This window comes from Paenibacillus bovis (assembly GCF_001421015.2).
In the GTDB taxonomy this organism is placed as follows: Bacteria; Bacillota; Bacilli; order Paenibacillales; family Paenibacillaceae; genus Saccharibacillus; species Saccharibacillus bovis.
In genome coordinates this window covers 2741620-2799290 of sequence record NZ_CP013023.1, presented here as the reverse complement: position 1 = coordinate 2799290, position 57671 = coordinate 2741620, and the positions used below count along the sequence as shown (strand labels likewise).

At 44.8% G+C, this 57671-nt stretch carries 55 protein-coding genes (2 of these 55 only partly in view); 15 read left to right on the top strand and 40 right to left on the bottom strand.

The features are described from left to right. A protein-coding gene (locus tag AR543_RS12065; RefSeq protein ID WP_060534707.1) for a helix-turn-helix transcriptional regulator crosses the window boundary here: on the top strand, positions 1 to 597 show its 3' portion. Its footprint begins 369 nt before the window's first position; only the last 597 of its 966 coding nucleotides appear in the window; its start codon lies beyond the left edge, outside the window; its stop codon occupies positions 595 to 597. A gap of 244 nt (positions 598 to 841) precedes the next feature. Here AR543_RS12065 and AR543_RS12055 read toward each other — a convergent pair whose 3' ends face one another. Continuing rightward, complete coding sequence (locus AR543_RS12055) at positions 842 to 1738, bottom strand: SDR family oxidoreductase (RefSeq protein WP_060534703.1); 897 nt, start codon at positions 1736 to 1738, stop codon at positions 842 to 844. Between the two features lie 309 nt (positions 1739 to 2047). On the opposite strand from AR543_RS12055, the gene AR543_RS12050 reads away from it, so the two are divergent. Continuing rightward, a complete protein-coding gene (locus AR543_RS12050) occupies positions 2048 to 2329 on the top strand; it encodes a hypothetical protein (RefSeq protein WP_060534701.1) in 282 nt (93 codons plus the stop codon). Positions 2330 to 2498: 169 nt separating this feature from the next. Here the strand turns inward: AR543_RS12050 and AR543_RS12045 are convergent, their stop codons facing one another. The 3 genes from AR543_RS12045 to AR543_RS12040 all read right to left on the bottom strand — a co-directional run bounded on the left by AR543_RS12045 (position 2499) and on the right by AR543_RS12040 (position 4946). Continuing rightward, on the bottom strand, positions 2499 to 3326 hold the full coding sequence (locus AR543_RS12045) for a hypothetical protein (protein WP_060534698.1): 828 nt from the start codon (positions 3324 to 3326) through the stop codon (positions 2499 to 2501). A 178-nt stretch (positions 3327 to 3504) separates the two neighbouring features. Continuing rightward, positions 3505 to 3669 (bottom strand): hypothetical protein, encoded by a 165-nt coding sequence (locus AR543_RS24535; RefSeq protein WP_017815028.1) that lies wholly within the window; start codon positions 3667 to 3669, stop codon positions 3505 to 3507. A 236-nt stretch (positions 3670 to 3905) separates the two neighbouring features. Further along, entirely contained in the window at positions 3906 to 4946 is a 1041-nt protein-coding gene (locus AR543_RS12040; RefSeq protein WP_060534696.1) for an NAD(P)-dependent alcohol dehydrogenase, read from the bottom strand. Positions 4947 to 5136: 190 nt separating this feature from the next. Between AR543_RS12040 and AR543_RS12035 the strand changes: the two genes are divergently transcribed. Together AR543_RS12035 and AR543_RS12030 are read left to right on the top strand one after the other, a co-directional pair. Further along, complete coding sequence (locus tag AR543_RS12035; RefSeq protein WP_060534694.1) at positions 5137 to 5682, top strand: TetR/AcrR family transcriptional regulator; 546 nt, start codon at positions 5137 to 5139, stop codon at positions 5680 to 5682. A gap of 443 nt (positions 5683 to 6125) precedes the next feature. Continuing rightward, positions 6126 to 6857 carry an aminoglycoside 3'-phosphotransferase gene (locus tag AR543_RS12030; RefSeq protein WP_060534692.1) on the top strand — a complete coding sequence of 244 codons (732 nt, stop codon included), beginning with the start codon at positions 6126 to 6128 and terminating at the stop codon, positions 6855 to 6857. Positions 6858 to 6919: 62 nt separating this feature from the next. Here the strand turns inward: AR543_RS12030 and truA are convergent, their stop codons facing one another. The 3 genes from truA to AR543_RS12015 all read right to left on the bottom strand — a co-directional run bounded on the left by truA (position 6920) and on the right by AR543_RS12015 (position 9798). Beyond that, positions 6920 to 7669, bottom strand: a complete 750-nt coding sequence (gene truA / locus AR543_RS12025) for a tRNA pseudouridine(38-40) synthase TruA (protein WP_060534690.1) — start codon at positions 7667 to 7669, stop codon at positions 6920 to 6922. 97 nt (positions 7670 to 7766) lie between these two features. Further along, positions 7767 to 9128, bottom strand: coding sequence for an amino acid permease (locus AR543_RS12020; protein WP_060534687.1), 1362 nt, complete (start codon positions 9126 to 9128; stop codon positions 7767 to 7769). Positions 9129 to 9573: 445 nt separating this feature from the next. Then, complete coding sequence (locus tag AR543_RS12015) at positions 9574 to 9798, bottom strand: hypothetical protein (RefSeq protein ID WP_060534685.1); 225 nt, start codon at positions 9796 to 9798, stop codon at positions 9574 to 9576. A 178-nt stretch (positions 9799 to 9976) separates the two neighbouring features. On the opposite strand from AR543_RS12015, the gene AR543_RS12010 reads away from it, so the two are divergent. After that, complete coding sequence (locus tag AR543_RS12010) at positions 9977 to 10966, top strand: DUF4003 family protein (protein ID WP_060534683.1); 990 nt, start codon at positions 9977 to 9979, stop codon at positions 10964 to 10966. A gap of 183 nt (positions 10967 to 11149) precedes the next feature. Here AR543_RS12010 and AR543_RS12005 read toward each other — a convergent pair whose 3' ends face one another. After that, positions 11150 to 11845: a hypothetical protein gene (locus tag AR543_RS12005; protein ID WP_060534681.1), complete on the bottom strand. Its 696-nt coding sequence runs from the start codon at positions 11843 to 11845 to the stop codon at positions 11150 to 11152. A gap of 3 nt (positions 11846 to 11848) precedes the next feature. Next, entirely contained in the window at positions 11849 to 13411 is a 1563-nt protein-coding gene (locus tag AR543_RS12000; protein WP_060534680.1) for an ArnT family glycosyltransferase, read from the bottom strand. Between the two features lie 276 nt (positions 13412 to 13687). On the opposite strand from AR543_RS12000, the gene AR543_RS11995 reads away from it, so the two are divergent. Then, complete coding sequence (locus tag AR543_RS11995; RefSeq protein ID WP_060534678.1) at positions 13688 to 14203, top strand: pyridoxamine 5'-phosphate oxidase family protein; 516 nt, start codon at positions 13688 to 13690, stop codon at positions 14201 to 14203. 618 nt (positions 14204 to 14821) lie between these two features. On the opposite strand, the gene AR543_RS11985 is transcribed toward AR543_RS11995, so the two are convergent. Both AR543_RS11985 and AR543_RS11980 read right to left on the bottom strand, forming a co-directional pair. Continuing rightward, entirely contained in the window at positions 14822 to 15421 is a 600-nt protein-coding gene (locus AR543_RS11985) for a DUF2087 domain-containing protein (RefSeq protein WP_060534674.1), read from the bottom strand. A gap of 530 nt (positions 15422 to 15951) precedes the next feature. Next, positions 15952 to 16395 carry a VOC family protein gene (locus AR543_RS11980; RefSeq protein WP_060536757.1) on the bottom strand — a complete coding sequence of 148 codons (444 nt, stop codon included), beginning with the start codon at positions 16393 to 16395 and terminating at the stop codon, positions 15952 to 15954. A gap of 115 nt (positions 16396 to 16510) precedes the next feature. Here AR543_RS11980 and AR543_RS11975 point away from each other — a divergent pair, with 115 nt between their 5' ends. The 3 genes from AR543_RS11975 (at position 16511) to AR543_RS11965 (ending at position 19492) form a co-directional block, all read left to right on the top strand. Next, the gene (locus AR543_RS11975) at positions 16511 to 17449 is read left to right on the top strand and encodes a helix-turn-helix transcriptional regulator (protein WP_060534671.1); all 939 of its coding nucleotides are present in this window, start codon (positions 16511 to 16513) and stop codon (positions 17447 to 17449) included. Positions 17450 to 17692: 243 nt separating this feature from the next. Then, positions 17693 to 18541, top strand: a complete 849-nt coding sequence (locus AR543_RS11970; RefSeq protein WP_060534669.1) for a copper amine oxidase N-terminal domain-containing protein — start codon at positions 17693 to 17695, stop codon at positions 18539 to 18541. A 27-nt stretch (positions 18542 to 18568) separates the two neighbouring features. Then, a complete protein-coding gene (locus AR543_RS11965; RefSeq protein WP_060534667.1) occupies positions 18569 to 19492 on the top strand; it encodes a GNAT family N-acetyltransferase in 924 nt (307 codons plus the stop codon). Between the two features lie 248 nt (positions 19493 to 19740). Here the strand turns inward: AR543_RS11965 and AR543_RS11960 are convergent, their stop codons facing one another. Continuing rightward, entirely contained in the window at positions 19741 to 20754 is a 1014-nt protein-coding gene (locus AR543_RS11960; protein WP_060534665.1) for a hypothetical protein, read from the bottom strand. Between the two features lie 179 nt (positions 20755 to 20933). On the opposite strand from AR543_RS11960, the gene AR543_RS24275 reads away from it, so the two are divergent. Beyond that, positions 20934 to 21098 (top strand): hypothetical protein, encoded by a 165-nt coding sequence (locus tag AR543_RS24275; RefSeq protein WP_158523958.1) that lies wholly within the window; start codon positions 20934 to 20936, stop codon positions 21096 to 21098. A gap of 293 nt (positions 21099 to 21391) precedes the next feature. On the opposite strand, the gene AR543_RS11955 is transcribed toward AR543_RS24275, so the two are convergent. From AR543_RS11955 to AR543_RS11930, 6 genes are all read right to left on the bottom strand, one after another. Further along, the gene (locus tag AR543_RS11955; RefSeq protein WP_082472212.1) at positions 21392 to 22897 is read right to left on the bottom strand and encodes a DEAD/DEAH box helicase; all 1506 of its coding nucleotides are present in this window, start codon (positions 22895 to 22897) and stop codon (positions 21392 to 21394) included. A 303-nt stretch (positions 22898 to 23200) separates the two neighbouring features. Continuing rightward, positions 23201 to 24901, bottom strand: a complete 1701-nt coding sequence (rlmD, locus tag AR543_RS11950; protein WP_060534663.1) for a 23S rRNA (uracil(1939)-C(5))-methyltransferase RlmD — start codon at positions 24899 to 24901, stop codon at positions 23201 to 23203. A 154-nt stretch (positions 24902 to 25055) separates the two neighbouring features. Continuing rightward, positions 25056 to 25370, bottom strand: coding sequence for a TIGR04104 family putative zinc finger protein (locus tag AR543_RS11945; RefSeq protein WP_060534661.1), 315 nt, complete (start codon positions 25368 to 25370; stop codon positions 25056 to 25058). A 195-nt stretch (positions 25371 to 25565) separates the two neighbouring features. Next, positions 25566 to 25862 carry a TIGR04104 family putative zinc finger protein gene (locus AR543_RS25050; RefSeq protein WP_060534660.1) on the bottom strand — a complete coding sequence of 99 codons (297 nt, stop codon included), beginning with the start codon at positions 25860 to 25862 and terminating at the stop codon, positions 25566 to 25568. Between the two features lie 276 nt (positions 25863 to 26138). Next, the gene (locus tag AR543_RS11935; RefSeq protein ID WP_060534658.1) at positions 26139 to 26702 is read right to left on the bottom strand and encodes a nitroreductase family protein; all 564 of its coding nucleotides are present in this window, start codon (positions 26700 to 26702) and stop codon (positions 26139 to 26141) included. A gap of 443 nt (positions 26703 to 27145) precedes the next feature. After that, positions 27146 to 27604: a DIP1984 family protein gene (locus AR543_RS11930; RefSeq protein WP_060534656.1), complete on the bottom strand. Its 459-nt coding sequence runs from the start codon at positions 27602 to 27604 to the stop codon at positions 27146 to 27148. Between the two features lie 270 nt (positions 27605 to 27874). On the opposite strand from AR543_RS11930, the gene AR543_RS11925 reads away from it, so the two are divergent. Further along, positions 27875 to 28354, top strand: coding sequence for a CYTH domain-containing protein (locus AR543_RS11925; protein WP_060534654.1), 480 nt, complete (start codon positions 27875 to 27877; stop codon positions 28352 to 28354). Positions 28355 to 28363: 9 nt separating this feature from the next. Here the strand turns inward: AR543_RS11925 and AR543_RS11920 are convergent, their stop codons facing one another. Beyond that, positions 28364 to 28708: a hypothetical protein gene (locus AR543_RS11920; protein ID WP_060534652.1), complete on the bottom strand. Its 345-nt coding sequence runs from the start codon at positions 28706 to 28708 to the stop codon at positions 28364 to 28366. A gap of 272 nt (positions 28709 to 28980) precedes the next feature. On the opposite strand from AR543_RS11920, the gene AR543_RS11915 reads away from it, so the two are divergent. Beyond that, on the top strand, positions 28981 to 29922 hold the full coding sequence (locus AR543_RS11915; RefSeq protein WP_060534650.1) for a hypothetical protein: 942 nt from the start codon (positions 28981 to 28983) through the stop codon (positions 29920 to 29922). A 104-nt stretch (positions 29923 to 30026) separates the two neighbouring features. Here the strand turns inward: AR543_RS11915 and AR543_RS11910 are convergent, their stop codons facing one another. The 5 genes from AR543_RS11910 to AR543_RS11890 form a co-directional block, all read right to left on the bottom strand. Then, positions 30027 to 30497, bottom strand: coding sequence for a hypothetical protein (locus AR543_RS11910; protein WP_060534648.1), 471 nt, complete (start codon positions 30495 to 30497; stop codon positions 30027 to 30029). Between the two features lies 1 nt (position 30498). Further along, positions 30499 to 30969, bottom strand: a complete 471-nt coding sequence (locus AR543_RS11905; RefSeq protein WP_060534647.1) for a ribosomal maturation YjgA family protein — start codon at positions 30967 to 30969, stop codon at positions 30499 to 30501. Between the two features lie 253 nt (positions 30970 to 31222). Next, positions 31223 to 32158 carry an aldo/keto reductase gene (locus tag AR543_RS11900; RefSeq protein WP_060534645.1) on the bottom strand — a complete coding sequence of 312 codons (936 nt, stop codon included), beginning with the start codon at positions 32156 to 32158 and terminating at the stop codon, positions 31223 to 31225. Positions 32159 to 32421: 263 nt separating this feature from the next. After that, a complete protein-coding gene (locus tag AR543_RS11895) occupies positions 32422 to 33852 on the bottom strand; it encodes a sugar porter family MFS transporter (RefSeq protein WP_060534643.1) in 1431 nt (476 codons plus the stop codon). 556 nt (positions 33853 to 34408) lie between these two features. After that, a complete protein-coding gene (locus AR543_RS11890) occupies positions 34409 to 34954 on the bottom strand; it encodes a GNAT family N-acetyltransferase (protein WP_060534641.1) in 546 nt (181 codons plus the stop codon). 517 nt (positions 34955 to 35471) lie between these two features. Here AR543_RS11890 and AR543_RS11885 point away from each other — a divergent pair. Next, entirely contained in the window at positions 35472 to 37004 is a 1533-nt protein-coding gene (locus AR543_RS11885; RefSeq protein ID WP_060534639.1) for a glycine betaine uptake BCCT transporter, read from the top strand. Between the two features lie 284 nt (positions 37005 to 37288). Here AR543_RS11885 and odhB read toward each other — a convergent pair whose 3' ends face one another. Beyond that, positions 37289 to 38593: a 2-oxoglutarate dehydrogenase complex dihydrolipoyllysine-residue succinyltransferase gene (gene odhB / locus AR543_RS11880; protein ID WP_060534637.1), complete on the bottom strand. Its 1305-nt coding sequence runs from the start codon at positions 38591 to 38593 to the stop codon at positions 37289 to 37291. Positions 38594 to 38599: 6 nt separating this feature from the next. Continuing rightward, on the bottom strand, positions 38600 to 41482 hold the full coding sequence (locus AR543_RS11875; RefSeq protein WP_060534635.1) for a 2-oxoglutarate dehydrogenase E1 component: 2883 nt from the start codon (positions 41480 to 41482) through the stop codon (positions 38600 to 38602). Between the two features lie 628 nt (positions 41483 to 42110). Between AR543_RS11875 and AR543_RS11870 the strand changes: the two genes are divergently transcribed. Beyond that, the gene (locus AR543_RS11870; protein ID WP_158523957.1) at positions 42111 to 42848 is read left to right on the top strand and encodes a DUF4253 domain-containing protein; all 738 of its coding nucleotides are present in this window, start codon (positions 42111 to 42113) and stop codon (positions 42846 to 42848) included. Between the two features lie 97 nt (positions 42849 to 42945). Here the strand turns inward: AR543_RS11870 and AR543_RS11865 are convergent, their stop codons facing one another. From AR543_RS11865 to AR543_RS11820, 10 genes are all read right to left on the bottom strand, one after another. Next, positions 42946 to 43410, bottom strand: coding sequence for a GNAT family N-acetyltransferase (locus AR543_RS11865; protein ID WP_060534630.1), 465 nt, complete (start codon positions 43408 to 43410; stop codon positions 42946 to 42948). A gap of 300 nt (positions 43411 to 43710) precedes the next feature. Next, positions 43711 to 46125 (bottom strand): glycoside hydrolase family 94 protein, encoded by a 2415-nt coding sequence (locus tag AR543_RS11860; protein WP_060534628.1) that lies wholly within the window; start codon positions 46123 to 46125, stop codon positions 43711 to 43713. A gap of 162 nt (positions 46126 to 46287) precedes the next feature. After that, complete coding sequence (locus AR543_RS11855) at positions 46288 to 47112, bottom strand: carbohydrate ABC transporter permease (protein ID WP_060534626.1); 825 nt, start codon at positions 47110 to 47112, stop codon at positions 46288 to 46290. A gap of 54 nt (positions 47113 to 47166) precedes the next feature. Next, entirely contained in the window at positions 47167 to 48072 is a 906-nt protein-coding gene (locus AR543_RS11850) for a carbohydrate ABC transporter permease (protein WP_060534624.1), read from the bottom strand. 42 nt (positions 48073 to 48114) lie between these two features. Continuing rightward, complete coding sequence (locus AR543_RS11845; protein WP_060534622.1) at positions 48115 to 49362, bottom strand: sugar ABC transporter substrate-binding protein; 1248 nt, start codon at positions 49360 to 49362, stop codon at positions 48115 to 48117. Positions 49363 to 49512: 150 nt separating this feature from the next. Next, entirely contained in the window at positions 49513 to 50775 is a 1263-nt protein-coding gene (locus AR543_RS11840) for a sugar ABC transporter substrate-binding protein (protein WP_060534620.1), read from the bottom strand. Between the two features lie 10 nt (positions 50776 to 50785). Further along, positions 50786 to 51784 carry a LacI family DNA-binding transcriptional regulator gene (locus AR543_RS11835; protein ID WP_060534618.1) on the bottom strand — a complete coding sequence of 333 codons (999 nt, stop codon included), beginning with the start codon at positions 51782 to 51784 and terminating at the stop codon, positions 50786 to 50788. A gap of 347 nt (positions 51785 to 52131) precedes the next feature. After that, complete coding sequence (locus tag AR543_RS11830) at positions 52132 to 52434, bottom strand: hypothetical protein (protein WP_060534615.1); 303 nt, start codon at positions 52432 to 52434, stop codon at positions 52132 to 52134. A 199-nt stretch (positions 52435 to 52633) separates the two neighbouring features. Then, positions 52634 to 52888 (bottom strand): hypothetical protein, encoded by a 255-nt coding sequence (locus AR543_RS11825; protein WP_017814971.1) that lies wholly within the window; start codon positions 52886 to 52888, stop codon positions 52634 to 52636. Positions 52889 to 53339: 451 nt separating this feature from the next. After that, a complete protein-coding gene (locus AR543_RS11820; RefSeq protein WP_060534614.1) occupies positions 53340 to 54428 on the bottom strand; it encodes a lactonase family protein in 1089 nt (362 codons plus the stop codon). Positions 54429 to 54679: 251 nt separating this feature from the next. On the opposite strand from AR543_RS11820, the gene AR543_RS11815 reads away from it, so the two are divergent. Then, positions 54680 to 55345 (top strand): S-layer homology domain-containing protein, encoded by a 666-nt coding sequence (locus AR543_RS11815; protein WP_060534612.1) that lies wholly within the window; start codon positions 54680 to 54682, stop codon positions 55343 to 55345. 132 nt (positions 55346 to 55477) lie between these two features. Here the strand turns inward: AR543_RS11815 and AR543_RS11810 are convergent, their stop codons facing one another. From AR543_RS11810 to AR543_RS11795, 4 genes are all read right to left on the bottom strand, one after another. Beyond that, positions 55478 to 55855, bottom strand: a complete 378-nt coding sequence (locus AR543_RS11810; RefSeq protein WP_060534610.1) for a PH domain-containing protein — start codon at positions 55853 to 55855, stop codon at positions 55478 to 55480. Positions 55856 to 56146: 291 nt separating this feature from the next. Continuing rightward, a complete protein-coding gene (locus AR543_RS11805) occupies positions 56147 to 56839 on the bottom strand; it encodes an HAD family hydrolase (RefSeq protein WP_227871741.1) in 693 nt (230 codons plus the stop codon). 27 nt (positions 56840 to 56866) lie between these two features. After that, positions 56867 to 57289 (bottom strand): hypothetical protein, encoded by a 423-nt coding sequence (locus tag AR543_RS11800; RefSeq protein ID WP_227871740.1) that lies wholly within the window; start codon positions 57287 to 57289, stop codon positions 56867 to 56869. A 254-nt stretch (positions 57290 to 57543) separates the two neighbouring features. Continuing rightward, positions 57544 to 57671 carry the 3' portion of a DUF3939 domain-containing protein gene (locus AR543_RS11795; protein ID WP_060534604.1) on the bottom strand. 379 nt of this gene lie beyond the right edge of the window, so only the last 128 of its 507 coding nucleotides appear in the window; its start codon lies beyond the right edge, outside the window — the gene reads right to left on this strand; it ends in the stop codon at positions 57544 to 57546.

Below are 57671 nucleotides of genomic sequence, written 5' to 3'. Positions count from 1 at the left end.
ATCCATATCGACGGTGCGGGCTGGCATGAACATAACGATACGCTGTCACAGCTGATGACGATTCAGGAAGCATTATTTACCGAACAAAAGCTGAAGATCCGCTATCAGAGAAATAATGAAATGGCCGAGCGCATACTGTGTCCGCTCGGACTGGTCGCCAAGCGTTCGGTCTGGTACGTTATTGCTCGGGTGGATGATCCCGGACAGGAAATGCGAACTTACCGGGTATCCAATATCGCGGAAGCGATCATGCTGGAGCAGCATTTCACTCCCCCGTCCGATTTTAATCTGCAGGAGTACTGGGAGCAATCTACCCGCCAGTTCAAAAACAGTCTACCCCGGTATCCTGCCCGTATTCGGGTATGTACAACTATTCTGCCTCAACTGGAAAAGGAACGCTATATCCGAATTGACGCTGTTCAGCCCTGTGCCGACCAATCAGACTGGTATGAGCTCGATGTTCAATTTGCCACGCTGGAACATGCTTGCAGCATGATGCTCGGCTGTGGCGGTTCGGCTATTGTACTGTCGCCGGAAGAATTGCGGCAGCATATTGTGCTGCAGGCAGCCTCTATTCAGGCAAACTACAATTTTTGATAAAATGCTGTACTCTCTCTGACCCTTAGTTCGAAATTAAAGAGTTGTCATATTATGATAAAGAAAGGTTGGTGTAGCGACCAGAAAATACTACTGTACTGATACTTTTATCAAACTGAATTTTGCAGGCTGGATATCGTTCAGATTAGTATAGAACAGCCAAAAGCCGGGAAAATCCCAAAGGATCTTCCCGGCTTTTTTTAAAATATTTTCACAATATATTCGGATATTCGCCATACTCTGCTTATGGAGTTGGTGTACCGCCATTGGCATTGAGTGTCTCACCACTTACGTAGCTGGATTCCTGACTGGCCAGGAATACGTAGGCTGGAGCCATCTCTACCGGTTGACCCGGACGTGCCAGCGGCGTTTGGGAACCAAAGTCTTTGAGTGCTTCTTCCGGCTGTCCGCCAACTACCTGCAGTGGTGTCCAGATTGGACCCGGTGCCACTACGTTGACACGGATACCTTTTTCAGCAACCTGTTGAGCCAGTGCTTTACTGAATGTGTTGATTGCAGACTTGGTTGTCGCATAATCCAGCAGGATTGGTGAAGGATTATAAGCCTGAATCGACGATGTATTAATAATGCTGCTGCCTGGCTTCATATGCTTGATTGCTGCTTTGCACAACCAGAACAGAGAATATACATTGGTTTTGAACGTATGATCAAATTGCTCGGTTGTCAGATCAGCGATTTCCGGTACGAACTGCTGCTTACCAGCTACATTCGCCAGAATATCAATACCGCCGAGTTCTTTGACAGCAGTCTCGATGAGTTGTACGCAGTACTGCTCGTCTTTGAGATCTCCTGGTACAGTAACGGCTTTGCGTCCTGCTTCTTCGATCAGCTTGACTACTTCCTGTGCGTCAGCTTCTTCTTCCGGCAGATAGGATAGTACCACGTCTGCTCCTTCGCGGGCATACGCAATAGCTGCCGCGCGCCCGATACCGCTGTCTGCACCGGTTACAACGGCTTTGCGTCCGGTCAGACGACCTGTACCACGGTAACTGGTTTCTCCCGAATCAGGAACAGGTGTCATGTCTTTCTGCAGTCCCGGTTCCGGCTGCTGTTGTTGATACTCCGGTCCAGCTTTCGGATACTGTGTAGTTGGATCTTGCATTGTGTATTGATCGGCCATGATATAATTCCTCCTCTGAATGGTGTGAATAAGTTACTTTAAATAGCATCATTTATAAAATCTCTCAACTCTTTTTATGTAACCGTCATGGCACTTCGTTAAACGGAGCGTTGTGCATTTTGGTACAAATACGTGTACTTGCCTGTATATCGGCTATCTAATGAGAACGTATACAATCAAGTTAATACAAGGATGTATTGTGATTTTGTTTATGGTACGATAGGAAATATGGGATTTATTGGATATTTAGAAAGGTATACTATAAACATCCTGCTCGTAACAGAAAAAAAATGATGGGAGAACACAGCTATGTACCTGCTTACTGGTTTTGTTATATTCTCTATTGCTATTATTGTTTATGCACTAATTGCTATTTTTGCTGCACGTTATCTGATAGGCAAACTGGACAAACGTGGTATCCGGCATTCGAATATTGTATTGGGTGTCGGGCTTCCTATTGCTGCCTGTCTGATTTTTCTGTCTTTCTGGTGGAAATCGCCTTTGCAGCTTTTTTTACTGGTCCCTTTATGTCTGGTCATCGGACGGCTATGGCGCGATTACCGTAAGATCGAGAAACTTGAGCAGAGTTAAAATGTGTATGCAGCAGTTATATGTATAGCAAGTATATGTATTTTACATAGGTCATTTAGAACGAGTTAATATTGCAGCACACCATGAAAAATACTGGAGCCGAATTGCCTGTATAGTCAGGTAATTCGGCTCCGGTATTTGAATTGCATTTTGTTATGCGGGTGATTAATCAGGTATACTCCAGACAGATTACTGCTTTTTGCAGAGATTCCTCATAAAACAAATACAGCCCATCCGCTCCATAAGCCTGAAAATAATAACCGGTGAGTGCTCCAATATACAGAAAGACGCTACCATCCGGACGTTGCGGCACATACAGCAGATTGGTAGACTCAAAAGTACGATATTCTTCCTCTGAATCACTATGCTCCAGAAACATCTTTTGCATATGTTCGGAGCGCAGATCCAGATCGTCTAGCAGTCCGTTAATTTCGGGATAATCGATTCCCCATCCCTTGTCCCGATAGGATTGCATGGAGTTCACCACTTCTTGCACAGATTGCATCGGCTCATCGGATGAATACGGATGAACTTTTTGGTGCTGTTTATAAAATTGCTTTCTCGCTTCATAGTCCTGCTCATTCTCGGTATAGACCGTCTTCAGGGCATCTATCTGATTTTTGACTTTTTTCAGCTTGAGATATTGCTTGTCACCAGCCGCTTTGAGTTGGTCGTACTCGGCATTGACCTGCTCTTCCTGTTCAATCAGAAAATAATTCCAGTCCCCGGCAAATTTGTATTTGCCGCCGATCACCTCAAAAGCAACCGTATCTTCACGCAGCCATTCCGTATGGAATGAAGAAGTCATCTGACCCACATTACCTTCGTAGATTTCTTTGAACGATACAAAATGAACCCACTGATCCTTTTCCGGAAAAAGACATTTCAGATTAATCGAACAAAGCGGTAAAAAATGTCGACGATGCCGCTCGATATCTTCTGCGAATACCTCTTCATATTCTGGAAAAGCACGAATATATTCTTCGGAAATATACATATATACACTCCTTTATCTTTCAATCCTTTTATTGTAGCATGTGTATTCAGCCTACTCAAAAAAGCCTTCCGGTATCGTGTCCGAAAGGCTTTTACAGTATAAAAGAGTTATAGAGTGTCAGCGACATCATTATCTATTCGCTTATAGTCAGCAGAATACTTCTTCAGATTCCTGTAGATCAGAACATAGGCAGAATATATTTGATCAGGAACCACAGTACCAGACCGAGAATAATAATATAGGCTGCATATTTGATAAACGTCGATGCTACCATACCGGAGTCGGATCTGCGCTCTACCCGTACCTCTCTTTTATCCACATCCACATTACGATTTTCATTCATGATTGGTTCGCTCCCTTTTGGGCCTGAGGCCTTAGCTTAGTTGGTAAATCAAATTTGAGATTTATTACACCCATTTGTTACTCGTGAATCGCTTTGTAATCATGAATATCTAAAATTTCCACAAAAAAAGCAGGACTCCTATAAATAGAAGTCCTGCTTGATCGGATACTGTCTAGCTGCTTTATTTCAATTGCACCGGTAAACAAGATATTAACTGTAACTTAATCAGCTATAGCTTACAGGGTGCTGGTATCAATAACAAAGCGATAGCGTACATCGGAAGCCAGTACACGCTCATATGCTTCATCAATCTGATCCGCAGAAATAATCTCGATCTCGGGAACAATATTATGCTCGGCACAGAAGTCCAGCATTTCCTGTGTTTCCCGGATGCCGCCAATCATCGATCCAGCAAAGGAACGACGCTGACTGATCAGCGAGAATACGTTGAGTGACAACGGCTCGGCAGGCGCACCCACATTGACAATCGTGCCATCGAGCGCGAGCAGCGAGATATAGGCATCGATATCGATTTTGGCACTGACCGTGTTGATAATCAGGTCAAAGGTACCGGCAAGATTCTGGAAAGTCTCCGGATTGCTGGTCGCATAATAGTGATCTGCACCAAATTTCAGTCCATCGTCTTTTTTGCTCAGGGATTGGGAAAGTACAGTAACTTCCGAACCCATAGCATGAGCAATCTTGACGGCCATATGGCCCAGACCGCCCAGACCAACAACCGCTACCTTTTTGCCAGGACCTGCATTCCACGTGCGCAGTGGGGAATACGTAGTAATACCTGCACATAGCAGAGGAGCTGCATGCTCCAGACTGATATTGTCCGGAATACCCAGTACAAAGTCTTCGGTAACGACAATATGGGAAGCGTAGCCGCCCTGGGTAGGTTGACCATATTTATCTACACCCGCATACGTAGGTACATTGCCTTTATGACAGTATTGTTCTTCGCCTTTTTTGCAGTTCGCGCATTCGCGGCAGGAATCGACCATACAACCGACGCCAACACGGTCACCAATTTTGTACTTGGTCACTTCGGAACCAACAGCTGTTACGATACCGGCAATCTCATGTCCAGGAACGAGCGGATAATTAACCGGTCCCCATTCTCCACGTGCAGTATGAATATCGGAATGGCAAATGCCTGCAAATTTAATCTCAATCAGTACGTCCTGGGTATCCAGATCGCGACGTTCAATAGTCATCGCCTGGAACGGCTGGTCCGCTCCATCGACTGCTCTTACTTTGGCTGTAACCATGAATAAAACCTCCTATGCCTCTATGCTTATTATACTGCTGATAATCATCATTGATTGATTAATCAACATCTGTTAATAATTATATATAACAGACCCTGATCCACAATAGTTAAATGGAATCAATTTGTTGAATAATCAACAAATTGCGCAAAACTGTTAATTATCTTTTGAAAGGCCGGGTGAATAAACGATGAACAAAGTAGACCGAAGAATAACCAAAAGCCAGACCGCTATCAAAAATGCGCTAATTGAACTAATGGGTGAAAAAAGCTTCGATAATATCAGTATTCAGGATATCGCTGATCGCGCCAATGTGAATCGGGGCACTATTTATTTGCATTATATGGATAAATTCGACTTGCTCGACAAGATCATGGAAGAGCATATTCAAAATTTGGGAGACTTTTGCGATTCTGCTGCCGATATGGATTTTATCGAATCCACAGTTCATTGCATGGAATATTTTGAAAGCAACTACAAATTCTTTTCCACAATGCTCGCCAGTGAAGGTGCTGTCTATTTCCGCAGTCGGTTTCTCCAATTTAATATCGAGGAATTCCGAAATGACGTAGATATTACTTCTGGCAAAAACGATGGTCAGAACGAAGAAATCGTTGTGCAGTTTGTCGCTAATGGTTACGTAGGGATCGTCGAGTGGTGGCTTAAAAACGGTATGCCCTATCCCCCTCGTATTATGGCCGACAAAGTAGGCGAGCTGCTGGAACGCATTGTATAACTGTTGATCTGGATGCTTCCAAAGCAGGATTGACCTTGGCATTTTGAATCATTATCGTAACTCCATCCAGCTCTGGAGATACTGACCTGTAAATGTTCGGCAATGCAGGGCAACATGCCAATCACGCCCATCTCCGTATTAACAACACCGAAAGATCGAATGTAAGAATAAGAGTAGTAATCGATTGGAGCTGGTCATTTTTATACTCCTCACTCGCTTCTTAAAGTTACTTGTTATCGTGTATTACTCAACACATATTTATTATTATAGAAGGCTGACCAGAGTTGACCATTGTCAGTTTTGTTTATTATGTTGATTACTGAATATATTCGCCTAAATTGTTGATTATTTATCACCTTGAAAGTAACGAGAATAGCAATTTATATGCAGCAGCCTAAGTTTAGACCGACACCTTATAACAATTAAAAAGGAGATATGTATAAATGAGAAAAACACTGATTACATACGATACCAGCCAGCTCCCTATATCCTTGCAATCCTATATGAACGACGCTCCTATTTACGATAGCAGTTCTTCCGAGAATGCCAGAACGCTTTTTATTGACGGCGCTCCTTCCTTATTCCTCAAAATCAGTGCCAAAGGAACACTGGAACGGGAATATCGCATGACTGAATTTCTGCATGCTCATCAGATGGCTCCACGCGTAATAAAGTATATAAGTGATGACACTCATGATTATTTATTAACGGCAGCGGTTCAGGGAGCAGACGGTGTCGATCGCCATCATATCAACGATCCCGAGCAGCTGGCTGCTGCATTTGGCCGGCATCTGCGCAGGCTGCATGAGCTGCCTCTGACCGGGTGTCCATATCCCGGCAGAAGTGCAGAGATTCGTCAGGAAGCAATAGACAGTGGTATCCCAGCTTCTTTATTGGAAGAACCAAACTATGTACCTATCGATAATGTAATTATTCATGGAGATTATTGTCTGCCTAATGTGATTATGGAGAATTATCATTTACGCGGATTTATTGATAGTGGTTACGGTGGTATCGGAGATCGCAATTATGATATTTACTGGGGATTATGGACACTCAAGTACAATCTGGACACCGAGCAGTATCATGATATATTCATGGAGGCTTATGGAAAAGATGATGTGAATATGGATGGTGTGCATTATTTCAGCCAACTGGTGGACTGGACAGAATAATATTGCACGCTGATTCATAACACAAAAAAACCGCAGAATACGGATCTGCGGTTTTTTGCATATTATTTTTGCTGTTTGAAACGGATCTCTTCCAGGTACAAACCTTCAGCTTCTGCCATGCCGCCGGTCTGCAGGCGTTCTTTGGACAGAATGATGCCGGGGATTTCCTCTGCTTTCTTTTCTCCAAGACCTACTGCAATCAGCGTACCAACCATTTTGCGAACCATATTGTACAGGAAACCGTTACCGCTCACCCGAAATTCGATAAACCCGTCCTTTTCCTGTATATCCAGCGCATGGATTGTACGGACCGAATCCTTTTTCTTGGACTTGGCATTCGCATAAGCAGTAAAATCATGCTCACCGATAAAATGGACCGCTCCTTGACGCATACGCGTAATATCCAGCGGCTTCACCACATGCATGCTGTATTTGCGCATAAAAGGATGACTGTACGCACGGTTCCATACTTTGTACAAATAGGTCTTGTCTGTCGCATGAAAACGGGCATGAAACTGCTCATCTACCTGCTCTACCCGGATAATGCTGATATCCGGCGGCAGATAATGATTCAAAAAGCTCATAATGCGCTCTTCGGTCAGCTCCTGACGGGTCTTGAAGTTGGCGACCTGCATCAGTGCATGTACACCTGCATCTGTACGGCTAGAGCCGATAATTTCGATCTCTTCTCCGGTCAGTACAGAGATCGCTTTCTCGATCTTGCCTTGTATCGTATTATCGCTATCACCCAGACGCTGCCACCCTTTGTAGCGGTCACCGTCGTATTGGATCGTTAATTTGTAGTTATTCATATTGGCTCCTTATGGCAAATTGGCTGTACTGCCTACTATAGAAAAAGGGAGAATCCTGCTTGTCCCCTGTCTTCTAACTGTACCATAAGCTGTCTGTTCAGCCTATCTGCCTTTTGCCAATACCAAATACGTAATATCCTATAATCACGATGCCGATAAATACTGCTCCTACAATCAGCGACATATTGGTATCCGGATTGAACCACATGCCAACCAGCACCAATGCCAGGAAAATAATCACGATATAGTTACTCACCGGGAAAAACAGCGATTTGAAACGATGCTCCTGCATCTGCTCTTTCCACTGCTTGCGGAAGCGGAATTGACTGAATGCCATAGCAAACCATGGCACCATGCCCGGCAAAATACTCGCGCTATAAATATAGAGGAATAGTTTGGAATCCGGGAACAGGTAGTTGAACAATACCCCAATCAGCAGTAGTGCAATAGTCGTCAGAATACTGTTGCGCGGTACGCCGCTTTTGGATACTTTACCAAAGAACTTCGGTGCCTGCCCATTCTGGGCGAGAGTGTACAACATCCGTCCTGCACTGTAAATACCGCTGTTGCAGCCTGACATCGCAGCCGTCAGCACTACAAAGTTAATAATCCCTGCTGCTGCCACGATACCTACCTTGGCAAATGTAAGTACAAATGGGCTGCCATTTTGTCCTACTTCATTCCATGGATAAATCGTTACGATAATAAAAATGGCACCTGCATAGAAAATAAGGATACGCCAGATAATATTTTTTATTGATTTACGCAGGGTTTCTTTTGGATTCTCGGCTTCACCTGCAGTAATTCCGATCATCTCTATCCCCTGATAAGCTGCCGTGACAATACAGAGCGCAAACAGAAATCCTTTGAGCCCGCCAGCAAAGAAACCGCCATGACTGTATAAATTTGACAATCCGATCGGTTCGCCGCCATTACCAAGTCCAAAAAATATCATCCCGGTGCCCAGAATCAGCATGAATACAATAGCTACAATCTTGATCATGGCAAACCAGAATTCAAATTCACCGTAGAATTTGACCGCGGCCAGATTGGCTGCTGCAATAATCCCTACGCCTGCCAGTGCCGGCAGCCATTGCGGAATATCAGGAAACCAGTATCCCACATAGATACCGATAGCAGTGACTTCTGCCATTCCGACAGTTACCCACAGGAACCAGTAGCTCCACGCAGTGACAAACCCGGCCAGCGGGCTGATATATTTATGGGCAAATGTTGCAAATGAACCGGTTACCGGCTCCATAATCAGCATTTCGCCCATCATCCGCATCACAAATAACATGATGATGCCTGCCAGCAGATAAGCCAGCAAAACGGAAGGTCCGGCCCATTGAATCGTACTCGCCGACCCCATGAACAGCCCTACACCAATTGTTCCCCCGAGTGCAATCAATTCAATATGTCTTGCTTTTAGTCCTCTGTTCAATTGTTTGGCTTCCAACGAAAAACGCCCCTTTACCATGCTTAAAATAGCCCTAATTGTAAACGCGTTAATGCAATACAGAATCGCATTGCCACATTGTAATGTAACATAAGATGTAATTTCAATAGGCCAGATCACAGGTGAAAGCGCATTTTGATCTTTTACAGAACACAGTGTCTATGTCACGTGGACAAATCGAATATTTTGTCTATCTGTTATTTGTCTAACGATGTTGTTATTTATGTACTTAATTTTATACAGGATGTATCTTTATCGATTTCTTTTACTGGATGTATATGTAAATCCAATCCGGCATGTTCTCGTATAAACCGCTTTTTATTTATATCCAAATAATTAGAATACCAAATAAAAACACAATGTCCATTATAGACGGACATTGTGAACAAATTGTGACATTATAGATAAAGCGCTTTAATCTATTCTGGTTTGTTTCGTTCCTGTTTTAATGGAAAAAGGCAACGATGATCATTGTAACCGCTCCTACGACAATTCCTCCAAATCCAAAGTAGCCAAACCAGCGAATCGGTGCCGGGATAGTAGACATCTCTACCGAGTGACGAGGAACACCGACTACAGTATGATAATGCTCCGTAACACTGTTAAATGATGTCACTTCATGGCTTTCCGTCTGCTCAAGCTGCTGTTGATCGCATTTTTCGGTTTTCATAAAAGAGCTCCTTTTCAATAGAATAGCGACATGGACTTTTGATTTGTTATGCAACGCACTGCTGGTAACTTTATGAAAACGACTCTTTGTCAGGTGCGGAAGATTCTGACTCCATAGTATGGTAACATTATAATAAAGCTCCAATTGATCTTTAGTTTACCATAAAGGGGTGCCAATTATGAATGCACAGGATCAGATCACGCTTGAATTATTAACTGTAAATATGCAAAATATCAAAAAAGAATTCCCCTGGCAGAATGTTAATGTTAGCCGACTCGCTGCTCTATTGTATGCACTTGAAGGTAAAGAAGCTCCGGCAAAAGCGATTCGACAGAGCTACAATATGCTCAAGGAAAATACCAATCGGTTCTCCATGTTCCGCAATCTGGCTGCAATCGCTATTTCGTCGATGCTTTCATTATGCGAAGATCAGGAAATGCAGCTGAAGCATACTTTATCCATTTACGAACAGCTCAAGCAGAATGGATTCAAAGCATCCGAGTATCTGGTGATCGCTGCCTATGAGATAGCTGCCAATACCACGCCCAATCAGCATATACATACGATGGAACGAATGAAAGATTTTTACGAAGGAATGAAGCAGCATCACCGGTTCCTGACCAATCGGGATGATTATATTTTTGCCGCGATGCTGGGTTTGTCGGATATTGATCCGGCTATTGGAGTGGAGCGTATGGAGCAGCTGCATCAGTGGCTCAAACCTGAATTCCGCAACAGTAATGGCCTGCAGTCACTGACACAGGTATTGGTGCTTGGCGGTGAGAGCCGTGATACGCTGGATCGCCTGTTGCTGCTGCGAGAATCACTGAAAGATCGGGATTTGCGTATGGATAAGCAGTACACGCTCTCCTCTCTTGGCGTACTCGCTCTACTGCCGGTAGATACCCAAGTGGTGGTCAATGATATTGCCGAGATATATGCTTATTTACATAACCAAAAAGGCTTTAATCGCTGGTCGCTTAACAAAGAGCAGCGACTGCTTTATACAGCTGCACTGGTGGCTTCCCGTTATATTAATGAAGCTCGTCAAGATGTACTGACCTCGAATCTGACCACCAATATTACGAATATTATTATTGCGCAGCAAACTGCAATGATTGTAGCTATAACAGCTGGTGCTGCTTCTTCTGCGGCTGCTTCAGGTTAAACAAACACCCCATGCCAAACTGTATCACAGGATCCATATATGAAAATAACAAACAGGAACGCTGATCCCTATCAGACGTTCCTGTTTGTTTTACAACCTATTTGCTTGTAGTTTATCAGGTAATCCAGCAAGATGTGTTTGCATCGCTGGATGATAGACATACTAGAGCAGACACTCAATGCTCTACATCACTGTAATTCGTTCTACCGTTTCGGTGTTCTGCTTATACCAGATCATTACTGTCTCGCCAGCTTTCAGATCGGATAGTTGGAGTTCGGAACCCGCGATCGGATTGGCAGGGTTGGTAGGATCGGTTGCAGATGTAGATGGCTTGGTACTCATCTGCGGCATCATACCGGGTCCCTCGGAGATCTGTACTTCTTCGCTGACTTTGAGCGTTTTCTTTTCACCAGTACTGTTCAGCTCTGGGCCTCCGCCATCTCTACCTGGAGACTGCTGAGGGGTTCCGGTTGTGCTGCGTTCTGCATCAGAACTGCCATTTTTATCTGGCAAGCTATTACGGTCTGGCCTCGGAGCAGAAGTAGACGAATCGGCAGTGGATGAACCCTTTGTGTCTGTACGGGTTTGACCAGCGGATGCTTCCGATTTTGTACCGTTGCGGCTTTGTTCCATTAACTCGATATTGAGCATATTTCCGTTCACCGATATGACTTTACCGATGATATCCGCGTTCATCATGCCACGCATGGAACTGCCATTTCGGCCTGGGCCACCGTTCATGCCCATTCCGCCTCCATTCATTCCTGAACCGCCGTTGGCAGGAATATTCTGGGCGGTGATTACATCACATCCACTCAGCAGGATAGCCCCGGATAGCAGTGCAGCAGACCAGCATAATGCATATGTTTTGTGCCTCATCAATCAATCACCCTTTCCGAGAAATGGGATATACCGGGATAAACCCTGATAGACATCCTTGAAGCCTATATAGGACAGGATGATAAGCAGCGGATAGACCGGATAAATATAACGGGACTTGATCTCCCATAACAGATAGAATCCTATAAATCCTAGAATCACCAATACCAGCGCTACTTCATCATACCGTCTTGTGCGTATAGCTCCGATCAAGCGCACCAGTACAAAAATATACATCAGGAAATTCATTGCATACAGCACCCACATCAGGCCGCTGCGATATACCGAATTGCCGGCAAATAGCTGCGTAGCTACGGTCGAATAGCTATATCCGCCCATAACAAATCCCATCCCGCCACCTGCAGATCGTTCATTGCCGATTCCGTAACGTTCAATCTGATACGTACCTTCGGCCCAGGTCCAGATCAGCTTTTTGTAATACAGCTCTGCCAGTTCACCCGGTGTCATACTGGACAGCTTGTCCCGGATCGCCTGCTGGAATAGCGGAATGCTCTCTGCCTTGTTATATCCTGCTTCACGCTGGTAAATAGTATAGCTCAGCATATTGTCCCAGAATCCGAATGTACTCTGATTCATCCCCATATTCAGCCACATATAGACTGGTGCTGAATGGGTACTGGTCGGTTCACTGACTACGCCGGATGCCTGCAGAGCTGCATTTTGTGTCCAGCCCGGTACATTGAACAGTGCCACCATGATTCCAAGCGAGATTAGCAGCCGTCTCCAGCCTATATCCCGCTTGTTCAGCAGCATATAGATAATGACAGCAATCAGGAAAATGATGCCGATACTTCTAAAATAATTCCCAAGTGCCAGCAGAATCGCTGCCAGTACGATATAACGGATCGACCGCGTTTTTACAAATCGGATAACTGCATACAATGCAGCTGTCAGCAGTGTCGTCGCAATCACATCGTTATAGATAAAGTTGCTCATCAGCAGCGCAGGGATATACGTCGCTGCGAATACCAGTACGCCGTAATCCCTGCTCATGGAGCGGCTATTCAGCTGCTTGTAGATCAAATAGATCATCAGCGTCGTTACCAGAGTAAACAGGATATTGAATATTTTCAGAACCAGATAGTTATCCGGGAATATCCATAGAAGTAACTTGATATACAGCACCGTAGAAAAGTTAAACGGAAACATGTACAAATATCCACCTGACTGGAAGGTGGAATAGTCTCCCTTGTTCAGCATCTGCAAAGCCAGCGATACGACCGTCTGTGAATCATCAGTCGGCAGACGCGGCAGCAGGAAAATAATCGCCAGCTGAATCGCCAAAGAAATTCCCAGGATGAACGGAATGACTACCTGCGGACGATACCGATCCAGTTTCAGACAGAGTCTGTATACTACCAGACTGGCGATCACTAACAAAATGACCAGCAATGCCAGAATAAGCAGATGCTGCTGGTGCAAAACAGGCTTATCACTGTACACGACGTAATTATATTCCGCCCTCAAAAATAAGGATGAACCGATAAACAGTGCCATAAAAGCGGCAAGAATACCATAAATGGCATTTTGGATAACTCTCTGCATGTCAAAACTCCTTTGCGGCCTTGTAATAAGAATATAAGAAAAAGGATTTAAAATACTGATGCTATACATACCGCATGGGATATATATTCTCGCAGATACAATCTGTTTCCGTATTATAAATGGTGAATATGAATAAATTATTAAAAAAGCCGACACATCCTGCAACACTCTTTCGGTTTACCGATCAGACACTCTGTTTAATAGGTAGCATTAACGTTTTTATTGATTTCCAGTTCTGCTGGAAAACTAACCGCTTGATGAAAGGTGGAATCTATTATGTCCGAACCTGTTACTCATGCTGAAGCCGTCGAAACGGTCCGCGAACTAATCAAGGATATCGAGACAGCGATGCTTACAACCATTTCCGGGGATCGTCTGGTATCACGTCCGATGCAAACCCAGGATATCGAATTTGACGGAGACCTGTGGTTTTTGACCAAAAAGGATACTTCCAAATATACGGAGCTGCTCGCAGACCCTCGTGTAAATGTAGCCTATGCCGGCAAATCCTATGTATCGATCAGCGGTACCGCTGAATTCGTCAACGATCTGGAACGCAAAAAAGAAATGTGGAACAAAATGTACGAGAAGATTCTGGATGTATCCTACGATGATCCGAATCTGGTACTGATCCGGATTCATACCGAAACTGCCGAATACTGGGAAAGCGGCAGCGCTGCCAAGATGGTCACCCATCTGCTCAAAAAAGCCGTCGGCAAAAACTCCGATCCCAGATCCGAGCCAGGTCTGAACGAGACCGTAGATCTCACTCAGGCGCCGAATCAATCTTAATTAGTCCAACAGATATGCCTAGCCGGCTGTTTACTCGATAGATAGCAGCAAGTCACTTCGATGACAGCAGTCGATTAGTCAATTATGCGGAATCGTATAAAAAAACCACCATTTATCCGAGTGTGGATAAGTGGTGGTTTTTTGACGTTTCCTCTTCATAAATAAATGGCAATCCGGCCCATCGACGAATCTCCATAAGCAAATGCCAGCTGGTCTCCAGCAGGCGACCAGCTATAGGTATTAACACTTTCTACATATTTCATATGACTGGTAATATCATTAATAGTTTTATGCTTTTGCTGCCTCAGGTTCACCAGCAGAAGCTGACTGCCGCCTTCCAACTGAGTCTTGATCGCAATCCATTTGCCGGAAAGCGATACGGATAACTTTTTTCATACACATTCTCCTCTACGTTTGCAATTTATGATTTGTAATTTGTACTGTATATCTATCTGCAATTTCTGCTTGTACAAGCTGGTATGTATCCTATACAGAGTTCCATATTTATGGAAACGATTCCTGCATAGGATGATAACTCGGATACAAATATATTTTGTTTGAAACCATTCTAAAATGCGCTATTTGCTTGAGATGTGGTTTTTCCTTTGTACCCACCGTCTATGCCAGCTGCTCCCATCTTGCCCACATTTCCGGTGGATTCAGCTCGTACACCTGATCTTCTCTCGACATGAACTGATGCATAATAAATTCCCGGCGAATCGTTGCAAAATCTTCATGGAACGATTTGATAAATTCATTGATCTCTTTTTCCTCATACTTGCGTCCCGGTTCCAGCTGCGATACCAGATGTTCCAGTACAATCAACTTTTTCTTCAGCTGTGCCGGAATACTTTTCAGTCGCCCATCCTTACCGATAAAGTTCCTGATCACCGAGGCTGCGATCTGTTTCTGGCTATCATCCATAACGGGTTGTCCTCCTTCCACTGTTCGATAGATTAATCTGACGGCTGCAAGTGCATTATTTTTGATGAAATAATGATTCAACGAGAAATAAATCGTATTTTTTTCCCGCCGCTCGTTAATCAAACTGGCTTCCCTTAATTTGGTCGCATGGTGAGTAATCGTAGCCGGTGTCACATGTAATCTTTCTGCCAGTGCCTGGCCATTGAGTTCTCCTTCAGCCAGCAGGATGAGCATTTTGATCCGTGTAGAATCGGCTAATGCCTTGTGATAGGCCACTACTTTATCCAGCTGCATATTATGTTCTCCTTTCAACATTATTTAACATCCATCTAATTAGATATTATTTAAATTAGATAATAATCGAATTAGATCGTATAGTCAAACCTTTTCTACAACATTTATATCTTTAATGTCGTTCTGCTATTACAATCTTGCACCCCGGTGAATAGGTTTATCGCTAGAAAGATACTATTTTGATTTCGATTATTGTTATTATGTTCAGCGCTTATGTGCAAATAAAAAACACGGATAGATCATCCGTGTTTTATCTTCTTCAGGACATATAATTGAGTATAAGGATAGCAATCACCAACGCCGTAAACAACAGGCTACAGCCTGCTGTGTTGAAATTATCGGTTTTAGGATTTAGCAGCTTGATGAATGTATACATGAAAAAGTATGCAAGTAGCCCGATAATCAACCAGGCGATGATGAGTATCATAGCTTTCTCTCCTTTCATTAGCGCGGAATATACATGTTCTATTTCGTTATCAACCTGATCCGCTACCTATCCTTTTTAACCACTATATCATTATTTGTGTCTGTCACCCCAGCCGCTTATCATACATCAACTGCAGCTGTACACCGAACGGATCTTCTACAATACCGTACGCTTCGCTGAACACAATATCCGACAAAGGCAAAATAATTCTCACTCGCTCATCACTGATCAGATTGCTGTAAAAATGCCGGATCTCTACCAGATCAGCGCTCTGAATGCATAGCGAGATATGATTGCCTGCATGGTACTTCTCGCGAGGGTCCATTGTCTCCTCGGCAATCATCAGCTTGGCGCTGCCGATCCGCAGCACGGAATGGGAGATATAATCCTTGTTAGTCTCTGTTAGCCGGATCGAGCTGTCACGCTTGGCCATCTGCTGATAGGTCACCCGCATGAGCTCCTCTGCGCCCAAATGCTGTTTGTAAAAGTCGATCGCTTCCTTGGCTTTTCCATTCATCGACAGAAAAATGGCAATTTCCAGTGTCATACTCATCTTATACCGCCTCCATTTTAATATTCGGACAGATCATTGATATCTGCTTTCGAACTTATTATCCTGTAAAAAGGATTCAATATATGACACCTTTGAAAAGGAGAAATTTATGAAAAAATCCGAACGGCTCAATGATATGATCCGCTATTTGAATGGGCGGGAGTTTTTTAATCTTAGTGACCTGATGAGTACATACCGTATCTCCAAAAGTACAGCCCTGCGCGATATCCACTCTCTTGAACAGCTGGGCATGCCTTTATACGCAGAGCATGGACGGTATGGAAGATACGGGATTCTCAAGAACCGGCTGCTGTCGCCCATGATCTTCACAATGGACGAAGTGTATGCTTTGTATTTTGCCATGCTGACGCTGGAAGCGTATCAGTCTACCCCATTTCATCTAAGTGGGAATCGGTTGAATGAGAAGTTCGAGAATTGCCTATCTCCGACTCAGATCGAACAGATTCACAATATGCAAAAAGTACTGCAGCTGGAAACGTATCCGCATACCAATACCAGTCTCTGTCTGGATCGGATTCTCAAAAGTATTTTGCATGAACGCAGCTGTGAAATCAGCTATACTCGCGGAAAGCAACGTAAAACCTATACGGTACAGTTTGCCCGCATATCTGCACGATTCGGGCAATGGTATGCGACCGGAATCGATCTGGAGCAGCAGCAGTACAAAATATTCCGATGTGATCGTATTCATGCTGTAGAGGAGAACATTTCCTTGCCGGCTCTGCCGCTGGATGATCTGCTGCAGCAATATAGTGACAGACAGCAATCCGACCACAGCGTTCCGTTTGAAGTAACGATTACCGCCCAGGGCAGGGATATTTTTGACAAGGAACATTATCCGTCGATGCGTCTGCAGGTAGGTAAGGAGACTGTGATTCGTGGATTCTATAACCCGGGTGAAGAAAAATTTATCGCTGATTATTTTATTCGCTATGGTCAGCATATTCAGTCTGTCCAGCCCGATACATTGAAGAAAATGATCCGTGACCGGATTCACCGCTTGCTTGATCACTACAACCAGTTATGACCATTACATTGATGAATATGGATCGTGCTTTGGAATACAATTGCAATTATTTTTCATTCGTCGTCTATTTCGTAATAACATATCCATACATAGCAACAAATTTATGTAAATCACGTCTTAATAATGAGTTGCCCAATCGCTTGTTATCTTCACCCACAGTATGATGTATACGATACTCAATAAAAGGTAAATATGCGGTGCTACTCTATATTTATTTCAAACCCTACCTAAGGAGCTCAAACAATGAAAAAAGTAATAAGTGGAATCCTGGTCGCGGCTTGTCTGGGACTTTCGTTTTCTACAACCTGCGCAGCTGCCAGACAGATTCAAGTTGATGGAGTGAACATCAGAACCGCAGCCTATCCGGAAGTTAAAAATGGTCATGTCATGGTACCCTTGCGGACTATCAGTGAAAATCTGGCGGCTACGGTACAATGGTCCACCTATGGAGTCACACTGACTAACCGCAATAGCACAATCACTTTGAAACCAGATAGCAAAGTAGCCCAGAACAATGGGAAAGTCATATCTATGGATACCAGCCCTTACATAAAAAATAATTTGATATTTGTTCCTCTTCGTTTTGTCTCTGAAGCATTTGGCAGTAAGGTCAATTACGATAAGGTCAGAGTTACTATCGATTCTCCTTCCCTGCGTATTAATGGTGTTCCAATCAAGGCACTGCAGCAGGAATATCATATGACTATGGGTGGTATCGTACAGCAGATCAAAGGCGATGCTTATAACCAGGCTATTTATGATATTATGCTGAAATACAAAGGCAAAGAGGTAGCTGAACCCGCCAACTATTCCTGGCAATATATGATCGATACGCTGGGTGCCTACTACAAAAATTCCGAATACCAATTCCTCGACGACAAGGGAGACAGTCAGCTTCGCTACGATACTTACTCTCTGGTCGGTGACTTTCCGCAGGAAATGCTAAAGGATTATCCACCATCCCTGATTTATGATGCAAATCAAGATAAATGGTATTTGTTTAGTGAAACGGCTAATGAAGCGATTCGCAAATTAATAGATACTGCCGATCAAAATGGTTTTATGAGAACTATCAGTAACACCATTCTCTAAGCTCATTCGAAAGGAAGATGTATTCATATGAAATCAATATCACCCGAGTACACTATACGCAGCTTTGAAGAATCGGACATGCCTTTACTGGGTGATCTATATCAGGCAGTAACAGCCAGAGATAACGCTGTTTTCTGGTGGGTTGGTGAACCGCCAAACTGGCACAACGTATACTGTGCTTTTGAGAATAATCGCATGATTGGCAAAGGCCAAATCGAAGTAACCAGTACGATCCACCCGCAACAGCCCGAAGAGTACAAACATACTATCTATATAAATATCAAAACGATTCCGGAACGGGAGGTTGATACAGCCCTATTGGAAGCTCTTTACCAGCCCCTGCTGAGCAGAGCCATCGAACTCCAAAAAACACTGTCGACGACTCATGAGACCATGCTGTGTATCGGCAATCATTCGTCCGAGACTGCCAATAGTTCCTTTTTCAAAGATAAAGGCTACTCCTATCTGCAAAGCCTCTTTCATATGGAAAGGAATCTGCTCCAGCCTCTCCCCAGGCTGACACTGCCTTCAGAATTACAGTTCGATTATTGGAAAATGGCAACAACTGCAGAAGAGCAGCAATATCTGAACATAGATGCTGAGATCTGGCCGGAAGCTCCTATTGGCAACAACAAACTCGCAGAGAATAAAAAGCAACCTCTGTGGACCGCCATGGTGGTAAGAGAGTATCAGACCATGATCGGCGGACTGATGGCCTGGCAGGAAGAAGACGAAGGAATAATTGAGGATGTCTGGGTGCGTGAACCATGGCGCAGACGTGGCATTGCCCGCTATTTACTGGTGGAAGGACTCAAGTATCTACAGAGTCATTCACTCAAAAAAGCCAGCCTGACTGTACTGACCGATAATCATTCGGCACTGTCCCTGTACGAGTCGGCTGGCTTCCAGATCATGAATGAAGAAGTACGATACGGAATAGTTCTGGGTTAAAGATGGTAATCCTCAGCACATGGAATAGCTATTTTAACCAACGATTGCAGATGCATGGCTACAATTTATAGCCGGTGACATAATTACCCCACTCATCCAGATTGTCCTGCCATGCATCCAATCCATCAAACACGCCTACGTAGACAACTTTATCACCGAGAATCAAAATCTGCATATCATTGTCTTGATCCCATTTTTATAAATAATCTCTACAGAACATGACGCTGACATGTCAGTATACCGAGAGATCAACTGCTGTCCCGGCAATCACTATAACTTTTAAGAGCATAAGCAAGAATAGTGCGTTTCTCTTCCAAAGATAAGTGATATTCGGTATGACTGAAGATATCCGGGTTCACCTGAACTTCTTTTCTGCTTTCACCCAATAGTTCAGCAATAGAAATTGCATGTTGAACCGGATCGTTGGGTTCCCTCAGTAAGTTCTTTTTTAATTCTTCCAGCAGGGTAGCATTGTCTCTCTCTAAAATAACAAGCCTGCCTTTTGCCGCAGCAACCTGCGAATCATAGTGATTGGCAAATCGCGAAATATTCCAGCCTGGCCAACACTCTTTCACAATAGCAAGAATATTGGGAATCGCTTCTGCATGCCAGAATTGCAAAGTTCGGCTGACTTTATCAACATGGAATCCGCTGTTGGGAATCTCATCTTGGTATGCCCAGTCCTTCCATATTATCTTGCTGTAACCCTGTGTTTTATCAATATGTTCAATTATCTCAGAACCGGAATACAAATACTCTTTGAAATCCATACCAAGAGGAAATAGTAATAGTTCGTCCTCGCCAAATTGGATGCTGGCTACACCATCCACAAAATTGCCAGACGCAATTGGCTCGAGCAGGCGGAGCTCTGTGGCTTGGCGGGAACTTAATACACATTCCGGCGAAACACCCACATAATTGGCCATATCCAAAATGCCTTCTTCTGCCCATTCTACTTGCCATCCTGTCCATACCTTATGCATCAATTGTATAAATAGCTGGCGAAGCTGAATATCGTACATCATATCTTCCCCACCGTAAAAAAGCAGGTATTGTCGATCCAGATCCATAACGACTCCGCCTTCTGCCCAGATATCATCCAGCCATTCTGTCTTGCTTACTTTTTCCTGACTTTCGATAAACTGTCTGGTATGCACAGGTCCCCAGAATACCTTTTCAGGCATGGAGCTCGCACACCAGTGATTGTAATACAGTTCGTAATCATTGTTATGTACAATAACCAAATTAGCTCGTTGTCCCATATCTTACTTTCCTGCCTTCCTTAAAATTTATAGATATACAGTAATCCGGTAGTCGTTATATATGATTAGATACTCCTCTGAATAGGGTACATTTTATTTGACGGAACTTTAGGTATAGACTGTATGCTGTTTAGCTGTCTCTCCAATATATAATATCCTATTCAGAAAAAGGTGATTTTATGAAAATGTTCAGAGCAATGGGAATTCTGTTGTCTACTGCTTCTCTCGCTGCACTTGTTGCATGCTCCAGCGGCACGCCTGCGAACACTACACCACCCGGCGAATCGCCTGCCGAGCAGGGAGCGACGACAGACCAGAAACCAGTTGAGCAACCGGGAAAGTAACTCAATAGGTTGTCATCCAACTATTCGCAACTTCTGCTATTTTTAAAATATTGGTTCAGATGTGTTCAACAACAATCAATGAAAATATATCTTCAGCTAAAGGGTTCTGCTATAGAAGCAGAGCTCTTTAATTTATTTATATATATCTATTATTTATTATAATGAATTGGCCTAGCTGAAATAAACGCTTTATTCCATAACCAAAAAGACATGGACAACAGCCCATGCCTTCTGAAAATATACTTATTGCTTGGATTCACTCTGAGTTCATCCGTACCATTCAATTATATAGTTTATGTTCTGGCTTTTTGTACTTTTAGCTGCTTGCCTTTGATCGTCGTATTTTGCATTGCTTTCATTACCAGTGGACCTTTGCCGTTCAGGATATCTATATAAGTAACGGTCTCCTGAATGCTGATAATTCCGATATCATCGGCAGTTACGCCTTCGATCCGGGCGATAGTGCCGACAAAATCGACCGCACGCAGCTTTTTCTTTTTGCCGCCGTTAAAATATAGCTTGAGGATATTAGCATTCAGCTCTTCACCTTTGCTCTTTTTCGGTGCAGGGCGGTCATGCAGTTTGCGTTCAAAAGCATCCTTTGCTTCCGAGACGGCAAATGCAGAAGGTTCCTCTGCGCGCGGAATTTCGAATCCAATATAATTCTGAATCGCATTCAGGAATTTATCTTCATACGGCGTTGCAAAGGTAATAGCCGTACCACTCTGTCCCGCGCGTCCTGTACGTCCAGTACGATGAACATAGCTTTCTTTTTCCATCGGCAGATCGTAATTGATAACATGGGTAATCCGGTCAATATCAATTCCTCTCGCCGCCACATCGGTGGCGACCAGATAGCGGAACTGACCCGCGCGAAATTCATTCATAACACGATTGCGGTCATCTTGCTCCATACCACCATGAATCTTGCTTGCCGGATAGCCGAGACTTTCCAGCTGGGTGGCTACTGCATCCACATTCACCTGGGTGCGGCAGAAAATAATGCAGCTGTCCGGATTCTCGGTGATCGTGACTTTTTGCAGGAGAGAGGGCTTTGCTTTCTCACTGACTGTATATAATTTATGCTGGATCTGGGTCTGGCGCTTGTCCGAAGCCGATCCAATCTCGATATCCACCGGCTGATTCATATAACGGTGACAGAGTTTTTCTACATCTTTGGGCAGTGTGGCAGAGAATAGCATAGTCATCCGTTCGGTCGGCAGCTCACGAATAATTTTCTCCAGCTGCTCGATAAAGCCCATACTGAGCATTTCGTCCGCTTCGTCGATAACCAGATATTGAATACGTTCCAGATCGATCGTATCTTTCTCGATATGATCCATCACGCGGCCCGGTGTGCCGACGATCACATGGTTACGCTGGGTCAGTTCGCGTCGTTGGCGGTCAAAGGGCTGCTTGCCATAGATCGCTGCTGCCTTGATCCGCTTGAAGCGGCCGATATTCATAATATCTTCTTTTACCTGATCCGCAAGCTCGCGTGTTGGTGTCAGAATCAGCGCCTGTGGACGACTCTCTTCCCATTCGACCATTTCGCATAACGGAATACCGTAAGCTGCCGTTTTACCGCTGCCGGTCTGGGATTTGACGGTAATATCGCTGCGGGACAATGCTTGTGGAATAACCTGCTGTTGTACAGGTGTCGGTTGATGATAGCCGAGGGTGTCCAGGGCACGGGTAATTTCTTCACTCAGATTGTAGTCACTAAAACGGGGTTGGTCGGTAGATACGGAGATATTGCTGTTGTTCTGTATATCATTCAATGTGTTGCTTTCGCTCATTAGATAGTAAACTCCTTCGTTCTTGGGTATTCGATAAGCGTACCACAGATTGGGCAACAGCGGGGATAGTTTCTTTTTTGCTTACTCATCAGCCTTACCGATTCATAACGGTATTTTGCTTATTATCCATACTCGTAAGATTGCAAATACCTTGCATTGGGAAGTTAAATGGTAAACTTTATACATTGTATTCTTCTTGTTGCATGGCAGCTTCAATCGAGGCATGCAGTATTGTTGTAAAAACAAATAGAAATAGCCAAAAAAGGATTATCCTCTTTTGGCTATTTTTTATCGGAATTGAAATTAAGCGTCTTTACGTACCAGCAGCGTTACCGCTTCGACATGGCTGGTTTGCGGGAACATATCGATAGGTTGTACCCACTGAATCTCGTATCCTCCATCCAGCAGTACTTTGCAGTCTTTGGCCAGTGTGGACGGATTACAGGATACATAGACAAACCGCTTCGGCTTGGTCTTCAGCACTGTATCCAGGAATGGCTGCTCCAGTCCGGTACGCGGTGGATCGGCGATGATCACATCCGGGCTCATGCCCTTTTTCACCCAGCGTGGCAGCAGCTCTTCGGCTTTGCCGACGTAGAAGCTGGCATTATCGCGGTTGTTGTGATAAGCATTTTTATTCGCATCATCGACGGCTTCGGCGATCATCTCGATACCGCGTACTTCTCTGGCATACGGTGCGAGCCACAGACCGATTGTACCGGTACCGCAGTAAGCATCGACAACCAACTCTTTACCAGTGAGTCCAGCAGCCGCACGAACCGATTCATACAGCTTGACGGTCTGCTGTGGATTCAGCTGGAAGAACGCTCTTGGTGACAGGGCGAATTCCAGATCACCCAGTGATTCGAGCATGGTATCCTGCCCCCACAGGGTTACCGTATGCTCACCGAAGACAAGCGACGTTTTCTTTGGATTCACATTAATAGCGATACTGGTCACATCCGGCACCGACAGGCGCAGTGCCTGGATCAGCTCATCCTGACGAGGCAGCTGACGGCTGGTCGTTACCAGCGTAATCTGCAGATGATTGGATTGGAATCCATAACGAACGACAATCGTACGTACGCCATCCCGTGAACCGTTATCCTTGTGCAGCGGAATCTGCAGATCTTCCAGTGCAGACTTGACGATCTCGATCGCATTATTGATTGCCGGATGCTGAATCGGACAGCCGCTAATATCGACGATATCATGACTGTTAATCTCATACAGACCAGCGATTACATTCTGATCCTGATCACGTCCCAGCTGAGGCTGGGCTTTGTTGCGGTAGGCCCATGGATGCTCCATACCGAGCATTGGCTTGATTTTTACTTTTTCCAGACCGGCGTACCGATTGAAGGCTTCATGAACGATATCTGTTTTGGCCTGCAGCTGTCCTTCGTAGGAGATATGCTGGATCTGGCAGCCACCGCAAATATGGAACACCGGGCATGGCGGTTCTACGCGCTGCGGAGATCTTTTCTCAATCTCGGTAATAGTTGCTTTAATAAATTTGGGTTGGGTCTCGGTTACCTGTGCCTTGACTACTTCATTAGGCAGTGCACCGTCGACAAATACCGCTTTGCGGCGATAATAACCTACACCTTCACCGTTGATTCCAAGGCGTTTGATCGTTACGATAATGCTGTCCCCATTGCGTAATTCTTCTGCATTATCCCGGCTTGTCGTTTTGACAGGCGCATTATTCTGCTTTTTGGCATACGGCGGCTTTGAGCTGTTATTGCCTTTGAAGCTGGATGATGTGCTGCCTGAACGCGATGCAGTCGACGATCCGAATCCGCCTTGTTTGCCGTTCTGACGGGAATTTGGCTTGCTGTCGATTGGCAAGGATGGCGAGCTTGGTCGGGATGAACGGGTATTGGCAGAGTTTGCCGAGGAGGATGGACGGTCCGAACGATGTTTTGATGCCTCCGGGCGTGAAGACCTGGATAGCTTTTGAGAAGAAAAGTTCCCCTTCTGGGAACGTGGTTTTTCAGTCATGTTGTGAATTTCTCCGTTTCATTGATTTATGGTCGTGTCCCATCTTACCACAAACCAGAGCTCCGGTTAACTATTATTCGGGGAATTATGCAGGTTATCTCCATTTCAGCCGATATGGATAGACATAATTCCCAGAATTCAGCTGTTTTAAAGTTCATAGTTTAAATAATGAATCTTCATATTCCTTATACCGATAACCAAAGGGCAGATACAATACAAACACAACCAGATAGATTGCCAGTATCAGTATCGCTATACCAATCGATACATTCAGACTGGGTAAAAAGATAATCAGCACAAGCTGCAAAATGGCAAGGATAAGCGCCGATTTGGTAAGCGAATTGGCTGTCGGATATAGGGTAGTCTGACAGTTCGGACAATAGGTAAAACGCTTGGTCTTGGCTGCAGCATGATAAGCTTCTCTCCAGGTAAATCGATGCTGACAGTTAGGACAAGTCGGTAATTTCATATTGGAATCATCTCCTGTTGGTAAAATATTAGGCAGGATGAAGGTTAACAAATAGAATGTCTACATTCTGTAAACCTATGTAATTGTGTGAACCTATAAGGAACCAAGCTCCGTCTTTTCCATAAGTTTATTTATATTGCCTTATTTTTATTACTGGTAAGAAGCTCCGGATTTTTTGCCATTTTGAAATTACAGTTATTTGTCCGGCTTATACGTGCTGAGATAAGGCGTAAGCAGTAGATAGACAGTAAAATAAACACCTGCAAACCATATGATCCTGCCCAACGGCTGTCCTGCCCCGCTCATCCCAAACATAATAAGCAGTGGAAGAGCCGAACCCAAAATTGCATTTACAATAATTGTGGCCCATGTAGTGTATATTTCGCTTTTACAACTGGGGCAGAAGGCATGAGACCCTATAAATGTCATTTTAAATGCTTCTTTCCATGAGCAGGAATGACCACACTTCGGACATACTGGTAGACGCAGCAAGGAAATAACCTCCTTTACATCTTTTTTGTTTCTCTATGTATAGGTAGTGTATTCTGAGTTTATTGGATCTTCCTGTGGAACTTTATCTATGTCCTTATTGACCATTCAAGGCAGCCAAGCTCATATAATAATAGTAGCAAATAATCAAAAACAGTCCTGTACCATGATAACGTCTGTCCGATCTCGGCAGCGGATATGGGAGGACTGTTTATTGATGCCTGTATTTGCGACTAGGCTGTACCGCAATTATTGTAACTCTTGAAATGCACGATCTGATTATTGATTATATTCGCTGATCCACTCGGTTTTCTCGGCAAATGGCGTCCGCTTGCTTGTCAGATCGGTGCGCTCCGGTACGCCCAGATAGATAAAGCCCAGCATTTTGCCTTTCTCGCTTAAGCCAAATGCTTTGTTCATCTCGGCATGATAACACGGTTCTCCGCTTCTCCATACCGCGCCCAGACCCAACTCGTGAATCACCAGCAGCATATTCTGGATGGCTGCGAATACAGCTCCGTATTCTTCCAGCTCGATCACTTTGGAATTATCTACCGGCTCTACAGCTACTGCGATAATCACCGGTGCACGTTCTACTTTGTTGCGGGCAGAAGCCGCTTTTTCTTCGTCTGCTCCTTCAGCGCGCGCCACATTAACGAGCGCATCGCCCAATTTGTAGCGTCCGTCGCCTTCAAGGACGAAAAATTTCCATGGCTCGGTGAGGCGATGATTAGGTGCCCAGATACCGGCTTCCAGGATTTGCTCAATCTGCTCACGTGCGATAGGATCAGGTTTAACTTTACCAACAGAACGGCGATTGCGGATACTTTCGGATATAGACATGAGTATTCCTCCTTGATAATCATTCTCAATAGATTACCTACTTATTGTACACCAATCCTGAGGAAATCTCTAATTTTAACATTATATAAGCCAGGACTATCCGGCAGATTTCTTTGGTAACTATTAAATTCCGCCAAAAAATTTTTATGTAATGTAATACTATACGTCTTACAGTCCCTGCAAATCCCCTGACCCGCCCTCATTAACCGGATAACCAGCATGTGGTAGTAAATTGTATGTGTAAAGGGTACACATGTAACAGTACAAGGCATATTGGTTAGAAGAGGACTTGAACCTCCGAGGTGGCCCCTCACCTCTACCTCACGTCCAACTTAAACCAGTTGGCGGTGTATGCTCACTTTATCCGGGCAACTACCTGCTTGCAGGAACTATATTTTAACTATAATACATATACTTATTGTGCCACCAGCCACACAAAGCGATTAGACCAGCAAATCGGTCAGCCAGTTCATTCCCTGGATACGGGTGTCCAGTTCACGGTAGGTTTTGGCGAGCTGATCAGCTTCACGCTGCAGCTCTGCTACGTTCACTATAGAGACAAAACGAACTTCGGAACGGGTAAACCGATCCTGTCTTATACTCGCTGACTGGGCAAGATCGGCCAGTGCTGTACGCCGCATAGACAACATATCACGGTCCACCAGCGCATCTGCGAGCGTACGGGTATCATCCAGCATCACCGTATTATTAGTCCGATTAATCTGCTGAATCAGCAGACCCAATTGACCCAGCAGACTATCCATTTCCTTGAGCAGTTCTGCCGGCTGCTCGGCTGGCTGTTCGCCTTCTTGAATTTTGACATTGTTGTTCAGACGGTATTTGACCTGTTCAAAACGCTTTTGCAGATCGGAACGCAAAATCAGTGCTTCTGCCAGCTTCATAACGTCACCTCATCATATGTATAATATAGCGGCCATTAAATCCTCTCCGCTTCTCGCTGTACTATTAAAATAATAACTCTTGTTGCTTTCTTCTGTGCCTATACTGCATTACCTTTGATCAACCTGCAGCAAGATTCGGCAATACAACTATTGTATAGTATTATAAAAGTAAATCTTGACCTATTGCAAATCCGGCATCATTTTTCCAATTTTCCCTACTTATTTATGAAATGACTACTTATCCCACTCATCCCACTCAGGAGGCTTATTATGGCACAGGAAATCGAACGCAAATATCTGCTTACCGGCTATCCGGACAATCTCAATATTACACGTACACAGGAGATCGACCAGACGTATCTTGCTTCTACAGAAAGCGAATCCCTGCGTGTACGTCGACTGCTCAGTAATGGCGAAGAGAGTTTTACCATGACCCACAAAGCCGGACGCGGCATTTCCCGTGATGAGACGGAATTCCAGATCGGCGCGGATATGTATGAGCAGCTAACTGAGCGTCTGCAGGTCACTCCTCTCAAAAAAACACGTCACAAAGTTCTGATCGACGGTCGTACCTATGATATGGATATTTACCATAACACGGTGCAGCAGGGATTGATGACGATTGAGATCGAATTTGATAGCGAAGATGAATTTCGTGCGTATCAGGCACCGGACTGGTTCGGTGAAGATGTAACCGAGCAGGAGAAGTATCTGAACAGCCGGCTATGGCAGGATATTCAGTCACACTAGACGATGACTCTACGAGAACGGGCGCTGCCCGCGAAAAGGAGCAAATCGCTCGATCTTCGCTCCCCGGGCAATCAGAAAATCAATAGCCTGATTCCGCTCGGGAAAAGAAACCGATTGTTCGATTGCTTCATCCTCATATAGATGCATCCGGTCAACAGCAATCATAAAAAAATAAGCAACATACACATCACCCTTTTTTTGCAAAGCGTATTGAATTAGATTGGCGGGTTCGCCGGATAGATCTTTACTGGATAGGTCTTTATCTGCTGGCGAACCTGTAACAATCTCATCGTATCCCCTCATTTTGCCTTTCTCGATTGCCTCGATAATTTGCTCTAATCGAATTGAATCCATTGTATATTGCCTCCCTTTTTCATTCCATTTGATAATGAATCTATATCAACAGAGTGCAAATCTTCTTGCTCCATCAAGAATAAAATGATGTATATTGGCATGTATTGCTTTATCCTTCTGATACTCTACATAGTCATAGTCTTGCCACCTTACAAAACAAAATGTACTTTCGCCATACTTGTACCCTGGTGGTTCTGTTCTGCTGGCAGCATACTAAATAAACAAGCTAATTGTGCTTATATTTGTATTCTGCGTGAAACAGGAGGTTTAACATGTCCAAAAATGATATCAAAATGCAGCTGCAACCAACTATTGATCTTGCTGATTACATAGCAGGATATACGATACAATCTGTGCTTCTCGGTCCGGATCAACGCATATTTGTGCTGCTTATCGACCAGATCCCCGACAGAATCCGGGGGATGTTTGTACAGGCTTCCCTGGACAAGCCACGCACCTACAAAATATTGATTATAGAAGACGGACAGATTCAGGAAGTGATACTGGCTAATCAGAAGTTTCATTATCATACAGTACAACCCTTAGAGGATCATTTGCTGCTTGTTGGTGCCCGCTGTCATTATTATGGGCCTGATCAATATGATCTTAATGCCAGAGTCTGTGATATGGATGGGCATATTCTCCACGATTTTCTACTTGGTGATGGTATCGAGTATGTACAGGTAACCCGTGAAGGTACGATCTGGACAGGTTATTTTGATGAAGGTGTCTTTGGCAATTATGGCTGGAACCCGCCTGTTGGCGAAGCCGGGCTGCTCGCTTGGGACGCGCAGGGAAACCGACTGTACACCAATACTCAGGCGGATATTATGGATTGTTATGCGCTGAATGTTATCAATGACCAAGAGGTCTGGTTTTACTATTATACCGACTTTATGCTGGGTCATATTACAGGCGGAACAACAGATCCGCAAATCGAATGGGTAAATCCACAGATTTCCGGCTCCTCGGGATTTTGTACAGACGGCTATCATTTTCTGTTCCAGGGCGGTTATAACAACAGTAACCAGCTCTTCTTCAAAAAAAGGGATCAACCCGGCCGTCTCACAGGTAAAAAGACTGTACAACTGCAGGGAGCGAATCAGCAGCCGCTTGATCTGACCTACAGCGATTTCCGTCGGGATCAGATACTGATATATTCGGAAGGAATGTTATATACAACAGCTATACAGGATATACTGCACGTCTTATAGCCTTGTCGCTGAATAAGTATTCTGCCTTCCTCCACCTATATCATACTTGCCGCAGTATATAAGTTAGGTGGCTAGATGAGAAGACATTAGGTGCAAATACAAGTTTACTCTATTAATAACTGCTGCAAACGCTGAATTTCTTCAAGTATGGCTTCCGGTTCGGTAAATGGACATTCACCGGTGAAATACCAATCCCCCAGGAACAACAGGATTTCATAAACGCTGTTATAGTATAGTTCCGGATACGGATTGGCGATACGGAAGCTGGGATGGGAAGACCAGTTCTGGATAAATTGAATCAACTGCCATATCTCCCCTGCTGTCTGCCGACTCAGGCCGTCTGCTCCCACAGTGGAATAGATATAAGAATATAACTCCGTTAATAAAGTCAGCGCGTGATCAGGTTCCCAGCGCAGATCTACACGCAGCTTCAGAATAAATGAATCCCATTCTCCTGCCAGTTCCTGCTTGAGATGTGCAGGCGGTTCATCTGCATGATGGATTGCATTGCTGTTCTTATACGAATCTGGAGCAGAATAGTTGTTATTTGGGTGATCAGGTGGAAATGAAGACATACTATCTCTCCTGTCTATGTATGATGTTGGCAGATTGGCAGACCCAGTTGATTACCACATCCAATGCCATAGCTATTCCTATACCTGCTGTATAGCGCAGCAGATCAGCGACCAGAAATCCTTTTCCGAGAATCAATGCTCCCAGCGTCGTATGACGAATATGGTTGATCCAATCAGCCTGGTACAGCTGGCTGAATTCGATCAGATAACTGAATACTCCCGCGCCTATACCTGCGACCCAACAAGATCGTGGCCAACTCAGCAAGCGTATGCCCCAATAAATCATCGCTGCCCACAATGCGTCACCCGCATGAACAGCGAGCCAATGGGGCAGCAGAGATACATAACGTCGGGAAGCCAGACCCAGTAGCATCGTCAGGATAATCGCAACCAGGTACAGTAGACGAGTGCCCTGACGACTCGCAGCATAACGTTGAATTAGGGATAGACGCGAATTATATTTTCGAATCATCGTTATAGTCGCTCCTTGGATATAGAATTTGGTAAATATACTCGGTGCTTCCTTCCATTATAACGTTTTGTATGATGCAATTCGAAATAAGTAGGCCAAAATCGATTTTCTTTTTTTGAATTTTTCATATGTTAATTTTTTACTGCTTGTAAATAAACAGCACTTAAAACATAAAAAAGGCAGGGAGATTATTCTCCTCTGCCTTTTACTTACACTTATTTTTCAATTCATTTCTCTGATTTCGTATTCTGGATTAGACAGCAAAAATTTGATCAATACGCTTCACCTGTTCTTCGGACAGATGAACATCCAGCGTTTTCAGATTATCTTCTAGTTGCTGTGGATTTTTGGTTCCGGGAATAACGACATCAATGCAGTCGCGGGTCAGATACCAGGCGAGTGCCACGTTGGCTACTGCAGCGTTCACTTCCTCTGCAATACTGCGTAGCTGATCGATTTTGTCGAGATTTTTTTCATAATTGCCTTCCTGGAACAGCGGCTTTTTCTTCTGGCTGTCGGTCAGCGGAGTATCTTTGGTATATTTGCCGCCAAGCAGTCCCGAAGCCAATGGAAAATAAGGAACAAACGAGATTTTATTTTCTACCAGATACGGGAAAAACTCCTGCTCCACTTCACGCTCCAGCAGATTATAGTTGGATTGTAATACATCTACATCGCCGTGGCGGTTCGCCTGCTTGAGCTGTTCTATCGAGAAGTTGGATACACCAATTGCACGGATTTTGCCTTCTTCTTTGAGCTTTTTCAGTTCGCCCACTGCTTCGTCTTTGGGCGTATCTTTATCTGGGAAATGGATATAGTACAGATCAATATAATCGGTCTGCAGACGCTTTAGACTGTCTTCTACCGATTGCCGCAGAAAAGCAGGCGAGTTATCGATCAATGTGTCATTCCCTTCGATTTTGTGAGCACCTTTGGTTGCGATAACGACATTTTCGCGCTGTCCGTTTTCTTTTAGTACTTCGCCGATCAATTCTTCCGATCGTGCCGGGCCATAGATATAGGCAGTATCCAGAAAGTCGATACCAAGCTCCAGTGCACGTCGTACAATATTTTTGCCATCTTCATCCTTCAGGTTCGAAAACAGATTATGTCCTCCGACTTTGTTCGTACCAAGTCCAATAGGGGTTACCATCAGTTCGGTTGTACCAATTCGTGTCTGCTGTCTCATCTGTTGATCTGCTCCTTTCGTGATTCCAGGCTTGCTTCTATCCACATCGTCATTTGCTGCACTGATGCCTATGTAGCGGTAACGGCATAGGCCGGCTTGGCAAACTGCTGCAAACTTCGATTTACTTGGTAGAAGCCTATATTGTGTATACCCTTCTTACTTTTTGTTTAATCGTGGCTGTACCCAAGCAAAAGAGACTCCGCAGCATAGGCAGAGTCTCTTTTGCTTCTATATATTCTGCACTGGTGCAGATAGAGATGATATTATTTAACAGCGGCACCCGGCGTTGCTTTTACGCGCTTTTTGCCAAAACTGCGAATCTTCTCTTCTACTTGCTCCAGCGTAAGACCGCGAGTTTCCGGCAGGAATTTGGCAGCAAATGTGATAGCCAAAATGCCCAGTGCTACGAAAATGTAGAAAGTAGCTGATAATCCAAACGCTCCGGACAATACCGGGAACAGCAGTCCGACCGCAAAGTTAACCATCCAGCTGCAAAATACACTTACACCCATACCGAATCCGCGTAATTTCAGCGGGAACACTTCGGACAGCATCAGCCAGGTAACCGGGGATACTGCACCTTGCTGGAATGCCAGGAAGGTAACGGTCAGCCCCAGAATAACATAAGGCAGAGCAGCTGTACCTGTTAGCACATTGGAGAGAATCGCAATCAGCAGCAGTGCACTGGTCGTACCGATAAGACCGGTGATCAGCATCGGACGACGTCCTACTTTACCGACTATCCACATTCCAAAGAAGGTAGCCGCTACAGAAATCACACCATTCGCGATATTACCAATCAGAGCTGCATTTGTACCAAAACCGGACTGCTTGAGAATCTCGGTACCATAGTACATGATCGAATTTACCCCGGTAATCTGCTGGACTACACCGATACCGATACCGATCAGTACAATACGGCGAATCCATGGCGTTGCCATATCCTTGAAGCTGGCTCTTTCCGTGTCTTCTTCGACTTCGGTATTAGCCGTAATCTCCTTGATCTCGCGAATCGCCTGTTTTTCGCTGCGCATTCTTTTCAGAATACGGAATGCACGCTTGTTCTCATCCTGTGTAACGAGCCAGCGTGGACTTTCCGGTACACGGAACATACCGATAAACAGGAAAATGGCAGGAATTGAAGCGATAGATAACATATAGCGCCAGATATGCGTGTTATCACCCATCGTCGTACCCAAAATAGCATTAAAGATAAAGGCAAGCAGCTGACCGCTGACAATCATCAACTCATTGCGGGTAACAATACCGCCGCGCTGATTGGCTGGTGAAATCTCGGCCAGGTAGGAAGGAACAGTAACCGAAGCGCCGCCGACAGCGAGCCCCAGAATAAAACGACACGCGACCATAACCGGTACACTTGGGGATAATGCAGAACCAATCGTAGCAAAGAAAAATAATACTGCCAGATATTTAATACTCCGGCGGCGTCCAATCGCATCGGACAATCGCCCACCCAGCACAGCACCAAAGGCTGCACCAAGCAGCAATGAACTGGTAACCAAACCTTGTGTAAAAGATGTCAGGTTCAATTGATCAGGTGCAGACATAAATGGCAATGCACCATTGATTACTCCAGTATCATAACCGAATAACAATCCACCCAATGTAGAAATAAGAACAATCTTGCGCAAAAATGCCTTTTGACTCGCGGCATCGTTATTCTCTTGTTGCATAGTACCCACTCCTTTTTATTTCCCGTACGCTATGTAGAAGGAGTCTGGCTATGCAGCTGCAACATATAAAGCTGTCTGTATGCCGATCATGTCCGTTCATGAACAAGCTCTTCTTTTGCAACTGGTCCATGACTCTTCTGTTCTGTACGTCGGATGATTATCCGTTTCTGTATCTTTATGTTGTACTTCTGTAAATTCAATATACCCATCCTTTTCAATACTTAATCTTCCTTGCTGTCTTGCTTGGATACGTAACTATCGATATATGCAGCAAAAAGCCAACCGCATTTACTGTTAGACGACGGTTGGCCCGGTGTATATTTATTTCTGTTTTGTAATCTCGATTAGCCGGTAAATGGCGGTTTCCATTTCTTTGTAATGCTGTTTACTCCGATATACATGAATACAGAGTACTACTGTACCAATAAGCAGCAAAACCAATATAGCGCACATTACCATCGTGGATACCCACATCTCCAGCACACTCCCAAACATTGTGATACAAGCTTCAGAATGTATACTATTATATAGTCAAATATCATAAGGTGAGAATTAATCACACTCTGAATCTGCCCATGACTATGGTATTATAATAATTCCCATCTGCCAGCAGGCGATCGCGTTTTAGCACACCTTCAATTTCAAATCCTGCCTTTTTATACAGCTCAATGGCATTGACATTGGTCTCCAATACATTTAGTGTCATCTTTTGGATGCCTGTCGCATCCGACCAGGCTATAGATTGTTCGAGCAGGTGCTTGCCGATGCCATGTCCCCAATAATCCCGCAGCACACCTACGCCAAACTCTACCTTATGTGCCAGTCGGCTCAGCGGACTGCCTTCGCATCTGGAGAAACCTACGATCTGATTGGCCGTCTCCGCTACCAAAAAAAGGTTGGTATCCTTCTCGGAGTCACTGCGGATCAGCTGTTCAAATTCTGCCGGCTCCAGAAAAGCTTCCCCTCTTCTGCGATCCAGATTCTCGGTCTCACCATCGATCTGAAGTCGTACTTCTGACAGAGTGGTAGCGTCTTCAGGTTTTGCAGAGCGAATACTATAATCCAGTCCTTTGATATGATAAGCACGTTCTTCAATGATCACTATGTACTCCTCCTCGAATAATATACTTTTATTTACATTATACCTGTTTTCTTCGCTTTAACGAAATAACAATGATATGTCGCTATATTACTTATTATTTACTTTTGTTTGTTTAATTTGTCTGCAATCGTGGGTAGATTATTTAGAAGATTAGTTTCAGATTCAGCAGGGTATACGACAGGAGTTTATTCTGTTCTGTATCTATTGACCAATTCAAGCGAGACAGAAAGGAATGAAAATAATGATATTTTTTATTGCTCTAATTCTGCTAATAATGTGTATTAGCGTTATAGGCATTGATATCAATCTACGCCGTCAATTAAAAAAAGAAGATGCAATTCTACATAAGCTCGATTTACTGCTTCAAGATAAGAATAGTTAATACATAATTTCTTTGCAGAACATTTCATATGTCAATGTAAAGAGGTATAATTTTAAATTGATTTTACTTGATCCCCACTCGTAGCTATCAATCTCTTGTGCGAGTATATCAAAGATAGGAGTTGTTAATGAATTTATGAAAAAAGCATCGAGCGTATTTTATATATCAGCGGCTATTCTGCTGCTGCTGGTTTTGGTAGGGGTGATTGCTCCCAAGGCCTTTGAGAGTGTTACCAGTAGTACCGAATCATTTATCACCGATACATTCGGATGGTATTACCTGATTATTGTGACCGGCTTCGTGGCTATCTGTTTGTATCTGCTGGTTAGTCCCGCAGGCAAAATCAAACTGGGCAAGCCGGATGACAAGCCTGAGTTTTCCCGACCAACCTGGGTAGCTATGCTATTCAGTGCTGGCGTAGGGATCGGATTGGTATTTTACGGTACGGCCGAGCCGATTAGTCATTTTGCTATCAGTTCCCCAACTGGCGAAACTGGCAGCGATCAGGCTGTGCGTGATGCCATGCAGTATACCTTTTTCCACTGGGGTATTCATGCGTGGGCAGTGTATGGTCTGGTAGGTTTGAGCCTCGCCTATTTTATGTTCCGCCGCGGAGAAACCGGGCTGATCAGCTCTACACTGAAGCCGGTTCTTGGTCGTCATGCATCAGGCGCCGTTGGCAAAGCGATTGATGTTGTAGCTGTGCTGGCAACCGTCATGGGTGTCGCTACCTCTCTCGGTTTTGGCGCTGTACAGATTAATGGAGGATTGTCGTATCTATTCGGCATTCCTTCGACTATCGTGAGTCAATTTATTATTATTCTGGCGGTGACTGTACTATTTATGCTATCCGCGTTAAGTGGACTTGATAAAGGAATCAAAATTCTCAGTAACGCCAATATGCTGCTTGCCGCTGTTGTATTTTTAATTGTATTTATTTTTGGCCCTACTTTATTCACGCTTAATCTATTTACCGATACATTGGGGAAATATCTGCAAAACTTTGTGAATATGAGTTTCCGCCTGGCTCCATTGAATTCGGAAAACCGGCATTGGATTAATGTATGGACGATCTTCTACTGGGCATGGTGGATTGCCTGGTCTCCGTTTGTAGGCATATTTATTGCCCGTGTATCCAAAGGACGTACGATCCGTGAATTTGTCACTTATGTATTGCTGGCACCGTCTCTAATCAGTTTCTTGTGGTTCTCTGTTTTTGGTGGCTCGGCTATTGCGATCGAGCGCAGTGGTACCAAGATCATATCAGCACTGGCTACTCAGGAATCCTTGTTTGGAATGTTGTCCACGTTCCCTTGGAGCACCATTATTTCGGTAGTAGCGATCGGCCTGATTGCCATCTTCTTTATCACATCAGCAGATTCAGGTACATTTGTACTTGCGATGATGACAACCAACGGTTCGCAAAATCCCAATAATACTTTAAAAATAATATGGGGACTGCTGCTTACTGCTATTGCTCTGGTACTGCTCTATTCCGGCGGTCTGCAAGGTTTGCAAAACACTATGATCATCGCTGCGCTTCCCTTCTCTCTGGTGATTATACTAATGGCAGTAAGCTTGTTAAAAGTATTAAATAATGATGCTAGAGAGCTATCCCGTACCAAACGTAACCAGCCTTCTACCCGTGATACAAAGAATGAAAAATAATCGATTAGATTAACAGCCTGATTTTGTTCGACTCTCGCTTGAAGATATATAAAGCACCCTTTTATGGGTGCTTTTTTGCTTTATTTATTTCAATTGACTTCTTTTCAATTCACTTCTTTCCATTTACTTTTCTCGATATACTTCTTTTGCTTTATGTCTTTGATTTATTTTGGATATGAGTGATTGTATAGGTAGTTTCTTTCCGCAATCCGAAAAAATAAAGAGCCCTACTGTGTTAGCAGGACTCTCTAATTTATGATTTGAAATAAATTGGATCGCAGGAATTAGCCTTCGATCAGCAGCGTTTCCGGATCTTCCAGCAGTTCTTTGACTTTTACCAGGAAGCTAACTGCTTCGCTACCGTCGATAATACGATGATCGTAGGAAAGCGCGATATACATCATTGGGCGGTTTTCCATACGCTCTGCATCAATAGCGACTGGACGCAGCTGGATTTTGTGCATACCCAGGATACCTACCTGTGGTGCGTTGAGAATCGGCGTAGACAGCAGGGAGCCGAATACACCACCATTGGTGATCGTAAACGTACCACCTTGCAGCTCAGCCAGAGACAGCGTATTGCTGCGTGCTTTGGAAGCGAGGCTGGCGATTTCTTTCTCAATACCGGCAAAGCCCAGACGATCTGCATCACGTACGACCGGTACAACCAGACCTTCTTTGGCAGATACGGCAATACCGATATCATAGTAATGCTTCATGATTACGTCATCGCCATCGATCTCTGCATTAACCATCGGATATGCTTTGAGCGCGCCGACAACCGCTTTGGTAAAGAAGGACATAAAGCCGAGACCTACATCATGCTTCTCTTTGAATTTGTCTTTGCGGCGTTTGCGCACGTCCAGGATCGCTGTCATATCCACTTCGTTGAATGTAGTCAGCATCGCTGCATTGTGCTGCGCTTCTACCAGACGGTTCGCAATCGTGCGACGACGACGGGACATCGGTACACGATCAGCCGGTTTTAATGGATTGCTTTCCGGTGCAGACGATTTGGAAGCCGGTGCAGAGGAACCACTTGTTTTGGTCGGTGCAGCACCCAGGTTAGTCGGCTTGTCTTCGTGCTTGCGCACGTCGTCATGCTTCACACGACCCATCGGATCGTTGCCTTGTACACTATTCAGATCGATACCGCGCTCACGAGCCAGCTTGCGGGCAGCCGGTGTAGCGATAGTATCTCCGTTGTCAGGCTTGCTCGCTGCTACAGCAGCAGCCAGATCTGTTTTGGATTCACGTGCCTGTTCATTTGCCTGTGCAGGCTGGGACGATGGAGCCGTCTCCTGGGCTGCTGGCGCTTCTGGAGCTGCTTCTGCGCTTGGCTGTACTTTGGCACCGCCTGCGCTGATAACACCAACAGATTCACCGACCTGAACAGTCTCGCCTTCCTGTTTGGTGATGGATTCGATGACTCCATCTTCTTCGGCACTGATTTCCAGATTGACCTTATCGGTTTCCAGTTCCAGCAGAACATCACCCTGACTAACAGTATCTCCTTCTTTGACTACCCATTTCGATACGGTTCCTTCGGTAATAGACTCGCCCATTTCAGGTACTTTAATTTCGCTCACAGCTGGTTACCTCCCCAGGGATATGTTTTTCAACGAATTTGGTTTGAGTGCTGATGTTAGTATGCGCTGTTGTTCGATAGCGTGAACATGCTGATAACCACTTGCCGGGCTGGAACGCTCCGGACGTCCGATATAGCTTACATTACTGCCTGCTGGTGCCACTTCACGAAGTCTGGAGTCCATATATGTCCAGTAACCCATATTTTTCGGTTCTTCCTGTACCCAGATAACTTCCTGCAGGTTGGTAAAACCGGATAGGATCTTGGAAATTTCTTCTTTCGGGAATGGATACAGCTGCTCGACACGGATAATATGCAGCCAGGAAAAGTCGGTATCCTTCTCTTTGTCCAGTGCTTCTTCCAGATCGACTGCTACTTTACCCGTACACAGAATAACACGCTCTACTGCTTCTTTTTTGTCGCCGAGACCCTGTTGTTCAACAATCAGCTTGAAGCTTCCTTCGCTCAGTTCTGTCGCTGCAGAAGCTACACGAGGGTTACGAATCAAACTCTTCGGTGCCATCACAACGAGCGGACGAGCTTCTTCGGTCTCTGTGCTAAGTGCCTGACGACGCAGCAGGTGGAAATACTGCGAAGCGGATGTCAGATTGGCTACAGTGAAGTTGTTTTCACCTGCCAGCTGCAGGAAACGCTCCGGACGTGCACTGGAGTGCTCCGGTCCCATACCTTCATAACCGTGCGGCAGCAGCATCATCAGACTGGACTTTTGTGTCCATTTACTGCGTCCGGCAGAGATAAATTGGTCGATCAGTACCTGTCCGGCATTGACGAAGTCACCGTACTGGGCTTCCCAGATTACCAGTGTCTCCGGTGCATGTACATTGTATCCATATTCAAAGCCGATAACGGCCGCTTCGGACAATGGACTGTTATGCACGGCAAAGGAAGCTTTGGCTTCCGGCAGACGATGCAGCGGACAGAATTCTTCGCCTGTTTTGGCATCATGCAGTACCAGGTTACGATGAGCGAATGTCGCACGTTCAGCATCCTGTCCGGTAATGCGAATTGGCTTGCCTTCGGCGAGAATGGTCGCAAATGCCAGTGTCTCGGCATGTCCCCAGTCCACTTTGCCATCCGGAGCAAGTGCGTTGGTACGACGCTCTAGAATACGCTGCAGCTTCGGATACACACTGAAGTTCTCCGGCCATGTCAGCAGACCCTGGTTGATCTTCATGAGAAGGTCAGCCGGTACCGCTGTCTGGGTAGATGCTTTGGCAGCGCCTTCGCCGGCAGGATTGATTGGTCCGAATGCTTGCTGGCTGTCGTCGTTTTTCACTTCTTCATAGATCGCTTTCAGGCTATCCTGTACTTCATTTTTATATTTTTCATACTGCTGGCTGTCTGCCACTCCGCGCTCTGCCAGTTTTTGGCCGTAGAGGGATGCAACGCGCGTATGATTTTTGACTTTGCCATACATCAGCGGTTGGGTCGTTTCCGGATCATCCGCTTCATTGTGTCCGTATCTGCGATAACCGATCAGATCGATCAGGAAATCTTTTTTGAACAGATTACGATATTGCATCGCCATTTCTGCTGCACGCAGACAAGCCTCGGGATCATCCGCATTCACATGCACTACCGGGATCTCATAGCCTTTGGCCAGATCACTCGCGTAATGGGTGGAGCGGGAATCCTTGCTGTCTGTTGTGAAGCCCAGACGGTTGTTAACGATAATATGGATTGTACCGCCGTTCTGGAAGCCAGGCAGCTGGTTGAAGTTCAGCGTCTCCGCTACGATGCCTTCACCGGCAAATGCAGCATCGCCGTGCATAATGATTGCTGCCGCCTTGTCTTTATCCTGACGCGGGTATCCTTTTTCACTGCGGTCATCCTGTGCAGCGCGTGTGAAGCCTTCTACAACAGGATTCACATACTCCAGGTGACTCGGGTTATTCGCCAGAGTCAGACGAGTCTCAAAGCTCTGTCCTTCTTCGGTCATCGAATAACGAGCACCCAGATGATATTTTACGTCGCCGGTCCAGCCAAAATTAATGCCCATAGAACCTTCCGACGGCATCATGTCTTTATTCGGAGAATGCTGGAACTCGGAGAAAATTTTGCCGTATGGCTTGTTCAGTACATGTGCCAGTACATTCAGACGGCCACGGTGAGCCATACCCATCAATACATGTCTTGCTCCGCCGCGTGCAGCAATACGAACTATCGTATCCAGCATCGGTACGAGCGCATCGTTACCCTCGATCGAGAAACGCTTCTGCCCTACGAATGTCTTGTGCAGGAACTCTTCAAACTGCTCAACTTCAACAAGACGATGCAGCAGCTCCAGCTTCTCTTCATTGCTCAGTGCCTGCGAAGAAGAGTTGGTCTCTACCTGGCGGTTCAGCCAGTTACGTTCTTTCTCATCATGTACATGAGAAAATTCGTAAGCGATCGGACCAGTATACTTTTGACGGAGGATCTGAATGGCTTCCCATCCATCACGAGCTTCTTCCGGTGCATTTTCCCAGATGAGAGATGCAGGAAGCTGAGCCAGATCACGTTGTCCCAATCCATACTCCTGTGGATCAAGCAGACGCACATCTGACGGAGTACTCAGTCCGAGCGGGTCGATATCTGCTGCCAAATGTCCGTATGTACGGATATTCCAAACTAATCGTTCCGCTGCAACCGCTTTCTTTAGTAAATTGGTGTCTACTTTGCCGGGGGTACTAGTACCATTGTCTGCTGCCTGACCCAAAGCCGCAGCAGGAGCTACAGGTTCCCCATGTTGTTCGAATAGTGCACGGTATCCCTCATCAACCGAATTAGGATCTTGTTTGTACTTTTCATACTGCTCCTGTACGTACCCCAGATTGGGCCCGTAATAGGATTGCCATAATGATGGTCTGTTCGATTCGTCGATTGTCATCGAGGATTCCCTCCGTCTTGAATTTTTTGTGAATATTTTTGTGACGGAATTGCAACACTTTCAATTATACCTCTATCTGATTAATCACAAAATAGTCTAAAATGGGACTATCAGGGAGGATAAGCGATGCTGAGTTAAGAAAACGTTTTCTTTGTCATGTGTAAAGAATAATTCAGGTTTTTTAGCCTGATTAAAGCGAAATATGACTACTAATCAAAAAAATGCGATTTTAGCAAATCGTCTAGCAAGAGTTTGTCCATGACATTGAGCATCATTTGAAGTAATACTTAGCTGTTCATGCCCCCTTATTCGAACTGTGATCCGCTTTACAATTCCCATTCTACAATAGTCAGGTATAGATTTCCAATTTTAATTTTTATCTATTTTGTCCAAATCTAACCAGCAAACGATCCGATGATTATTTACAATATTGTATTGCTTTTAACTGCTTTGTGTCAGATACGAAGAATTTGTGTCTTTTGCTTATTGGAGCTGTCATAAATACAAAAATCGTGTTCTTTTTGCCTTCAGGTTTACAATAAAGAAAATATCATCCAAAATGATCAATCTATAGTAGTGATGAATTGATCAAAGGAGAATAACTATGACGAATGATTGTCAGTACCTATTGGATTATCTGGATTGTGAATATGAATTATTTGAAGATATCAACGATGGAGCATTTATTGTGGAAGCTTATGAACGGATGAGTAAACAGGGTAAGCAGGACGGATTTATTCCTCTTATTATTGTAGTTAGTAATGTTCTGGCAGAAGTGATTGAAAATGTTCTCGAAGAAATCGAAGATGGACCTTCACCTGATGGTATCCATTATTTTCGTCAAGAGGTAATCAAAGATGCTATGCAGATCGATGTGCCTCAGTTACTTGAACAGCGCTGGAATGACAGTATTGCAGACGAAGATGAGTTTGATGATGAACATTCTAATTTATATGGAGATTTCATTCCTGCAGTAGCAGAGCATGAGTTGTATAGTTATCTGAATGGAACAGTACCGTATCCCGAGATTATTATTGCGTGTATTCCAATTACGGCAGCCTGGGAGCTGGCGGCCTGGGTACCTATGGGGGGATTTAATGATTGTCCACTTCCTGAAGAACAGGTGGCGGTGTTTAAATACTGGTATGACCATTATGGAGCTGTACCTGCTATTGTTTCTCATAATACCTGGGAATTGAAGCTGACTCGTCCACCTGCAGATAACCACGTGGCTGAATTGCTGGCAAGAGAACATTTTGCCTTTTGCAGTGATCGTGTCTATCAGGCAGAGGAGTCTACAGCTACTATCCGCAGTCTAGCAAGTCATTTGAAGCATTCAACAACCTGGTATTTTTGGTGGGATTAATAAATGTTGTTTCTGCACGATACACCGCTTAGCTGGATATAACAGAGAGTGATCCAGCTAAGCAATTATCATGTACACTACAAGCGAATTGATATGTTTAGACCTGCTGCTGTACTCTGCGCTCTTTTAGCAGCATATCCACATGCGGGATGCCGTCTTCCAGATAGGACTCGGAGATCGGCTCAAATCCATATGCACCGTAAAAGCGGCATAGATACTCCTGCGCCTGAATTTTGATTTCCACTTCGTTCAACTCCTGCTGGATAAAATCCACGGCACGTGCAAACAACTCACCGGCATACCCTTTGCCACGATGAATCGCTGGGACGATGACCCTGCCAATCGAAGCCTGTGGATAAGCCACTCCCGGCGGCAGCAGACGTGCGTAGGCTGCGATCTGCTCGTTCTCCAGCTTGAACAGATGGTAGCAGTCCACATCCCTGCCATCTACTTCAGGATAAGGACAATTTTGTTCGACCACAAAAATATCGGTACGCTCTTTTAGAATCTGATATAACTCCCTTGTATTCAGCTCATTAAAATGCTTGATATGCCAGGTCATGGTTGCTTCTCCTTTAGGACATCTGTATTTGGATTTTGTTATAATTTTAATATTATAAATTGAAAATCGATTTTGTTTAATAGCTCGTCACAATTTTGTATGAATGAACCAGATCCAGCATCTTCATTCGGCTTGAAAGCTAAACAAATCAAGCTGATGAATCAGCAAGTCGGTATTGTGCACCCAGCAGTATACATATAACCTTCCTCAGAAAATAACTGTAAACCCAAAAAGCATCGCTGCAATAGTTTTATGCAGCGATGCTCTTTTATACTTTTATATTGGAATTTGTAAAATAACTTAGCCCATGATAACTTTCACTTCATGCTTTTTGCCATCCTGGAAGTCCGGTAGAATATTGCCTTCAATTTCTTTGCCGTCTACTGTAATGGACTTCACGCCACGGGATACGCCTGCTGCATTGTCTACATGAATCAGATAGGTTGCCCCGCGGAAGTTACGACGGTAGCTGAACTCCGGCCATTCGGATGGAATGCTCGGATCGACCAGCAACCCTTCGTGCTCTGCGCGAACACCCAGAATCCAGTTGGTTGCCATACGCTGCAGCCATTGGGAAGAGCCTGTGTACCACGTCCAGCCGCCGCGGCCATAATTTGGCGAAATCGGACCATCGGAGTTACCTGGCGTTACATAAGGCTCGCCTACGTAGCCATTTGGATCATCCGAACGGTTTGGCGGACAGATTTTGCTGTAAGCTTCATATGCTTTCTCCGGTTGACCGGCCAGTGTATAAGCCCATACTGCCCATGTAGCGGCGTGAGTATAGACACCGCCATTCTCGCGCAGACCCGGTGCATAGCGGGTAATGTAGCCGATATCACGGCGTACTTTGGTATAAGCCGGATACAGCAGCAAGGAGCCGTAATCACGCAGCAGATGCTTGCTGACACTAGCCATCGCCTGCTGACCACGTTCTTCGTCAGCTACGCCAGAAATAACTGCCCAGATTTGCGGATTCAGGAAAATCTGTCCTTCTTCATTTTCCTTGGAGCCTACTTTGAGACCATCATCGGTTGTCGCCTGCAGATACCATTCGCCATCCCAGCCATATTCATTCAACGTCTGCTTGAGACTGCCCTGTACTTCGATCATTTTGTCTGCAAAAGCCTGATCACCACGGCGCTGTGCCACTGGTGCAAAGCTGCCAAGAATCATATACAGGAACTCGCCCACCCAGAAGCTCTCGCCTTTCCAGTCATAACCGATTGCACTCAAACCATCATTCCAGTCATGCTCACCCATCAATGGTACGCCGCGCGGGCTGAAACGCAGGAATGATTTCTCGATAGCACGCTTGCAATGCTCATATACCGTTGCCTCTCCGCCGTCGAGGAATGGAGTGATTTCGTCCAGAATCTGATAATCCTGGGTTTCTTTCAGATAGGAATCCATGATGAACGGAAGCCATAACAGATCATCGGAACAACGAGTACGTGGTCCGCCTCCGCGGATAGTGAACCACCAGTGCAGCACGTCGCCTTCCTGGAACTGCTGGGAAGCATGCATCAGAATCTGCTTGCGCATCAATTCCGGTTTATTGGTCAGGAAAATCTGGGAATCCTGCAGCTGATCGCGGAAACCGTATCCTGCGCTCACTTGATAATAAGCAGTTTTACCCCATAGGCGACAGGAAATAGATTGATACTTAAGCCATACATTCGTCATAATATTCATCGCCGGATCCGGTGTCTGAATCTCTTCGGTATCGATCAATTCGCTCCAGAATTCGTGTACCCGTGCCAGTGTACGCTCAGCGGCTTCCACGCTCGTATATTCGCGGATCAATGCTGCGGCGTCTTCCTTCTCATGCTCGGCGGCTCCGATCGTGAATACGACCGTATGGGAAGCGCCCGGTTCCAGCTTGACAGCAACACGCAGAGAAGCTGCAGCATCGCCAAAACGTCCGGTATGCCCTGCCAGCTCTTGATCCTGCATCGCCTGTGGGCGTGATTCTTCGCCGTACATACCGACAAAAGATTCCTTATCCGCATCATAGGAAGATGGCTGCTCACTGGCAGCATGGAAAGCGGTATACGGCCAGCTTACATTATTGCTGCGTCCTTTTTCATCAGGGAATGCCCATAAGTATTTTTCCAGTTGAATAGCATTAAGATCTTCGCGATATTCCGAGTTCATAAAGATTTTGTGGAATTCACGATGCTCGTCCGGTGCAAACCCCGGTGCCCATTCAAAATAAGTAGTTGCATCCAGTTCACGCGTCTGTCCGCTGTTATTGGTAATTTTTAACTGCATAATTTCCAGTGGAGCATCCGGTGCCACGAATACGGTCAATTCGCTGCGGATTCCGTCGACCTGCTGGGTGAATACGCTATATCCAATACCATGACGTACTTCATAATGTTCAAATTCAGCCATTACCGGCTTCCATGCAGCAGACCAGAACTTGCCGGAGCTGCGGTCACGCAGATAGATGAATTTGCCCCATGAATCCTTGATCACATCCTGGAACAGACGCGTAATCCGGTTCTGTCCGGCATTGCCTCGCCAAGAAGCGCCGCCACCTGCCTGGGATACCATAAAGGAGTAATCGCCATTACTAATAATATTGCTCCAGGGACGCGGTGTACGTGGATTGGTAATCACATACTCCCGGCCATTTTCGGTGAAATATCCATATTCATTTTGGAAAAGCTGATTTTGCTGCGTTGTGGATTGATTTTGTACAGTAGACATGATGAATCCCTCCGTAGTGTAATCATATTTTTCTCTAAAGTTCTGTCCGGTTATCCTTATCAGATAAATACTACCGGATAACCGGACATTCTCTGTAACTCACACCATACTGTCATGCAGAAGCGCATTTGATCAGCTGGCTGCGACTCGGTATCCTTATTTTTATTTCATACCAGAGATCGTATAGCCTTCAATAATATGACGCTGTGCGAAAATAAAGATGATCAGAATTGGAATAACCATAAAGGATGCTCCGGCCATCTGAATAGCAAAGTCTCCGCCATATTGACCTTTGAGCAGGGACAGGCCGACAGACAGCGTGTACAGACTCTCGTCATTGGCTACAATCAGTGGCCACAGGAAGCTGTTCCAGCCGCCGATAAAGGTCAGAATCCCCTGTACGGCAAAGATCGGCTTGGCAATCGGAATAACGAGCTGGAAGAAAGTACGTATCTCCCCTGCACCATCCAGTCTTGCCGCTTCGATCAAGTCATTCGGAATAGAAGTCATAAACTGACGGAACAGGAAAATACCAAAGGCGTTAACCATACCGGGCAGCACAATCCCTGCCATTGTGTTGGTCAGATGCATTTCATTCAGGATCAAATAAACCGGAATCATCGTTACCTGGGAAGGAATCATCATGGTTCCCAGTACCAGATAATACAGCACATTTTTCCCCGGAAAGTTGAACTTGGCAAAAGCATATCCGGCTGCTGCGTTCAGGAACAATCCAATAAAGGAGAAAAAGACGATGATCAGTGTATTGATCAGGTATTGCTGAAAGTTCATCTCGGTAAACAAACGGGTGAAATTATGCATGGTCGGTTCCTGCGGCCAGAACGTAGGCGTTAGTGAAGTAACCTCGCTCTCCGGCTTAAAGGACGACAGAATCATCCATATGAATGGTATACACATTGCTATTGCACCAATAACCAGCAGTGCAATCACTATAGTTTTGTAAACGGGTCTCACTTGAATATCCATTGCGGAACCTCCTTTCACAGTTCAATCCGGCGTCAGCTCAGGCTGTACGGATCATTAATACTCTACATCGCTGTCTTTTTTGCGTACTTTGAATTGAATAATCGTTACAACAATGATGATCGCGAACAATACAATCGAGCCTGCTGCTGCATAACCGAAGTCACTGCGCTGGAAGCCTGTATTGTAAATAAACAGGGCCATGGATGTTGTTCCGTTCAGTGGATCGCCCTTGGTCATAACGAGCGGTTCCTCGAAGAATTGAATCCAGCCAATCAAAGTCGTGATCGAGACGAAGAAAGTCGCAAATCCAAGCAGCGGTACCGTAATTTTGGTGAGCTGCTGCCAGCGGCTGGCTCCGTCAATCTGTGCTGCTTCATAATACGTACGCGGAATACCCTGTAGTGCAGCCAGGAAAATGATCATATTCAGACCGATTGCTTTCCATACTGCCATAATAATCAGGGAGAACTTGGCGATTGTCGGTCCTTGAAGCCAGCGAACCGGATCAAAGCCGAAGAATCCCAACATCTGGTTGATCAAGCCGTACTGGGAATTGTACAGATATCCCCAGATCACGGCTACAGCGACGATATTCGTAATAGAAGGCATGTAGTAAATAACACGGAATGTTTTGAACAGCCAGCTGGTACCCTGGTTAATCAGGATGGCTATTGCCATCGACAGGAGGACAACCAGAGGTACACCGACCACAACATAGATCAGCGTATTGAACATCGACTTGCGGAACACCGCATCGCCAAATAGCTGAACAAAGTTATCTGCACCGTTAAACTTGATATTGGACCAGTTCGCCAGTCCGGCCAGATCCATATTCGTAAAACTGATAAATACGGCGACCAGAATCGGGATAAATGAAAAGATAAATAGAATGATTAGTGTTGGCGCAATAAACAGATAAGGATATCTGTGCTTGGCCAACGATTGCCAGGCCTTCTGCATCTCTGTTCCCTCCTTTACGGAAGCATTTTTACTACTTCATCATTAGTCTTTTAACAATTCATTTGCCTGTGTATTCAGTTCTTCCATTTGTTTCTGCACATCTGCACCACCCAGATTAATCTGCTGCAGCGAATCTTTGATCAGGGTACCGATCGCTTCCCAGGACTTGACGAATGGTGATGTGCGGGATGTTTCCATTTGCTCACGGAATGTTTTGACTTGCTCATTGCTGCTGAACGCTTTGTCTTCCCATGCTTTTAGGGTAGAAGGCAGATCTTTGGACAATTCATAGTATTTCACCTGGTTGGCAGGATCACTCATAAAGGAAATAAATTTCACAGCATCATCTTTATTTACAGCACTGCTGAATACGCTCCAGTTCGAACCGCCGAGTACAGAAGCACTTTTGCCGCCTTCTTCTTTGGCAGGGATCAGTGCAGTCGACCATTTACCATCGATCTGCGGTGCTGTTTCATGAATCTGGTTAATTGACCATGGACCACTAAAGAACATAGGAACCATGCCCTGACCAAATGCAGGCAGCAGCTGCATATCACTCTGTGTGGGTGCCAGTCCTTCTTTGTAGAAGCTGGTCAAATAGTTAACGGCTTCTATATAAGGAGGCTGATTGAACTGAGCTTGATTATTGCTGATGACTTCACTGCCATTTTCCCAGGCAAACGGAAGCGTAAACGCTGCATCCTGGTTATCCAGCAAAATACCATAATTACCATTGCCACGTGCAGCCAGTTTGGTGGCAGCGTCTTTCAACTCTGCCCATGTTTTCGGCGGTTCATTGTAACCGACTTCCTTGAGCAGGTCGGTACGATAATAGAGTACCCGTGTCTCCATGTACCATGGCACGCTGATCATTTGATCGTTGAATTTCATCGTTTCTCTCGCACCTTCGAAGAAATTCTCCGGCTTGAGATTCGGATACTGCTCCATATAAGGAGTTAGATCCATCAATGCACCGGCATTGGCAAACTCCGGAATCCAGGTCATTCCCATCTGGATAACATCGGGTCCGCTTTTGGAAGCGACAGCCGTCAGCAGTTTATCATGCGCCGATCCCCATGGAATCTGCTGAACCTGTACATCAATCTCCGGATTTGCTTTTTCAAATGCCGCAACCATATCTGGCAAAGATCCGCCTTCGCCGCCCATACCCCATATTTTCAGAATCCGTTTTCCATCCGCTGTGGTCGTTTTGTCCTGACCACTACATCCAGCCAGTACAATCGAGAATACAAGCATACATGCAATCATGGATTTCCATAGTTTAGCCATTTGGCACCTCTTCAATTTTTTTTGTTTAAAAGAGAAGCAAAGACAAGTCCGGATAACGGATAAGGGGCAACGAACAGCGTCTTTGCAGGGTAAACCGATTCATGGTTACGTATTAATTTGAATACATATAGAGAATGGCTGCTTTTAAAATTAGCTGCCACTTTGCAGGGTAGAGTTCGCCTGCTCATTCAGTTGATCCAGCTGCGTCTGGATATCGGTTCCGCCGACAACGATCTGGTCAAATGCATCGCTGATCTGCTTGGCTACCGTCTCCCACTCTTTTACAGATGGAATAGAACGGGAAGTATCCATTTGGGTACGGAAAGTCTGGATATTAGGGTTATCTTGGAATACTTTGTTTTCCCATGCTTTGGTAGTGGATGGCAGATCCTGTGTCAGTTCATACCATTTCACCTGTACATCCGGCTCGTTCAGATAAGAGATAAATTTGACAGCATCTTCTGTATTTTTGGCACTGCTGAATACGGACATATTCGATCCGCCGAGTACCGACATGCTTTCTCCGCCTTCTTCCTTGGCAGGAATGACTGCTGTTCCCCACTGGTCGCTTTTCAGCTCAGGCAGTTCGGTTTTCACCTGATTTACAGACCATGGACCGCTGATAAACATTGGCAGAATCCCTTCACCAAAAGAAGGAATCAGCTGCATATCGCTTTGCGTTGGAGCAATACCTTCCTTGAAGAAACTGCTCAGGTACTGAATCGTTTCTACATAAGGTTTCTGATTGAGCTGTGCCTGGTTATTGCTGTCGATCACTTCGCTGCCGTTCTCCCATGCAAATGGCAATGTGAACAGTTGGTCTTTGCTATCCAGCAAAATACCATAATTGCCTTTACCGCGTGCAGTCAGCTTGGTTGCCGCATCCTTGAGCTCTGCCCAGGTTTTTGGTGCTTCGTTGTAGCCCACCTGCTTGAGCAGATCTTTGCGGTAGAACAATACGCGGGTGTCAATGTACCATGGTACGCCAACCAGTTTGTCGTTATAGGTCATTTTGGTACGAGAGCCTTCAAAGTAATTGTCCGCTTTCAGATTCGGGTACTTTTCGGTATAGGAGGACAGATCCTGCAGCGCGCCAGCTTCCGCAAATTCCGGTATCCAGCTCATTCCCATCTGCACGACATCTGGACCACTCTGGGAAGCAACAGCTGTCAGCAATTTGTCATGGGCATTTCCCCAAGGGATCGCCTGCACCTGTACTTTGATATCCGGGTTTTTGGCTTCAAAATCAGGCACCATTTTGGCAAGTGCTGTTCCTTCGGCGCCCATGCCCCATACTTTCAGGATTCGTTTGCCATCGGAAGTAGTAGCTGCTTCATCCTTGCCGCCACAGCCTGCCAATACAAAAGAAAAGATTAATACGCATGCTACCAGGGGTTTCCACATTTTTCTCATCAAGCACACCTCATTTTTGATTTGTTCTGACTGTTCCACGAATAACGAGTTCAGTGTCTAGTGTATAATGCTGCGCTACCGATTCACCTTTGAGAATCTGGAAAATCAGATGAACTGCCAGTGCGCCTACTTCATAATCCGGCTGTCTTACCGTGGTCAGCGCGGGGTTCAAAAATCGTGCCTGAACAATATCGTCAAATCCTATGACCGATATATCTTCAGGTACACGCAGGCCTGCTTCATAAAGTGCCGTAATCCCTCCCAGTGCCATCTCGTCATTGGCGAAAAATACAGCTTCCGGCAAATTGCCCTGTGCCAGCATCAGCTTGACAGCGCGATATCCACCCTCTTCTGTAAAATTGCCAACCAGATTCCAGCGTGGTTCAATTGTCAGTCCATGCTGATTCATTGCTCGCACAAATCCGTTGTATCGATCGTTATTGTGCTTGCTGCTGGCAGGCCCGGATACAAAAGCGATCTGGCGATGTCCTGACTCAATCAGATAATTGGTGGCCAGCGTGCCGCCTTTCTCATGATCCGCCTCGACATAACAGACACTCTCATGTTCCAGCCGCCGGTCCAGCATAACGATCGGAAATCCTTCGCGTGCCGAATCCAGAATCGTACGATCAGGAATATTGTGAGCGAGGATAATCGCTCCATCTACACGTTTTTCCTTGATAAATTTGACGGCTGTAGACGAATCGCCTCCGATCGAACTGCAGGCAATCAGATCATAGCCATTGTTCAGACTGACTTCCTGCACACCCTTGATCAGGCTGGAATAGTATGGACCTGACAGGTCACTGAGCAGCAGGGCAATCGTGTTCGTTTTGGAGCGTTTCAGATCGGACGCAATTCCATTTTTTTGATAGTTCAGTTGTTTGGCAGCTTCGATGACCTTGTTACGGGTCTTGCTGCTGACTCTGCCAATACCATTTAGTGCATACGATGCAGTCGATACTGCAACGCCTGCCAACGCAGCTACATCTTTGATCGTTGCTCCCATCTGCTCACCTCTGTAGTTTTGCGAAATATCGAAACGTTTCGATAAAAGAGCGAAAACTATTCATATTTTAAAAACGAAAATCCAGGATACCTTGCTTAATTACAATGATATCATTTGATTTTTCGATAAAAAATCGCTCAAAACCGAATTTTAAAGCCATAATTCAATAATTTTACATTTTTAAAATGGATTGTATGTTACAGCGTTATTTACACCCTTTTGTCGAAACGTTTCTACAACGCTATTATATATCTGCTTGTAAACGATTTCAACCACTTTTAAAATTTTTTTGTTATTTTGTCGAATCTGTCTTTTGGGTAACGCCTTTGGCTCTCTGCTTTAAATGCTTATTCCAATCCAAATTGATCGATTTGATTTTGCAGTCCTTCGGCTTTCAGTATACGCAGTTGTTCACGTCCGAGCAGGTCAAAATGCGGATACTGCTCACGATAATGAATGTAGGCAGGATTAAGACCATAAGAGATACACCATTGCTCCAATTTGCCAAGATCAGCACATCCTACTTTGGTAACTGTCTTTATGCCGGGAAAACGTTCATCGAGCCAGTAATGAGTCAAAAAAGCAATCTCTCCGGCTTCTACGCGGCGTTTCCATTGTATTAATTGTTTTCTATTGATTCCAAATGCCATCTGTTCGCACCTTTCCGACGTTGCCAAACCTTGAAAAAGGACCAGCCGCTGTATGAAATACAGAGCTGCTCCTTTTTATGATGCTGTCATCTGACTGACCCAGTTTGTAAGTAACCGTCTGTTCATGGTTGATTGCTGCGAGTAATACTACGGTTCCAACGCATTCATATACGCTTACGTTATTGTAATCGTTTCCTGCTTAGCGGACAATATCCGAATCATCTTCCGATTCGCCTTCCGGAAAAGCATTTTGGCTGGAAGAAGAACGCTTGATATGCTCTCCGTCCTTTTCTTCTTGCTGTTCCAGCTTTATATCTTCAATAGGCAGGGAATCTACAGTTTGTTCCGATTTAAATCGATCGAACAGGCTTTCATTCTCTGTCGGATACTGCTCTGGATTATCGCGTTTGCCTGCCTGTTCCTGTACTTTATCATTTTTGCGCGGTTCTGTCATAATCTCCATCTCCTTCGCGGATTCGGCTTGCTGTGAAATACCGGTATAACCGGTGAACCGTATTACTGTAATTTTACCTCTAGGAGCCAAATTGAAACAGGTATCCTGCAAGCTACAATAATTATCCCAGTTGGCGGATGATCCCAGACGGCACTATTCTGATAATATGTTCCATGAACCAGGGATTATCTGTACTCCTTTTAGGAATAAAAACTCTCACTTTATTATCCAGGGTAATCCGCATAGGATCTCTGTCATGTTAAGGGTTTATACAAAAAAGCGAAGCCACCCATGATATAGATGACTTCGCTTGCCGGTTTTACCCGTGTTATTGTATCCGATTGATATACAATGTGATCATTAATCAAGTTGATGTATCCTGTATAGCTGCTGCAGAAGTCCACCATGTTATTTGATAGATATCGAATAATGATCTGAATAGGACTGGATATTAGAAATAAGCGCCCCAGATGCAGACTGGCTTGGATACTTCGACACTTTTGCCTGTGTAGGTCAACTTGCCTGTCGTTTGGTCGATACCGAATACGACGATGTTATTTCCGTCGCGATTGGCTGCCAGCAAGTATTTACCGCCTGGCAGAATGGAAAAGTGTCTTGGATGTCCACCTTCTGTAGATACATGCTGTACCAGTGTGAGCACACCTGTAGAAGCATCTACTTCATACTGTACGATACTGTCATGTCCACGATTGGAACCATACAGATATTTACCATCTTCCGAAATGGCAATCTCTGCACAGCCATTGGCACCTTCATATCCTTCTGGCAGCGTGGAGATCGTCTGTACTTCATTCAGCGCACCTGTAGCTGCTTCATATTGATAGGAAGTAACCGTAGAATTCAGTTCATTGATAATAAATGCGTACTGCCCGTTCGGATGGAAGACCAGATGACGAGGACCCGCACCTGGTGTAGATGCTGTATCAACAGCAAATTCCAGCTTATTCGAATCTGCTTTCAGTGCATATGTACGCACACGGTCGAGTCCCAGATCCTGTACAATCAGATATTTGCCCGCTGGATCAAAAAATGTAGAGTGTGGATGCGGACGATCCTGGTTTTGAGGATCAACGCTGTGTCCTTCATGCTGATGTACATCCAGCAGTTCACCGACACTACCATCCTGTTCCAGAGCGATCAGACCAACCATACCGCCATGATAACTCACCATGGTCAGATAACGGCTATCTTCTGAACGCTGGATATGACAAGGTGGACCATCGATAGTATTCACACGATTCAGCAGTTCAATCTTGCCCTGTTCCGGTTGAATTACAAAAGAAGCAGCTTCGCCACCCTTGCCTTTGGGACCTGTCTCGGATGCTGTCTCGCCGAGTGCATAGAGACGTTTGGCTTTGGCATCCACATTCAAGAATGTAGGATTTTGCAGTCCGGTAAAGGAATCGGTTGGTGTCAATTCGCCAGTCTCTTCATTAAACGTATATACGTATACACCTGGATTGGCTGCTTCTGCATAAGAACCTGCAAATACAAGCAGGCGTTGATTTTGGTTTTCCATCGATTATCTCCTCCAGTTCATGTTACCTTAATTATAGTGCCTGAATTACAGGACAGCCTGGATGTTCACAGCTGTTTATCCCCTTTATCAGCAGGCATTAAATCAAATACCCTCTTATATAACTTATACCCTACGTTCACAAAAATCAAAAAAATCTGATTTCTTTTCAGATTTGATTGCTTCGGGTAATACATAGATAATTTCATTTTCGAGCCTTCTTTATCCATCTATGACCGAATGGAGTGAATTCGATGTTCAATCGTAAATGGCTGCTTGGATGGGTTAGTACACTGCTGCTCGCTGCACCCATATCTGCTTTTGCTTTTGACGATCTGGATCACACAACAGGCAGAGAGGAGATCAATTACTTGCAAAATCATAATATTCTTAGCGGAGTGACGGACACAGAGTTCCAGCCGGATGCTGCTTTGACAACTGCGCAGGGCGTGGCAGCACTGGTCAAGGGACTGAATCTTAATATCGATAATATGCGTTTTATCAAAGCGCCCAAAGCCAGCGATTACTACACTTCTGTAGATGATCAAGCCTGGTATAGCACAGATATGATAATTGCTCATCTGAATGGGCTGCAGCTAGAGTCAGACGTGGATGCCTCTTCCACCATGACACGCGGCCAGTTTGCCACTTTACTCTGGCAGGGTGTGGAGCAGGTAGATCCGGATATTCATGAATCGGGAGGCAGTACCGGTGCTCTACAGGGTCAATCGATAACTATCCATGATGCGAACCATCTTTCTTCTGCCGAACAACAGATTCTGGAGCAGGTTATCGATAGCGGGATTGCTTCGCTGGATGAAAAAAATAACTTCCGGCCCAATGACCCCATTACACGCGCAGAAGCAGCTGTAATGCTGTACAATGCTTTGGAATTGACCGGCCAAACCGAGGAAAAATGAATACAGATACAGCCTGCTATATTTTAAAAATAAAGCGTCCGGATCCTCTTGAATGCAGAGAATCGGGACGCTTTGTAAATAATATGCCGTTACTGCTCCTATCAAGGAATCACAAACAGCCTGTATATACGGTTACCCCAGAATATAATAGGACAATACACTTTGAACTTCATAGATATTTACGCTCTTGTTAAATGTTTTCTTGATTGGTACAGTGCTGCTGGAAATATAAATACACAGCTCGGCGTCCAGATCGAAATGACCAGCCGTCTCCACCGAATAATGGGAAATACTCTTGTACGGGATAGAATGGTATTCCGTCTTTTTGCCTGTAATCCCTTGCTTGTCTACCAGAATCAACCGTTTGTTGGTGAAAATAAACATATCGCGCACGAGTTTGTATGCCCGCTCAACTTGCTCTCCCGGTGCCATGATCGAAGCATATTCCTGCTGCGCCTCACTCAAATTCACTGTCGATGCATTACCAAGCCAACCATCAAAAATCCCCATATTTCTCTTCTCCTTTTTGCCTTCATAATTATGTAGCTGTTATATATATCGGAATTCCCATCACTTTTTAATAGCAGGTTATTGGGCCTGATTTATTTTTTGCTGTCACTGCAATAGCAGAATGGATCTTCAATCGCTTGGATGTATTCAGAATGCTGGATCGCTCTGCGATTGAATAATCATCATTCTCTTTCTTTATAAATGAATTTCTGTAAACGATAAGTAATAAGTACGAAGAAAGCTTGATGTAGTGCAGATGGATACTATTTTCTACACACTGTATTTTTCAAACTATACTTCTTCCCATATTCTTTCAAGCTGATTCAGCTCATCAATCGTTCTCCACGGCTTCATCCCCAGTGCCTGGTCCCAATCAAAGCTGCGTCTCAGGAAAATGCCTCGCATGCCTACCTGGGCAGCTCCCCAGATATCATTCACCGGATGATCACCGACGAATACAGTCTCTTCGCCGCTCGTTCCCAGTCGTTCCAGCATGATTTCATAGATGCGGCGCTCCGGCTTTTTGATACCGACTTCTCCGGATGTCAGGATAACGTCAAAATAAGACTCCAACCTCAGATGCAGCACTTTGCCATACTGGATCTCGTACAGCCCATTAGTCAGCATTCCAAGCTTGTATCCCCGAGCACGGCAGGATTCGATTGCTTCAATTGCATATTTCATCAAGGAAGCTTCTTTCATATAATGTTCCTTGTAATAACTATATAATGCATCTACATCAGGCTTTTGTGACCATGGAATACGTTCTACAAGTTCTTCGAAAAATCCATGTTTTTCACGGTAACCATCTGCATCCGCAATACGCAAATAACCAAGAATATCACGTAGCTTCTCCTGATCCTGAATATGTCCCAAATAGTCTTTTATCAATAATTGTGAAAAGGCTCGAAACGTATAATCTCGATCCATTAATGTATTATCCAAATCAAAAATAACCGCTTTAACAGACTGTTCTGTCATCATAAAAACCCCTTTTTATATGTATTGTGCCTACAAGATATCCTTATTTGACTCCGTATCATCATCCGATTCCAGACACGGTTCGGGTAATGGATAAGGAGCCCATACATATCGTTGCCATCGTATCTCGCCTTTTTTCAGAATCTGCTTGATATGCTGCTCAAAAGCACAGTTAAAATATTCATTCGAATCGATCCGGATATTCAACACGTGGTATTCATCGCACAAAAGTTCGCTCAGGCGATCCACTCTGTCTTCGACTTCCAGATGATAGCCTGACAAATAAGCTTTGGCGATATAGCGCCCTTTATAATCTTCATAAGGCAGGCTGATCTGAAAAGCTTCAGATAGTCTGGTCAGCAATTGTTCAAACGGTACATCTTCCAGCAGTACAAACCCCAATACCTGATGAGAAGTATGCATTGATCCACCGCCTTTCTGTATGGGTTCCATCTATCTATCGTATGAATCACCTGTATACATACCGAGTACCTGCATCGTGTATCGTTCATATTTCTTGTTCATTGTACATGCTTTTGCTTTTTCTTCACAGAAAGGATATTTATCTGTACTCGTATTTTCCTTTATACATTCATGATCATCTATATAGAACATCAAAAACCCGCCTGCGGCTGCAGACGGGTTCATTATAAGTGTATATTATTTCGTTATTCCTATCGATCAGGATCGAGTATTTGGCAGATGATCTAGAGCAGCACGTATGATTTGTCCATATGTTCTTTGCTCTCTGGCAGTATAGCCGGCTCGCGATGGGTTACCATCATTTCCTGGTCGGTAATATACATTGGGAAATCAGGAATCTCGTGCAGATAAC

Bases quoted from the DNA above. Each gene is read 5' to 3' on its own strand.
- AR543_RS12055 (WP_060534703.1), bottom strand. From the start codon at position 1,738: ATGGCCGATCAATACACAATGCAAGATCCAACTACACAGTATCCGAAA.
- AR543_RS12050 (WP_060534701.1), top strand. From the start codon at position 2,048: ATGTACCTGCTTACTGGTTTTGTTATATTCTCTATTGCTATTATTGTT.
- AR543_RS12045 (WP_060534698.1), bottom strand. From the start codon at position 3,326: ATGTATATTTCCGAAGAATATATTCGTGCTTTTCCAGAATATGAAGAG.
- AR543_RS24535 (WP_017815028.1), bottom strand. From the start codon at position 3,669: ATGAATGAAAATCGTAATGTGGATGTGGATAAAAGAGAGGTACGGGTA.
- AR543_RS12040 (WP_060534696.1), bottom strand. From the start codon at position 4,946: ATGGTTACAGCCAAAGTAAGAGCAGTCGATGGAGCGGACCAGCCGTTC.
- AR543_RS12035 (WP_060534694.1), top strand. From the start codon at position 5,137: ATGAACAAAGTAGACCGAAGAATAACCAAAAGCCAGACCGCTATCAAA.
- AR543_RS12030 (WP_060534692.1), top strand. From the start codon at position 6,126: ATGAGAAAAACACTGATTACATACGATACCAGCCAGCTCCCTATATCC.
- truA (WP_060534690.1), bottom strand. From the start codon at position 7,669: ATGAATAACTACAAATTAACGATCCAATACGACGGTGACCGCTACAAA.
- AR543_RS12015 (WP_060534685.1), bottom strand. From the start codon at position 9,798: ATGAAAACCGAAAAATGCGATCAACAGCAGCTTGAGCAGACGGAAAGC.
- AR543_RS12010 (WP_060534683.1), top strand. From the start codon at position 9,977: ATGAATGCACAGGATCAGATCACGCTTGAATTATTAACTGTAAATATG.
- AR543_RS12005 (WP_060534681.1), bottom strand. From the start codon at position 11,845: ATGAGGCACAAAACATATGCATTATGCTGGTCTGCTGCACTGCTATCC.
- AR543_RS12000 (WP_060534680.1), bottom strand. From the start codon at position 13,411: ATGCAGAGAGTTATCCAAAATGCCATTTATGGTATTCTTGCCGCTTTT.
- AR543_RS11995 (WP_060534678.1), top strand. From the start codon at position 13,688: ATGTCCGAACCTGTTACTCATGCTGAAGCCGTCGAAACGGTCCGCGAA.
- AR543_RS11985 (WP_060534674.1), bottom strand. From the start codon at position 15,421: ATGCAGCTGGATAAAGTAGTGGCCTATCACAAGGCATTAGCCGATTCT.
- AR543_RS11980 (WP_060536757.1), bottom strand. From the start codon at position 16,395: ATGACACTGGAAATTGCCATTTTTCTGTCGATGAATGGAAAAGCCAAG.
- AR543_RS11975 (WP_060534671.1), top strand. From the start codon at position 16,511: ATGAAAAAATCCGAACGGCTCAATGATATGATCCGCTATTTGAATGGG.
- AR543_RS11970 (WP_060534669.1), top strand. From the start codon at position 17,693: ATGAAAAAAGTAATAAGTGGAATCCTGGTCGCGGCTTGTCTGGGACTT.
- AR543_RS11965 (WP_060534667.1), top strand. From the start codon at position 18,569: ATGAAATCAATATCACCCGAGTACACTATACGCAGCTTTGAAGAATCG.
- AR543_RS11960 (WP_060534665.1), bottom strand. From the start codon at position 20,754: ATGGGACAACGAGCTAATTTGGTTATTGTACATAACAATGATTACGAA.
- AR543_RS24275 (WP_158523958.1), top strand. From the start codon at position 20,934: ATGAAAATGTTCAGAGCAATGGGAATTCTGTTGTCTACTGCTTCTCTC.
- AR543_RS11955 (WP_082472212.1), bottom strand. From the start codon at position 22,897: ATGAGCGAAAGCAACACATTGAATGATATACAGAACAACAGCAATATC.
- rlmD (WP_060534663.1), bottom strand. From the start codon at position 24,901: ATGACTGAAAAACCACGTTCCCAGAAGGGGAACTTTTCTTCTCAAAAG.
- AR543_RS11945 (WP_060534661.1), bottom strand. From the start codon at position 25,370: ATGAAATTACCGACTTGTCCTAACTGTCAGCATCGATTTACCTGGAGA.
- AR543_RS11935 (WP_060534658.1), bottom strand. From the start codon at position 26,702: ATGTCTATATCCGAAAGTATCCGCAATCGCCGTTCTGTTGGTAAAGTT.
- AR543_RS11930 (WP_060534656.1), bottom strand. From the start codon at position 27,604: ATGAAGCTGGCAGAAGCACTGATTTTGCGTTCCGATCTGCAAAAGCGT.
- AR543_RS11925 (WP_060534654.1), top strand. From the start codon at position 27,875: ATGGCACAGGAAATCGAACGCAAATATCTGCTTACCGGCTATCCGGAC.
- AR543_RS11920 (WP_060534652.1), bottom strand. From the start codon at position 28,708: ATGGATTCAATTCGATTAGAGCAAATTATCGAGGCAATCGAGAAAGGC.
- AR543_RS11915 (WP_060534650.1), top strand. From the start codon at position 28,981: ATGTCCAAAAATGATATCAAAATGCAGCTGCAACCAACTATTGATCTT.
- AR543_RS11910 (WP_060534648.1), bottom strand. From the start codon at position 30,497: ATGTCTTCATTTCCACCTGATCACCCAAATAACAACTATTCTGCTCCA.
- AR543_RS11905 (WP_060534647.1), bottom strand. From the start codon at position 30,969: ATGATTCGAAAATATAATTCGCGTCTATCCCTAATTCAACGTTATGCT.
- AR543_RS11900 (WP_060534645.1), bottom strand. From the start codon at position 32,158: ATGAGACAGCAGACACGAATTGGTACAACCGAACTGATGGTAACCCCT.
- AR543_RS11895 (WP_060534643.1), bottom strand. From the start codon at position 33,852: ATGCAACAAGAGAATAACGATGCCGCGAGTCAAAAGGCATTTTTGCGC.
- AR543_RS11885 (WP_060534639.1), top strand. From the start codon at position 35,472: ATGAAAAAAGCATCGAGCGTATTTTATATATCAGCGGCTATTCTGCTG.
- AR543_RS11875 (WP_060534635.1), bottom strand. From the start codon at position 41,482: ATGACAATCGACGAATCGAACAGACCATCATTATGGCAATCCTATTAC.
- AR543_RS11865 (WP_060534630.1), bottom strand. From the start codon at position 43,410: ATGACCTGGCATATCAAGCATTTTAATGAGCTGAATACAAGGGAGTTA.
- AR543_RS11860 (WP_060534628.1), bottom strand. From the start codon at position 46,125: ATGTCTACTGTACAAAATCAATCCACAACGCAGCAAAATCAGCTTTTC.
- AR543_RS11855 (WP_060534626.1), bottom strand. From the start codon at position 47,112: ATGGATATTCAAGTGAGACCCGTTTACAAAACTATAGTGATTGCACTG.
- AR543_RS11850 (WP_060534624.1), bottom strand. From the start codon at position 48,072: ATGCAGAAGGCCTGGCAATCGTTGGCCAAGCACAGATATCCTTATCTG.
- AR543_RS11845 (WP_060534622.1), bottom strand. From the start codon at position 49,362: ATGGCTAAACTATGGAAATCCATGATTGCATGTATGCTTGTATTCTCG.
- AR543_RS11840 (WP_060534620.1), bottom strand. From the start codon at position 50,775: ATGAGAAAAATGTGGAAACCCCTGGTAGCATGCGTATTAATCTTTTCT.
- AR543_RS11835 (WP_060534618.1), bottom strand. From the start codon at position 51,784: ATGGGAGCAACGATCAAAGATGTAGCTGCGTTGGCAGGCGTTGCAGTA.
- AR543_RS11830 (WP_060534615.1), bottom strand. From the start codon at position 52,434: ATGGCATTTGGAATCAATAGAAAACAATTAATACAATGGAAACGCCGC.
- AR543_RS11825 (WP_017814971.1), bottom strand. From the start codon at position 52,888: ATGACAGAACCGCGCAAAAATGATAAAGTACAGGAACAGGCAGGCAAA.
- AR543_RS11820 (WP_060534614.1), bottom strand. From the start codon at position 54,428: ATGGAAAACCAAAATCAACGCCTGCTTGTATTTGCAGGTTCTTATGCA.
- AR543_RS11815 (WP_060534612.1), top strand. From the start codon at position 54,680: ATGTTCAATCGTAAATGGCTGCTTGGATGGGTTAGTACACTGCTGCTC.
- AR543_RS11810 (WP_060534610.1), bottom strand. From the start codon at position 55,855: ATGGGGATTTTTGATGGTTGGCTTGGTAATGCATCGACAGTGAATTTG.
- AR543_RS11805 (WP_227871741.1), bottom strand. From the start codon at position 56,839: ATGATGACAGAACAGTCTGTTAAAGCGGTTATTTTTGATTTGGATAAT.
- AR543_RS11800 (WP_227871740.1), bottom strand. From the start codon at position 57,289: ATGGAACCCATACAGAAAGGCGGTGGATCAATGCATACTTCTCATCAG.